48 protein-coding genes (2 of these 48 cut by a window edge) are annotated in these 57,671 nt (G+C 29.2%); 6 read left to right on the top strand and 42 right to left on the bottom strand.

Annotation, left to right across the window (positions count from 1 at the left end; all coding sequences use genetic code 11):
- From rho to ypeB, 6 genes are all read right to left on the bottom strand, one after another.
- Window positions 1-447, bottom strand: partial view of a transcription termination factor Rho gene (gene rho, locus BV55_RS0110100; RefSeq protein WP_029452707.1) — the beginning only. It extends 1,023 nt beyond the left edge of the window; the window shows 447 of its 1,470 coding nt (coding positions 1-447); it begins with the start codon at window positions 445-447; its stop codon lies beyond the left edge, outside the window.
- Between the two features lie 420 nt (window positions 448-867).
- Window positions 868-1,212: a hypothetical protein gene (locus BV55_RS0110095; RefSeq protein WP_029452706.1), complete on the bottom strand. Its 345-nt coding sequence runs from the start codon at window positions 1,210-1,212 to the stop codon at window positions 868-870.
- Window positions 1,213-1,352: 140 nt separating this feature from the next.
- A complete protein-coding gene (locus BV55_RS0110090) occupies window positions 1,353-1,658 on the bottom strand; it encodes a hypothetical protein (protein ID WP_029452705.1) in 306 nt (101 codons plus the stop codon).
- A 258-nt stretch (window positions 1,659-1,916) separates the two neighbouring features.
- Window positions 1,917-2,330, bottom strand: a complete 414-nt coding sequence (locus BV55_RS0110085) for a YwiB family protein (RefSeq protein WP_029452704.1) — start codon at window positions 2,328-2,330, stop codon at window positions 1,917-1,919.
- Window positions 2,331-2,349: 19 nt separating this feature from the next.
- Window positions 2,350-3,333, bottom strand: a complete 984-nt coding sequence (locus BV55_RS0110080) for a DUF814 domain-containing protein (RefSeq protein ID WP_029452703.1) — start codon at window positions 3,331-3,333, stop codon at window positions 2,350-2,352.
- A gap of 345 nt (window positions 3,334-3,678) precedes the next feature.
- Window positions 3,679-5,058, bottom strand: coding sequence for a germination protein YpeB (gene ypeB / locus BV55_RS0110075; protein ID WP_029452702.1), 1,380 nt, complete (start codon window positions 5,056-5,058; stop codon window positions 3,679-3,681).
- A 190-nt stretch (window positions 5,059-5,248) separates the two neighbouring features.
- Between ypeB and BV55_RS0110070 the strand changes: the two genes are divergently transcribed.
- Entirely contained in the window at window positions 5,249-6,361 is a 1,113-nt protein-coding gene (locus BV55_RS0110070) for an MGDG synthase family glycosyltransferase (protein ID WP_029452701.1), read from the top strand.
- 42 nt (window positions 6,362-6,403) lie between these two features.
- Here BV55_RS0110070 and spoIIR read toward each other — a convergent pair whose 3' ends face one another.
- The 12 genes from spoIIR to BV55_RS0110010 all read right to left on the bottom strand — a co-directional run bounded on the left by spoIIR (window position 6,404) and on the right by BV55_RS0110010 (window position 20,783).
- A complete protein-coding gene (spoIIR, locus tag BV55_RS0110065; RefSeq protein WP_029452700.1) occupies window positions 6,404-7,054 on the bottom strand; it encodes a stage II sporulation protein R in 651 nt (216 codons plus the stop codon).
- Window positions 7,055-7,191: 137 nt separating this feature from the next.
- Entirely contained in the window at window positions 7,192-8,358 is a 1,167-nt protein-coding gene (locus tag BV55_RS0110060) for a Ger(x)C family spore germination protein (RefSeq protein ID WP_029452699.1), read from the bottom strand.
- Window positions 8,355-9,455 (bottom strand): GerAB/ArcD/ProY family transporter, encoded by a 1,101-nt coding sequence (locus tag BV55_RS0110055; RefSeq protein ID WP_029452698.1) that lies wholly within the window; start codon window positions 9,453-9,455, stop codon window positions 8,355-8,357. The genes BV55_RS0110060 and BV55_RS0110055 overlap by 4 nt, the downstream gene beginning before the upstream one ends.
- Before the next feature lie 2 nt (window positions 9,456-9,457).
- On the bottom strand, window positions 9,458-10,939 hold the full coding sequence (locus tag BV55_RS0110050) for a spore germination protein (protein ID WP_029452697.1): 1,482 nt from the start codon (window positions 10,937-10,939) through the stop codon (window positions 9,458-9,460).
- A gap of 14 nt (window positions 10,940-10,953) precedes the next feature.
- Window positions 10,954-11,148: a CLC_0170 family protein gene (locus tag BV55_RS0110045; RefSeq protein ID WP_029452696.1), complete on the bottom strand. Its 195-nt coding sequence runs from the start codon at window positions 11,146-11,148 to the stop codon at window positions 10,954-10,956.
- A 286-nt stretch (window positions 11,149-11,434) separates the two neighbouring features.
- Window positions 11,435-12,277, bottom strand: coding sequence for a 4-(cytidine 5'-diphospho)-2-C-methyl-D-erythritol kinase (gene ispE, locus BV55_RS0110040; RefSeq protein WP_029452695.1), 843 nt, complete (start codon window positions 12,275-12,277; stop codon window positions 11,435-11,437).
- A gap of 196 nt (window positions 12,278-12,473) precedes the next feature.
- Window positions 12,474-15,101: a cyanophycin synthetase gene (gene cphA / locus BV55_RS0110035; protein ID WP_029452694.1), complete on the bottom strand. Its 2,628-nt coding sequence runs from the start codon at window positions 15,099-15,101 to the stop codon at window positions 12,474-12,476.
- A complete protein-coding gene (locus BV55_RS0110030) occupies window positions 15,088-15,918 on the bottom strand; it encodes a cyanophycinase (RefSeq protein WP_029452693.1) in 831 nt (276 codons plus the stop codon). Before BV55_RS0110030 ends, cphA begins: the two co-directional genes overlap by 14 nt.
- 237 nt (window positions 15,919-16,155) lie before the next feature.
- Complete coding sequence (locus tag BV55_RS0110025; RefSeq protein ID WP_029452692.1) at window positions 16,156-17,724, bottom strand: DUF3794 and LysM peptidoglycan-binding domain-containing protein; 1,569 nt, start codon at window positions 17,722-17,724, stop codon at window positions 16,156-16,158.
- A gap of 364 nt (window positions 17,725-18,088) precedes the next feature.
- Complete coding sequence (locus BV55_RS0110020) at window positions 18,089-18,325, bottom strand: Veg family protein (protein ID WP_029452691.1); 237 nt, start codon at window positions 18,323-18,325, stop codon at window positions 18,089-18,091.
- 330 nt (window positions 18,326-18,655) lie between these two features.
- Entirely contained in the window at window positions 18,656-19,516 is an 861-nt protein-coding gene (gene yabG, locus BV55_RS0110015; protein ID WP_029452690.1) for a sporulation peptidase YabG, read from the bottom strand.
- Window positions 19,517-19,781: 265 nt separating this feature from the next.
- Window positions 19,782-20,783 carry a CotS family spore coat protein gene (locus BV55_RS0110010; RefSeq protein ID WP_029452689.1) on the bottom strand — a complete coding sequence of 334 codons (1,002 nt, stop codon included), beginning with the start codon at window positions 20,781-20,783 and terminating at the stop codon, window positions 19,782-19,784.
- A gap of 109 nt (window positions 20,784-20,892) precedes the next feature.
- Here BV55_RS0110010 and BV55_RS0110005 point away from each other — a divergent pair, with 109 nt between their 5' ends.
- Window positions 20,893-22,014 carry a glycosyltransferase family 4 protein gene (locus tag BV55_RS0110005; protein ID WP_029452688.1) on the top strand — a complete coding sequence of 374 codons (1,122 nt, stop codon included), beginning with the start codon at window positions 20,893-20,895 and terminating at the stop codon, window positions 22,012-22,014.
- A 26-nt stretch (window positions 22,015-22,040) separates the two neighbouring features.
- On the opposite strand, the gene BV55_RS0110000 is transcribed toward BV55_RS0110005, so the two are convergent.
- From BV55_RS0110000 to BV55_RS0109990, 3 genes are read right to left on the bottom strand one after another with little or no spacing between them, the layout of a single operon-like run.
- A complete protein-coding gene (locus tag BV55_RS0110000) occupies window positions 22,041-23,096 on the bottom strand; it encodes a CotS family spore coat protein (RefSeq protein ID WP_029452687.1) in 1,056 nt (351 codons plus the stop codon).
- Between the two features lie 48 nt (window positions 23,097-23,144).
- Window positions 23,145-23,900, bottom strand: coding sequence for a protein kinase family protein (locus BV55_RS0109995; protein ID WP_029452686.1), 756 nt, complete (start codon window positions 23,898-23,900; stop codon window positions 23,145-23,147).
- Between the two features lie 3 nt (window positions 23,901-23,903).
- The gene (locus tag BV55_RS0109990) at window positions 23,904-24,926 is read right to left on the bottom strand and encodes a CotS family spore coat protein (RefSeq protein ID WP_341349701.1); all 1,023 of its coding nucleotides are present in this window, start codon (window positions 24,924-24,926) and stop codon (window positions 23,904-23,906) included.
- Between the two features lie 211 nt (window positions 24,927-25,137).
- Between BV55_RS0109990 and BV55_RS0109985 the strand changes: the two genes are divergently transcribed.
- Window positions 25,138-26,262 carry a glycosyltransferase family 4 protein gene (locus BV55_RS0109985; RefSeq protein ID WP_029452684.1) on the top strand — a complete coding sequence of 375 codons (1,125 nt, stop codon included), beginning with the start codon at window positions 25,138-25,140 and terminating at the stop codon, window positions 26,260-26,262.
- A gap of 121 nt (window positions 26,263-26,383) precedes the next feature.
- On the opposite strand, the gene BV55_RS0109980 is transcribed toward BV55_RS0109985, so the two are convergent.
- The 16 genes from BV55_RS0109980 to BV55_RS0109905 all read right to left on the bottom strand — a co-directional run bounded on the left by BV55_RS0109980 (window position 26,384) and on the right by BV55_RS0109905 (window position 47,029).
- Window positions 26,384-27,622 (bottom strand): ABC transporter substrate-binding protein, encoded by a 1,239-nt coding sequence (locus BV55_RS0109980; protein WP_029452683.1) that lies wholly within the window; start codon window positions 27,620-27,622, stop codon window positions 26,384-26,386.
- Window positions 27,623-27,809: 187 nt separating this feature from the next.
- Window positions 27,810-29,189 carry a radical SAM/SPASM domain-containing protein gene (locus tag BV55_RS0109975; RefSeq protein WP_029452682.1) on the bottom strand — a complete coding sequence of 460 codons (1,380 nt, stop codon included), beginning with the start codon at window positions 29,187-29,189 and terminating at the stop codon, window positions 27,810-27,812.
- A 297-nt stretch (window positions 29,190-29,486) separates the two neighbouring features.
- Window positions 29,487-30,578 (bottom strand): ethanolamine utilization protein EutH, encoded by a 1,092-nt coding sequence (gene eutH / locus BV55_RS0109970; protein WP_029452681.1) that lies wholly within the window; start codon window positions 30,576-30,578, stop codon window positions 29,487-29,489.
- Between the two features lie 250 nt (window positions 30,579-30,828).
- A complete protein-coding gene (locus BV55_RS0109965; RefSeq protein WP_029452680.1) occupies window positions 30,829-32,391 on the bottom strand; it encodes an ABC transporter permease/substrate-binding protein in 1,563 nt (520 codons plus the stop codon).
- Window positions 32,392-32,405: 14 nt separating this feature from the next.
- Entirely contained in the window at window positions 32,406-33,515 is a 1,110-nt protein-coding gene (locus BV55_RS0109960) for an ABC transporter ATP-binding protein (protein WP_029452679.1), read from the bottom strand.
- A gap of 165 nt (window positions 33,516-33,680) precedes the next feature.
- On the bottom strand, window positions 33,681-34,298 hold the full coding sequence (locus BV55_RS0109955) for a GntR family transcriptional regulator (protein ID WP_029452678.1): 618 nt from the start codon (window positions 34,296-34,298) through the stop codon (window positions 33,681-33,683).
- Between the two features lie 11 nt (window positions 34,299-34,309).
- Window positions 34,310-35,236, bottom strand: a complete 927-nt coding sequence (locus tag BV55_RS0109950) for an ROK family protein (RefSeq protein WP_029452677.1) — start codon at window positions 35,234-35,236, stop codon at window positions 34,310-34,312.
- 265 nt (window positions 35,237-35,501) lie between these two features.
- Window positions 35,502-36,263: a YdcF family protein gene (locus BV55_RS0109945; protein ID WP_051652480.1), complete on the bottom strand. Its 762-nt coding sequence runs from the start codon at window positions 36,261-36,263 to the stop codon at window positions 35,502-35,504.
- A gap of 101 nt (window positions 36,264-36,364) precedes the next feature.
- A complete protein-coding gene (locus BV55_RS0109940; RefSeq protein ID WP_029452675.1) occupies window positions 36,365-37,690 on the bottom strand; it encodes a pyrimidine-nucleoside phosphorylase in 1,326 nt (441 codons plus the stop codon).
- A gap of 19 nt (window positions 37,691-37,709) precedes the next feature.
- A complete protein-coding gene (locus tag BV55_RS0109935) occupies window positions 37,710-38,528 on the bottom strand; it encodes a purine-nucleoside phosphorylase (RefSeq protein ID WP_029452674.1) in 819 nt (272 codons plus the stop codon).
- Window positions 38,529-38,627: 99 nt separating this feature from the next.
- A complete protein-coding gene (locus BV55_RS0109930; RefSeq protein WP_029452673.1) occupies window positions 38,628-39,800 on the bottom strand; it encodes a phosphopentomutase in 1,173 nt (390 codons plus the stop codon).
- 244 nt (window positions 39,801-40,044) lie between these two features.
- On the bottom strand, window positions 40,045-41,073 hold the full coding sequence (locus BV55_RS0109925) for a LacI family DNA-binding transcriptional regulator (RefSeq protein ID WP_029452672.1): 1,029 nt from the start codon (window positions 41,071-41,073) through the stop codon (window positions 40,045-40,047).
- 273 nt (window positions 41,074-41,346) lie between these two features.
- Complete coding sequence (locus tag BV55_RS0109920; protein ID WP_029452671.1) at window positions 41,347-41,961, bottom strand: copper homeostasis protein CutC; 615 nt, start codon at window positions 41,959-41,961, stop codon at window positions 41,347-41,349.
- 53 nt (window positions 41,962-42,014) lie between these two features.
- Window positions 42,015-42,818: an HAD family hydrolase gene (locus BV55_RS0109915; protein WP_029452670.1), complete on the bottom strand. Its 804-nt coding sequence runs from the start codon at window positions 42,816-42,818 to the stop codon at window positions 42,015-42,017.
- A 330-nt stretch (window positions 42,819-43,148) separates the two neighbouring features.
- On the bottom strand, window positions 43,149-44,435 hold the full coding sequence (locus tag BV55_RS0109910) for a glycoside hydrolase family 18 protein (protein ID WP_341349700.1): 1,287 nt from the start codon (window positions 44,433-44,435) through the stop codon (window positions 43,149-43,151).
- 404 nt (window positions 44,436-44,839) lie between these two features.
- Window positions 44,840-47,029 carry a DNA topoisomerase III gene (locus BV55_RS0109905; protein ID WP_029452668.1) on the bottom strand — a complete coding sequence of 730 codons (2,190 nt, stop codon included), beginning with the start codon at window positions 47,027-47,029 and terminating at the stop codon, window positions 44,840-44,842.
- 738 nt (window positions 47,030-47,767) lie between these two features.
- Here BV55_RS0109905 and BV55_RS0109900 point away from each other — a divergent pair.
- Window positions 47,768-48,607: a CvfB family protein gene (locus BV55_RS0109900; protein ID WP_029452667.1), complete on the top strand. Its 840-nt coding sequence runs from the start codon at window positions 47,768-47,770 to the stop codon at window positions 48,605-48,607.
- 335 nt (window positions 48,608-48,942) lie between these two features.
- Here the strand turns inward: BV55_RS0109900 and BV55_RS0109895 are convergent, their stop codons facing one another.
- The 5 genes from BV55_RS0109895 to BV55_RS0109875 all read right to left on the bottom strand — a co-directional run bounded on the left by BV55_RS0109895 (window position 48,943) and on the right by BV55_RS0109875 (window position 55,429).
- Window positions 48,943-49,398, bottom strand: a complete 456-nt coding sequence (locus BV55_RS0109895; RefSeq protein ID WP_029452666.1) for a hypothetical protein — start codon at window positions 49,396-49,398, stop codon at window positions 48,943-48,945.
- Window positions 49,399-49,586: 188 nt separating this feature from the next.
- On the bottom strand, window positions 49,587-50,975 hold the full coding sequence (locus BV55_RS0109890) for an aspartate ammonia-lyase (protein WP_029452665.1): 1,389 nt from the start codon (window positions 50,973-50,975) through the stop codon (window positions 49,587-49,589).
- A gap of 191 nt (window positions 50,976-51,166) precedes the next feature.
- The gene (locus BV55_RS0109885) at window positions 51,167-52,612 is read right to left on the bottom strand and encodes a DEAD/DEAH box helicase (protein WP_029452664.1); all 1,446 of its coding nucleotides are present in this window, start codon (window positions 52,610-52,612) and stop codon (window positions 51,167-51,169) included.
- A 187-nt stretch (window positions 52,613-52,799) separates the two neighbouring features.
- The gene (locus BV55_RS0109880) at window positions 52,800-54,356 is read right to left on the bottom strand and encodes an ABC-F family ATP-binding cassette domain-containing protein (RefSeq protein ID WP_029452663.1); all 1,557 of its coding nucleotides are present in this window, start codon (window positions 54,354-54,356) and stop codon (window positions 52,800-52,802) included.
- A gap of 188 nt (window positions 54,357-54,544) precedes the next feature.
- The gene (locus tag BV55_RS0109875; RefSeq protein WP_029452662.1) at window positions 54,545-55,429 is read right to left on the bottom strand and encodes a DegV family protein; all 885 of its coding nucleotides are present in this window, start codon (window positions 55,427-55,429) and stop codon (window positions 54,545-54,547) included.
- A gap of 275 nt (window positions 55,430-55,704) precedes the next feature.
- On the opposite strand from BV55_RS0109875, the gene BV55_RS0109870 reads away from it, so the two are divergent.
- Both BV55_RS0109870 and BV55_RS0109865 read left to right on the top strand, forming a co-directional pair.
- A complete protein-coding gene (locus tag BV55_RS0109870) occupies window positions 55,705-57,294 on the top strand; it encodes an ABC-F family ATP-binding cassette domain-containing protein (protein WP_029452661.1) in 1,590 nt (529 codons plus the stop codon).
- A 275-nt stretch (window positions 57,295-57,569) separates the two neighbouring features.
- Window positions 57,570-57,671, top strand: partial view of a putative RNA methyltransferase gene (locus tag BV55_RS0109865; protein WP_029452660.1) — the start only. The gene runs 783 nt beyond the window's last position; the window shows 102 of its 885 coding nt (coding positions 1-102); it begins with the start codon at window positions 57,570-57,572; its stop codon lies off the right edge, out of view.

The following is a 57,671-nucleotide window of genomic DNA, read 5'->3' as shown; positions in this document are numbered from 1 at the left end:
TGATACATATATGTCATCTGTACTTGTGAGATAATTCTTACCTCTTAAGAAACCAAAGTTATTATTTTCATTTACCTCTAATACCCCTCTTGCAGACTGAGAGTCATTTATCATAGTTTTTAATCTTTCTCTTTTATTCTCCTCTTCAGCCTTGTCCACAGTTATATTATCTGGCCTTTTTTCTTCATTATTAATCAAAACATTGTTTTTAACAGGTTCTTCTTTAATTTCATTCTTATCCGTTAAAACCTCTTCTTTAATCTTAGGAGCTATCTTTTCTTGAAGAACCATGCCATTTTTTTGCATAGACACAGGTAATGGTAAAACCTTTTTAATTTCTTCGATTAATTCGCTTTTTTTAAATTTACTTATATTTTTTATGTCTAATTCTTTAGCCTTTTTTCGTAACTCAACCAAAGTTACTTTTTCATAATTATCTATCGACAAAATTACACCTCCATTTTTTATTATTCTTAACTTCATAAGTTTTAAAATCTTATAGTTTTTTAAATCTTTTAATTTTTCACAGAACTAACATGAAGTATATCATTAAAATTATTAATCATGAGATAAGTTCTAGAATTCAAATAAACAGAAAACAATAAGAACGTTCAGATAAAATGGATATGAATATAAGAAGACCTTCTAAGATTATATAGGCTATTAGATTATACGTTTTAGCCTATAATAAAATAAATATAGATATTAATATTTATTTTATTTATATTTTTATGTAAATCATATTTCATATTAAATTATATACTTATATGCGCCAACGTCAAGTTATAAGTTTAAAACAGTTTAAACTTATAACAGCTACATAACTTTTTAAAAATTATTTTTTTTAATAAACCCTCATAATAATCTCTATATAGTAGAATAATTTTGATTATTGATATGTCTACGTTCTTTTATAATGCTATAAACCATTTCTTTTTTTCCTATAAGTAATATGAAATTCCCACTATTTTTGCAACCTCCTATAATTAAGTCCTTACACAAAACTTCTTTAAGTTTATAATTGTAACTATGGAACTTATTACAAAATGGACATTTCATACTTATGCATAAAAATTTCTTATTCTTATTTATTATAATTGTCCCATCAAGATATTTCTTATCTAGTTGCTTTAATTCAAAGATATTTGTATCTATCTTAGTAATTGTATTATCTGCATTTTTAAATGCTATTGATACTTCAGTATTATACATAATGGATTCACCTCCATATACCTCTTCACCACTATCTAACTAAATAAGTTCTCTACAAACCCCTTAATTCCTCTATAATAATCAAAACTTTTAATTTATTATTAATTTTAATATGTATAACGTTGATGCTTACACATATCTTATATTATTTCTTTTATTATTTTTTGAATTTCAAAATATTTTTCCCTAAAATCCTTATTAACATATAACTTTTCTTCTGCTTTTTTAAAGTTATACTTTATAGATGTTTTAGTCTTAGAAGGCATAATTTCTTCTAATATAATCTCATCTGTGCACTTGTTGCTTTTTAGTAATAGTAAAAGTAGATATTTACACTCTTTATCTTTTAATAATGGAATAATATCATTTTCATCAATATTGTTATACTGACATAAAATTTGTATTATCTTTTCATATTGGTATCTTTTTAGATCTTTATATTCCATATATTCAACTCCTAACTAGCTATTGTAAGGTATCTTAAATTATACCCAAAATTAATTAATTTAATCCCTTATATACAAAATATATTATTTTACAAATAAAAAAAGACGAATTCTTTTAAGATTAGAATGCATCTTTTTTTATTTATAACTTATATTTTGAATTTTTTCTTTTATAAAAAGATCTACAAAGTTTAGTTAGAAAATTTTTAATTCTATATATGACATGTCCATGTTTTAATCTTTAATTTAAGCCATGAGTTAAGATTTTATTTTGATTTTAAGTTCCGTGTTTTGTGCAGCTTGACCTGCTATAATCATATTGTAGCTTATAAAAACTTCTCCACCTTTATCACCAACATCTATTTTTAAATCATCAGTATCTATTTTTATCTCTAGAACACCATAAGGAGTATTGTATAATGTTGTGCACTGCTTATTTTTATCAAAGTGCATTTCTGCATTAGTTGTGCCTTCTCTTAACAGTGAAAGCTTTTCTTTAGAAATTTTAAGAGTTGTTGTAGTTCCTTCCATTCCGCTTATTTCTGTTTCATCGTATACTGCAAAATATTCGTCTTCCTTTTTGTAAAAGTCCCCTGGTGTTACCACTTCTATAGCCTCATCCTTACTTAATTTTTCATGACTTAAAATCGAAATTATGGCCTTTTTTTTCATATTTATCCCTCACTTTGATTTAAATATTAATACTATATTCATTAATATTTTCATCATTTATATTAATAGCGTTAATATATTTATTTGCAATTGTTTTATGCTTTCCATACTTTACAGTAATTTTTTCTTCACTATTTCCTTTACTATACCTCAAAGAAATATTTGCTGCAAATTCTATTGCTTCATTAGTTTTATCTCCTGTTAAAATTACCATAGACCCAGCATAATCCTTTGGGAAAAATAAAAAGTCTTCTTCTTTAAGTAACTTTTTCATACATATAGCTTCATCTCTAGTTCTAGATACAATTACCTTACTATTACCTATCCTAAAATGTCTTCCATATCTTAAAAGGCCTATATCTTTATTATCAGGATCATCATTATATTTTAATAAATCTTTTAATCTTTTTGAATAATTAGGTTCTGTAAGTTTACATCCTCCCGCTGGAGATGGATAATCCTTTATTCCAAAGATTTCTGCAAGTTCCATCTGCCTCGTTCTAGACCTTCCAGATATATCAAGCAATCTATCCCTATTAACTAAGCCTTCTTTTTCCATGTCTGTAGGTTCTAAATTTAATGCACATAATGGTCTTAATATCTTATTACTAAACCCGGATTCTTTCTTAACAATATCCAAAGATCTTTTATTTTGAGACATAGGTCTTTGATTTAAAACCTCACCTGTTATAATAAAATCTGCTTTATACTTATCTAATAACTCACCTGTATACTTCATCATCATTGCATGACAATCTATACAGGGATTCATATTTTTACCATAACCATGTTTAGGATTTTTTAACATATTAAAATGTTCCTTAGAAAAATCCACAATCACTAGGGGTATACCTATGATTTTACACATATCTTTAGCCTTTGACTCATCGAAAAAATATGATTTAAAACAAACTCCTATAACATCGATTCTTTGTTCTTTAATTATCTTAGCCGCTAATATACTGTCTAAGCCTCCAGATATCATAGCTAAAGCTATTGTCATAACCTCACTCCTTAAAAGTTTAAAAATCTAATTAAACTATTATATAACATTTAATATTGTTTATCCCTTATACTAAATGTAAAGGGATAAACATCAAGTGATTCTTAGACTCAGGTGGAATTTGCTTATAAGGAATACATCTCCATCTGAGTCTTAGAAAAACTTATCCAGTGGCGTAGCAGCCGTCATCTCCCCACCTTGAAGAGGATAGGGGTGTTACGGATGGTAGCCATCGGATAAATATATATCGTATATCGTATAGTTTAGCTAAATTTTATAATTATATCAAGATATTTTAAGTGATAAGCCCTTAAATTTAACTATTGTATATAAAATTTGCTTAGATTATATTGCAAGCTTTCCATTAGCTGTATTGATTATCTTAATTATTCTTTCAAAGTTTCCAGAAACTGCATCTACATATACTTTATACTCATCCTCTCTATAAGTTCCACTGTATTCATAACACAACTTTTCTTTATTCATTTCCCCTGGAACTATTACGAGCTTTATATCTTTTAATTCTAAACGTTTGCCTATGTTTTTCTTTCCTTCATCAGCATTAATATTAATTGTTGGAATTTCACGACTTTTAGTGTGAGATACTAAATATTTATCAGCTTCCATACCTATTATATCTCCATCATCTAAGGCAATCTTAAGTTTTATTTGATCTGTATAAACTAGTATATCATCAATAGTAAACACATAGTTAATCGTTACATTGTCTTCATATTTTAATGTATATGTAGGCTGCATATTCTCATATCCTAAAGATTCTAAATACTCTTTCCCTATTTCTATAGACTTTTCTAAATCTATATTTGGCTTATTTAATGCTTTATTATCCATAAGATAAATAACCTTTCCTCCTCTTTTAGATATATCGCAGACTATATTTTCTTTTTCATCTCTTCCATTCACTGTTACATTGAATCCATAAGATTCTATTTTAGTATTGCTTTCACTATTTTTTTCTTTTATATCTTTTATATCCCTATTTGCCAAAGCTTTCTTTAGAAGATCCTTTGCCTCTTCTATAGAAACTTCTGCTTCTTCATTTACTTTTGGTTCTACCTCCAGTATATTTTCTGAAAAAGGGCCATCATAAATCAATGCAGGATATTGCGCTACTTGCTTTTGTATATTTTGAAACTTTTCTCCTACAACATCTTCCTCACTTTTTGGCAGAACCCCTGTAGCCTTCTTTCTTATTTCCCCCCACTTTACTTTTCCTTCATTTATTTCTTGTAATAATCCATTTAGATTTTCTCTTAACTCATAAGATTGATCTGAAAGATCATCAATAGCAATTAATTGTTCTTCTGTAATTTCTTCGCCGCTTACAGAATTCCTTACAAGAGTATAGCAAAAATCTCCAACCTGAATTAAAAATTTACTTGTCTCATTGACTCTTTCTTGAGGTATAGGCAATGAGTGTAGTCTATCCGATGCCATAGTGGAATATCTAAAGATCTCCTCAAATATGAGCATTCTCTGATTTTTATCATCTACTACAGCAGATTTTGAAAGATTATCTTGTATATTATCCACTGCAGTTAAAAGTTCATAAATATTTTTACTATATTGACCTTGAAGATAATTTCTATAATCAGTCCTTTCTAAAGTCATAAGTATTGCAAATGTACTTGAAAATACTACTATTAAAGTAGCTAGCAAGGTGTATATGATTCTCTTTTTTGATATATCGTCTTTTTTATTCATAAATTTCTACCTCCTATATGGTGGTAGTATTTGTGTTATTTGCGACTATTATTCCTTTATATTATAATCATAGTAATATATATTTAAATCTATCATAAATTATTATTTTATATACCCTGAATTTTAAAAGTATTGTATACTTATAAATAGGATTTAAACAAAACGTAAGATACTGAAGGTGTGAACATTAATGAAACTATTGATTTTATCTGTCTCAGCTGGTGGCGGTCATATAAATGCTGCTGAAGCTATAAAAACACATACTGAATTAAATATACCTAATTCAGAAGTAAAAATAATAGATACAATAAAATATATCAATCCATTTTTGGATAAACTTATAATTGGAAGTTACCTGAAGAGTATAAGAATTTATCCACCTATATTTGGACTGCTTTATAATTATACAGAAAATGATGGAGGATTAACTACTATAAGTGAAAGGTTTAATACCCTTATGTCAATCAAAGTATTGACGCTTATAAATAAATTTGATCCAGATTTAATAATATCTACCCACCCCTTCTCCACAGGTATGTTATCTGTATTAAAAGCTAAAAACAAACTAAATAAACCAAATATAACTATAATGACTGACTATGCTCCTCATAATTCTTGGATTCATCCCGATGTAGATGCTTATGTAGTAGCTACAGAGGAAATGGGAAAAGAGATGGCTTTAAGAGGAGTTGATAGTACTAAAATTTTTCCCTTAGGCATCCCTGTGCACCCAGATTTTTTACACCATGAAAATCGAAATAAGATCCTTTTAGATTTAGACCTTGATCCAAATAAATTTACATTATTACTAATGGGCGGAAGCCTTGGAATGGGAAAAATATTAGAAGTATATGAACAAATATCAGAGATACCTATTGACTTTCAAATAATAGCTATAGCTGGTAATAATAAAAAATTGTTAAGCTCTCTAAAAAAAGCAGTTATGATTTCTAATAAGCCAACCAAAATAATTGGATTCAGTGATGATATTAATGACTTTATGAAATGTGCTGATCTTCTTATTACAAAACCAGGTGGCTTAACAATTTCAGAGGCACTTATATCTAATTTACCACTTGCTATCTTTTCTGCTATACCTGGTCAAGAAGAAAAGAATGCAGAATTTTTACTTAAACATGATTTAGCTATAGATTTAGGTACAGGAACAGATTGTAAATTTAAAATACAAGAACTTATAAAAAATCCTTATAAACTTAATACTATGAAAACTAATTGTAAAGCCTTTGCAAAGCCTAATGGTGGTAAAGATATAATTTCTCTTATGGAAGATATGATTAAATAAAAAAAGAAGCTAATTTAATATTTAACTTAGCTTCTTTTATTTCTATCTTTTGTTTTGTTTAATTTTTATATCTTTTACGACTTCTCCAATTTTAGATTTAAATATAATATTGCTTTTATCTTTTCTTTTTACCATATCATATTCTTTTTCGCTTAAAGTCTTTTTCATTATTTCTTCTGTATCCTTACTAGAAACTTCACCCTTTGTGATATCTACAAAGCATAATGGTGGAAACATTACACACCACCAATTTTGCCCCTTTCCATCTCCTAAAATTATTCTATAGGCTTCATATTCTCCCTGAGGCAAAGTTATATCACCATAACTTTTCACTGGAAATACTTCGTTAGATAATGTACTCTCTACTTTATAATTATAGTTATTTTCTTCTAATACCTTTAATGCTATATCTTTTATTTCTTTATCATTTTCTTTTAATATTTCTCTAGACTTATCTATTTCAGAAGCTCCCTCTAACTTAGGATAAATATATTCTAAAACTTTATCTCTTACCTTTAACTTTATATCTTGATCTTCAATAGAATCACTATTAGCTATTACATGAAATCTAATCATCTTATCTTTTATCAATTCACTATCTGAATTATTAAACATATTTAACTCTTGTCCAGAAAATGCAAAAGCTGTAACCATTGAAATTAATATAATTATTGACACCAAATACTTTTTCACACCCTCACTCCTTTACAATTAATTATTGCCATAAAGGCTATTAATATTCACATAATATAATTAATTGCAACAAAATGTAAATGTTTCCAAGTTTTATTTAATCTTTTACCAATTTAAAGAGGACTTTCAAACATAAGTTATTTTGTAATACCTCCACGTCTTATTGATGTATCTATTTTTATATTTATTTTAGCTTTAGAAAATGCCTCTTCAGGATTATCTTTAATATCCTTCCATATCTTAGGATGAAACTTTTCTATATATTCATTTACTCCAATAGCATCTACATTAAGTTCCTTTTGTAAATAATCTAATACCTTTTTGCAATCGTATTCTATGCATCCACTAATTTTATCCTCAAGTTCTTTTAATGAATCTTTATTAAAATCCTCTTTGCCTAAATAAGCTGACTTCACTACCCCTTCCAAGTTTATATTTATATCTACATTTAATTCTTCATTTTCCTTGTATACTTTAGTTCTTCTCTTAGAACCATAAATTTCAAAGTCTATAGGATGCCCGTTTTCCGATACTGACTTAATACCACTTTTTAACTTACCATTTAGTATACCTAAACTTAACGTTTGATCTACGTCTAAATTACCCTTAAATGCATAATCTTTAATTATAGCAGATCCGTCTAAACGAAATTCTTTCTTTTCTTTATCTATTTTCATAAATGGTATTACATCATTATTGTTTTTATCTAAACTAATCAATAACTCATTTAGTGTAACTGGTGCCATAAATCCATTTCTCGAATTATTTTCCATAATACCTGTTATATTAATTTGAGTATTCTTATCTATCGGAGGAGTTACCTTTATAAATTCTTCAGGATCCTCCTCTGTAGCAATTACATAAGCTCTTCTATTAATCTTAGGTTGTCTTTCAAAATAATCTAAAATTTCTACCATTGTATCAGGATAAGATAGGATATTTTTACTTATTAATATCACCCTAACATGTTCTAGATAAATACTCCTACTACTAAAGCCACAAACCTCTTTTAAAGCACCTTCCATGGAATATGTATTTGCCGTAAAATAGATATCCCCTTGAATAGTAGGCTTACTTGGTGAAAAGTCAGCAATATTAGGAAATGAATAATATACTTTTAACTTTTTAAGATCTGCCATAGAAGAATCCTTATTTACTTCATCTTCCTTCTCTTTTGAAATATCCTTTCCTGCATCTATACCTATTAAGGATACTAAAATTCTTCTATCTATTTCTACTTGATCCCAACATCCTGTAGTACATAAACACATTAAAATTATAGCTACAATACCTATCTTTCTCACTTATTGCGCTCCTTTCTTCTTATTTTTATACTTGTAACAATGTAAAACAATAAAGGAAATAATAACATGCTTATAAATATTAGTATTCTAAGTATGCTCATAATAAAAGTATTTAAGGTATACACACTTTCCGGAGATATAGCTATTATATATATAAAGGGTATAGTTATTAAGATGCTTAATTTTATATCCTTTAATTTAAATACATCGCTTATAATGTAACAGCTAAAATAATAAAGATTTATAAATGTTGTAAAATAAAACAGTATCCAAAGAAGCATAATAATACCTTCCCATCTTTCTACAAAAAGTCCTGGAAAGTCTATGGATGTAACCATAGTAATGGTCGGCCACAACACCCTCTTTGTTTGTTCTTTGGATAATATGGCCAAGCAAAAAATATTTATTAATGTATAAAATGTTGTAGTAAATCCCACTGCTTTAAAAACCGATTTTCTTGCTGAAATCTTATTTTGTGCTAACGGTAGCAATAAAAATATCATCTCTATCCCAGCAAAAGAAACCAAAGATTGTAGCAAAGATTTTATATAATCAAAAGGCTTTTGATTAAATATAGGAAGCATGTTAGTAAAATCACTATTCTTTAATAAAATTAAAAATATAAAAATAAAGGGGAAAAACATTATTAAAAATGATATTTCATTAAATCTTACTAGATTATTTATTCCACCCCTTACTATATATGCCCCTGTTATTATGGTAAATAGTAACAAAATTTCTGTAGGGGTCTTTTCAAACATATGTTTTTTCATAACTTCAACAAAATTTCTCATTTGTGTGGATGATAGAATCAGCATATATGCAGAATAAAACATTAAAATTAAAGTGCCCAATACTACGCCCATATTCCCTTTAACAAGTTCCTGAAATTCCTTAAAGTCATTAAGCTTGCATATCTTGTAAATCATATATGCCACAAGTATATAAATTCCTCCAGATAAAATGCTAATGATCCATCCTTCATTATTAACATTTTCGGCCAGTTCTCTAGGATATGAGAAAATGCCTACACCGATGATGGTACAAACTAGCGTGGAGAATAATCCATATGATCTTATTTTTTTATTAGAATCCATGACTACCTCCCAATTTTACCTTTATTATTTTGTCTTACTTTATCCCCTGTTTTCATATATTGTGGTCTTTTTGTAAAAAATCTTATAGGGTACTTTACAATAGTGTCTTTTATATCACCTTTATCTAAATTTACAATTGGAGATAAATATGATATTCCAAAGCTCTCTAGCTTAGTTAAATGCGCTAAAGTCACCATGCATCCAAGGGCTATACCATAAAGCCCTAATGTAGATGCCATTATAATAAAAGCAAATCTTATAATTCTAAAAGCAAAGGATATTTCGTAATTAGTTGTGGTAAAACTAGTGATTGCCGTTAGTGCTACTATTATTATCATAATAGGACTAACTATACCCGCACTTACAGCAGACTGCCCTATAACAAGACCTCCTACTATTCCTATAGTAGCTCCTATGGGCCTAGGTAGCCTTATAATAGCTTCCATTAATAGCGCTAGACTTATCTCCATTATTATAGCTTCTATAAATGCTGGAAATGGAACCCCTTCTCTTGACGCTGCTATAGAGTATGCAAGTCTAGTAGGAATTATAGATGTATGATAAGATGTAATAGCTACATACAATGGTGTGGCTAGCATCGATATAACTATTGCTAGTAACCTTATAATTCTTACACTGGAAGAGTATATCCATCTTTGATAATAGTCATCCGGCGATTGAAAAAAGTTAGCAAATATTGTTGGCACCAACAACACAAAAGGAGAATTATCTACTAAGATAGCAATTCTCCCTTCAAGTAATGAAGAAGAAACTACATCAGGCCTTTCTGTTAATTGAATTTGAGGGAATAAACTCCACTGATCATCTTCAATTAGTTGTTCTAATTGACCACTATCTGAAATGCTATCTATGTTTACAGATGACAATCTTTCCATAAGTTCATTTAATGCATCATAATTAACTATATCTTCTATATACATTATCACTACATCTGTCTTAGATCTGACCCCTATACTTTTGGGTACACTTTTAAGACCTTTATCTCGAATACGTCTTCTTACTAAAGCTGTATTAAATCTTATAGTTTCAGTAAATCCTTCCCTTGATCCACGTACTGACGTTTCATTGGCAGGTTCACCTACCCCTCTATTTGGCCACGCCCTAGTTGCTAATATATAGCAATTGCTTAATCCCTCAATAAATAAAACTGTATCTCCTGAAAGTATAGAATCTATACATTTATTCATATCAGTTTCTTCTTTTAGGTCTGAAACCGTTAAAATTCTTTCCTTTATCTCCTCACTTTTAGTTATATGACTGGATTCTAGCATCAAGCTTTCAATAACATAATCGTTTAGTAAGGTTTTATCTGCCAATCCATCTATATATATAAGCCAGCATTGAAAATTTCCACACAAAAACTCTCTAAAAACCACATCAGAATTATTTTGTAATATATCTTTTATATATGTAATATTTTTATTTAAATCTTTGTTTACGTCCCCTTTTAAAACCCTTCTCAATAAAATTACCGCCTTTAATCAAATTTTATTATTTTAAAAGTTGTAAATAAGCTAATTGAAATAACTATCATAAATAAAGGTATAGCTTTATACTTTTTATATAACTTATCATCACCTTTTTTAAGAAAATATTCCTTATCCCAATATAAAACATATAAGGAGGATATCACTGTTAAAACCACAAAATATAAATCAAAAATATCTTTCATCTATAAGCACCTCATTTTATCTTTTATATTAAAGTATAAATTAAAAAACCCTTATTACCCTATTAGTATTATCCTTAAATACTAAAGTATACATTTTCTTTATGTTGAAAATAGCTTAAATATATTACTTTTAAATAGTTCAACATATTAATTTATTTTTAGGTAATATAAAATAGCCTCTTAAGTATTTTATATAAGGTACTGCCTTAATATATCTACTTAAGAGGCCACAAGCTGTATTTAATTAAATTAATACTTTCTATTAATTTAATTAAAATTTTTATTTTTATATAGTTCTAGTTATATAGGTCTCAGGATACTTTTTTTTCATGTAATCATAGCATCTTTGTGCTTTTAGCATATCTTCAAACAATCCAAATACCGTTGGTCCACTACCACTCATTAATGAACCTATTGCATCCATTTCAATCATAGATGTTTTTATTTCTCCAATAATTCTGTGCTTTTTCAATGTTACATTTTCTAAAACATTTTTCATATTCCAACATACAGATTTTAGATCATCTTTCTTCATGGAATCAATTATGGCATCTATATTTGGATGTTTATAAATTTTATCTACTTTAAGGCTTGTATACACATCTCTCGTAGATACTCCAAATGGAGGCTTAACTAAAACTAAAATATGATTCTTAAAAGACGGGAGATTTGTTATCTTTTCTCCTATGCCTTCACATAGTGCAGTGCCTCCAGTTAGGCAATATGGAACATCTGCACCAAGTTTTAAAGCAATTTCCCTTAAATCCTTTAAAGGTGCGTTAATCTCAAATAACCTATTCATCAAATTTAATACTGCCGCAGCATTAGTACTTCCCCCTGCGAGTCCTGCTGATACAGGTATATTTTTCTTTATATCTATAAATACACCTTTTCTTATGTTATATATTTTTATAAATTCTTCTGCAGCCTTATAAGCTATATTTCTATTATCTATGGGTACGTAACTTTTATTGCACCTTATCTCTATACCTTTTTCTATAATATCTATATTTATTACATCATAAATATCAATAGTTTGCATTATCATTTTTAATGTATGATATCCATCTTCTCTTTTACCTATTACATCTAGAGCAATATTTATTTTTCCATGAGCTTTAATCTCCATGTGGTCCCTCCAAAACAATTTTAATAATTAGATTACTAATTTATTATAATATCAATATATATATACCTATATTATAATTTATTAGTCTCTATTGTAAAGATGTAAAAGGTGAAGACATTAAAAATCAATATTATAAGCCTCTTTATCAATTAATAAAGAGGCTCCCATTAAAATAATCTATACTCAAAACATTTTTCTATATTACTTTTTCAGTTTTATTTAGTTTTTCTTCTATTAAAATTTGATTCTTTTTAATTAAATCTCTAAGACATATATAATCTTCAAAGAAAGCCATAATTAAATCTCCATTATTAGCATTATCTATAGCTTTTTGAAGTGCCTTTTCTTCCTCTAATATTATTTCTACGTCTTTATTGCTTTTGCAAGAAGAAATAGCTCCTTTATAAAGTATTTTTGCAACTTCTCCTTTTTTTCTTCCCCGTTTATCTTTATCCTCCTTTATATATATATGGTGAAAGTTTTCTGCTGAAAACTTTCCAAGTTCAAGTATACATTCATCAGTCCTATCCCCTGGAAGTCCAATAACGCCTATTAAGTTACTATATTCCATCTTTTTTAACCCAGCTACCACTGCCTTATACCCGTCTAAATTATGCCCATAATCTAGTACTACAGTTACTCCATTTACTTCATACATATTAAATCTACCAGGATTATTATTTTCATCACTTTTAAAAGATTTAATACCCTTACTTATCATGCAGTAATCTATTTTAAGTCCTACTAAAGTTGCTACAGCTGCTAAAGCATTTTCAATATTATAGTCTAAGTTGCCTTGTAATGTTATTGGAATATCTTTTACTTCAGCGATGTGAAATATCTTTTTGCCCTTTTCTACATAAATAGCATTATCATATATATATACACCATAGCCACCTTTTTTAATATTTTCCTTAAGATATATATTTTCTTTGTCTTTAGAAAATAATATTAGATTACCTCTAGCCTTATTGATAACATTTAAGCTTTGGTCATCGTCAGCATTTAAAACTGAATATCCATTATCTTTTACCGCTTCAACCACCAAAGATTTTACTTGGACCAAATCACCAATATTATTTACCCCGTCTAGGCCTAAATGATCTTCTCTTATATTTGTTATAACCCCTACGTCTGCTAGATCATAGGCAAGGCCTTTTCGTATTATACCTCCTCTTGCAGTTTCCAATACAGCTATATCAATTTCTTTATTCATTATAACTGTCCTTGCACTTTCAAACCCTGTAGTATCACCAGCTTCTATGCAATTATTATCGATATATATCCCGCCTGTAGTAGTCATACCAACTTTATATCCTATTAAAGATAGTGTATGACTTACTAGTCTTGTAGTTGTAGTCTTTCCATTCGTTCCCGTTATAGATATTACTGGTATACTAGTAGGAGAATTTTCAAACAGCATATCTACAATATTAGATGCCACATCCCTCTTCTTACCTTCATCAGGATAAAGATGCATTCTTATACCAGGGGCTGCATTGACCTCCATAACTATGCCCTCTTTTTGTAATGGAATAGATATATCATTGCAACATATGTCTATTCCACAAACATCAAGCCCTATAGTCTTAGATATTCTAGTGCATAAACTTATGTTTTCTTCGCATATTATATCCGTACAATCTATAGCATATCCTCCTGTGGATAGATTAGCATTTTTAAGGAGCTCTAATCTTTCATTTAATCCTAGGATAGATTTTAACTTATATCCATTTGCCCCAATAGTTCTGATTAAGTTTTCATCTATCTTTACCTTAGTTAAAGGCTTCTCGTGATCCTTACCTCGTCTTTTATCTCTATTAAGATTATCGACTAATTCTTTAATAGACCTTTTTCCATCCCCAATTATATAAGGTGGTTTTCTTAAAGATACTGCAACTACTTTATTATCAACCATACACACTCTATAATCTTTTCCTTTAGCATACTTTTCTATTATGATATCTTGGAAATTTGTTTTCAAACTATTATATGCTTCTAATAATTCTTTTTGATCCTTTATATCTAAAACTACTCCTTTACCTTGATTGCCGAATCTAGGTTTTAATACCACTGGATAACCTATAACTTTTCCTTGAAATAAAAGACCTAGTGAATTACTAACTATTGCACCCTTTGCTACTGGTATATATTGATTTTGAAGTAGACTTTTTGTAATCCATTTGTCACAAGCTATATCAACACCAATAGATTTTGTAGAATCCACAATTGTTGCATTTATTAGCTTTCCATACCTTCCATATCCCATTTGATATAGTCCTGAGTCTTCTAATTCTAATATTGGTATTCCTTTTTCCTTTGCAGCGTCATATAAAGCTTTAGTGCTGGGCCCTATTGCTTCTAAATCTAAAATGCCTTTTATATTTTTCAATCTATATTTCATGTTGATATTTTTGTTTTTGATCAGTGAATTAATAATATCTAATGCTAATTTAACTATACTAATTGCTGTCTTTGGGTATATATATTGAAATATAATATAGTATTTATCACCGCTTATTTCTCTAGCTTTTCCATAACATATATCCATATCCAATGTGTTATGAATTGCAATTATAATGTGCTCACATATATGAGCCAAATAGGTACCCTCTTCTAATCTTTTAACAAATCCTCCCTCTTCATCTATTCCACATCTATGCTTTCTTAATTCTGGTACTAAATATAATAGTCTTTCATTAAATTGTAAAATATTCTTACTTGGAATATCCTTATATCCCTCTAGATTAAGGTCTACTCTTATACACTTTTTATGAGAATATATATTTCTTCCTTCGAATATTCTATAACTAATTATCTTCATTTTTTAATCTATCCTCCTCAAAAGGAACTTTACTATTTAAATTAAACCCATTTCCTTTTTTTAAAACATGCATATTTACATCAAAAATACTTAGTAGTTCTTCTGGAAATTGCTCTGATACGTTGCTTTTAGTTATACTTCTTCCATCTATAACATATACAGCACCAGATCCAATAACCTTAAATGTTCCATTTCTGTTTACAACTATGGCAGTATCTTCATCTATACCTATACCTAAAACCTCTGGATTTTCAGCTATTCCAACTAGAAGTCTTCCTATTCTTCCCCTTTGTGCAAAGTGCTGATCTATAATAATATCTTTTATGAATCCTAACCCTGGAGCCATTTTCAATGTGCACTTTCTTGGAGATTCATCATCATTGCCTTCTATTATCATTGTGTGGCTCATTACAGATGCTCCAGCAGATGTTCCTACAAATACACAGCCTTCCTCGTATGCAGCCTTCATGGCTTCATATAGAGGCGTTCCTCCTAGCACACTAGTAATCCTTAATTGATCGCCGCCAGTGAAAAATACTAAAGAAGCCTCTTTCATTTTTTGTATATTATTTTTATATGTAGCTTCTTTTCTGCTATTTACATATAATATATCAACATTTTTAACACCCAAATCTACAAATAATTCATTGTAGCTTTCTCCTACTTCTTTAGGATTTTCTGTAGCTACAGTTGCTATCAACAATTTATCTTTACTTTTATTAATAATAGAACTTACATATCTTAGTATTTCTTTGTTTCCCTTTTTGTCTTCAGCGCCTCCTATAATGATAAGATTTTCTTTATCGATACCTTCCATAAAAATCACCTCTATTTCAGTATTTTTTATTATTTCCAATATATTAATTATTATGCACATTTTTTACTTACATTTTATTATTACAGTTGTTTTACCATCCTCTCTATCACACACATCTTTTAAATATTATTTAATATTTGAACAACAAAATAGGACTTTTAAAGATTATAAACACTTTAAAAGTCCTTAATATAGATTATAATTTTATATAATATATCACATGTGTATTACCCTTAGTTACAAAATAGCTCTTCCTGGTATTATTATTTTATCTCCAACATTTATAGAATCAGGATCTTCTATGCTATTTACCTTAACAATTTCATCTGTAGTAGTAAAGTATCTTTTAGCTATCTTCCAAAGCGTATCCTCTTGTTGAACTACATATATTGTTATACTTGCCTTTTTTTCAGGAACATCATCATCTAGTTTACTTATGGATATTAAAAACTCTTTTTCTTTTAAATAGCTAGCGCTTCCAAATACCAACACTACACATTTTATTGCTATTGTATCTGCTTCAATTGAAGACTCTAATACTTCCAAATTTGCTTTAGAAATACAGGTCATATCTATTTTAGCACCTGGAATATCTATACCTGTAGAAAATGACAATTCCTCCTTAACTACACATATATTCTTTCTATCTTCTTTAGACCTATACAAAATTTCTACTTTTATAACGCCTTCTATAGAAATCTTATCCTCTAACACCTTCTTTTCTGTTATAGCCACATTACCAGTAGTCATTAATATTTCAATAGGTTTTGGTCTTCCCTTGCCTATTTGTATATTCTCTTTTACTATAACTTCACTATTATTCATCCCTTGAAGTATATTTATACTATATTTTTCTTTTTCAATTTCTAATAATGCACTTGGACTATATGCATCTTCTATCATGTGAATATTTTCTTTTGACATAATTCTAAAATTAGATCTTAAAGAGTACTCTACGTTTATTATCCTTTTTTCACCTATATCATCATGATTTATGTCTATATAGATATCAGACAACGTTATATCTCCAATGCATCTCATATCATCTCTTATATGCTCTATTTCAAAACTTTCCTTTATAAAAATTTCATCCTCTAAATATACAACTTCTTTACTGTCTAATCCTCTGTAAATGCATTTCATTACAACAAATCCATTTACATGTACTTCATTATCTACTATTTTAATATCCTTTTTATAAATACTTACATCTTTTTTTAATATATTTCCGATTTGTGGCTTATCCATACCTATATTTATAACAGATTTAGCGGTAAAATCTTTTTCTACATTATCTATTATCTGATCTAATATATAAGGTTCTTTTAACATTTCAAGACTTTCTGTAGATTCAATATCTTTAATTATATCGTAGTTGTATTCTTTTAAAACTTCAGCTTTTATTTTTACTATTCCTTCAAGTCCTATTTTTCTTTCATTTACTATAGATGCTCCCATATGTTCTATGTCACATTCCACAAGGCAATTCATACTCTGATCTGCCCCATTTATATCTACGTAATTTGAAAACTTATCGCTATAATTTATGCTTTGTACGCCTCTTCTATCTTCATCTTCATTTGCCAAATAAAGTATAGTATATTCTAATGTACCTTCTACATAAATTTTATCCGGCATTATATCCTTAGATACAATTACAGGTTTTACATCCACAGTCAATATTTCTAAAACGTCTGGATGAGTATCTGGAATTAAATATTCTCCTCTAAATACTGTGTCACTAGTATTTTCTCCTAGTAGCTGTTCATATTGTATACTTTCCCTAACCACATCTATATCTTGCATATTATCCCTCCCATAAGATTCCTATTATAATTTATATTACTTAATTCTAATAAATATACTTAAATCTTAATAATGTATTTATACAAATTCTCTAAGACCTTTTTATTTGATTTAAATACATTTTTTCATTTTTATATTTTAGTCAAATCTTTTACAAAAACATATTAAACTTTGAAAAAGGATTATTGACATTTTGCAAATATTGACGTATTATTATTATGGTTATTGACCATATAACCTCTCATAAATTCTCAATACCCTTTTATACAATACTTGAAAGATGGAACCCACCATCTTTCTTTTTTAAATTTTATATATAAAAGATCCTAGCATATTAATATGCTAGGATCTTTTATTTAAACATCTAGATCGCAAAATCTAATTGTACTGTTTGTGTCAAGACATCTGAATAACTATAAGTCACCGTCCTTTGGGTGTCACTTTCGAGCCTTATAACGAAAATACTTGGGTAAGCTTCTTCTATTACCCCTTTGTTTATAAGAACCTTCCTTCTCCCACCATTAGCCTTTAGAGTAACTGTGTGCCCGATGTGTTTCTCTATATCTTTTCTTATATGAGCTAAGGTTTGTAACTTCTCCATATAAACACCCTCTTTCCCATGTATATTATATAATACAATAGGCCTTTTGTCAAATAAACTTATTATTTTATCACTTATAAAAGCTCTTTGTCAATATTTTTTTATAATTTTTATGATATTTTTTTAAAAATTATATAAATTAGCCCTTGTATCTATATTGTTGCCTAAAACACTGCTTCATATTCTTAAATAGTGATATTGATTGTTATATTTAAGAATACATAGAAACAAAAGCCTTTTAAAGGTAAATCCCATTAACCTTTAAAAGACCAAATATCTTAATATTATATATTAGCACAAAAAATTAAATCCCTATTTGCATTTATTTTGTTATATATATTGAGACTTTGGATACCCTTCCCTATACTTGCCCCTAGTTTGTAGTCCTCCTATACCCTTAATGCCTGTAATTGTATTATCTAAAACCTCATGAATAGACACAACCTTATCTACATTAGTATAGGCAATTTTTTCGCAGATAAATACGGGATCTAAGCAGTGTATCAAAACCCTATTAGGGGAACTTGCAAAATTGGCTCCTGCATCTAATATCTTTTCATAACAGGATTGACAAGCTCCTGCAAAAATCACTAACTCATCATAACTTGAGTTATAATTTCTAAGTTCGGATACAGCTTCCACAAAATACTTTGAGTTTCTATAGTTTTCTAGATCAAGAAAATCCTTTGCATCTTTTATTATACCATCATGACCTGTAAGTACTATAATATCTGGTTTTACAGCTTTAACTATTTCTAATATCTTCTTTGGTTGATCACTTTCTTTTACTATTTCACCTACAGCTTCTAAGGAAAGTTGCTTATAAACCTTAAGACAATTTTCAAGATACTCAGCATCTCCGTCTATATGAAGTATTTTACCTGGTCTTCCGAATACTAATTCTTTAGAAGGAACTGTCTTTGATACTCTATAACCTCTTCTTAAATTAAATCTGCTAGCCATTATATTCTTTATTCTACTATTAACCTCTCTGTTAAATACTCTATCTGTTTCGCCACTATAATCTGCTCTAACCACTTCTAAATCTTCTACTGGAGAGTCTGCAATTATCCTTAAATTTATTCCCTTTAATATATATGTTAAACCCTCTAACCCCTCTTTAATATCTATAATTTTAAATGTAATATCTTTTCCGTAGGATTTTCTTACAACACTATCGCCAATCTCCATATATTCTCTCCCTCATTTTTAACTTTACTTTTATAATATGAAGGATATTATTTAATGACACTATCATATGCTATAAAAAATACTTATTTAAATAAATATTTTTTTAAAATTCATTATCAAATTTCAAAAAATAAACTCTGTATTTATTTTCATCTATAACATTAAATTAAATGTTATAGCATGATTATAAATACAGAGTTCTTTAAATATTATACAACACATAATCTTCCCTAAAAGATTCCATTGTTACCTCTTAATATAATTACTATTCAACTTGATTATAAAGCTCTTTGAACTCTTCTATAAATTTCATATATATTTCTTGCTCACTTATTAAATTTTCAAGTTTATTTCCAAAGGTATTTTGAGCCCAATTAACCTCATTATAATAATATCTATTAGATAGCCTCCAAAATCTTTGCGGAAATAACAAAAATGCAAAGATAACTTTATATTCTTCTTCTCTTAATGAATCTACCTTATTATAATTATCAATAATAATCTTTGCATATTCTATATCCCAATCCACTCTTTTTAAAACCTTTGTGATAAAATTAGCTATATCATATGCTCTAACTTCTCTTTTACAGTAATCAAAATCTATAACATTTACAGATTCATCAGCTATAATTATGTTGTGATAAGTATAATCATGATGACAAAAACTCTTTTCTTCTTCAGTACTTCTGCAAATATCTATATAATTCGAATCTGTTAATACCTTAGTTGCTCTTTTCCCTAAATCTTTGTAGAATTGAAGTGATTTTACATAATTCAAATCAAAAGAACCTTTAGTCCCTCTTTTCCGCCCCATGGTTCTCATCTTATCTAAAGATTTAATTCTTTTATCCATTAAATGTGGCCATCTTTCAAGATCACTTTTTAATTTACTGTTTTCTGGTGGTTCATATCCCTTTGTTGCTCTATGCATATAAGCTAGCTTTTCAGCTGCTAGAGCAACATCATTTTTATCTTTAAAGTTACACTCCCTACCATTTATCCATTCAGACAAAGTATAAAGATCCTCGTTAACTACTGCAAAGGGTTGTTCCTCTATGTTTAAAAAATACCTGTCCACATTATTAAATCCATTTAAAATTAGATGTTCTTTAGCTCCATAAACAAATAATAACTTTTGCACACCATAATTTATTTTTTTTAAACATCGCTCTCCCTTGTCAGTCTTTAAATAATACACTCCTTTGTTTGGTTTAATACTCTCGATTTTTATATCGAATTGCCTTTCAATTTCAAATTCTCTCATCAAAGTTATCACCCCCATATAATTTATATGAAAGTGTCCTCTCAATTATTAACACTTTTTATTGTTACTAATATAATGAACTATGAAATCATGTTGAAAGGAAACTTTTCCTATGAAAATTTGCATTGATGGTAGAGCTGCTAAATGGTATCGTGGAACAGGTATAGGCACCTATACTTATCAGTTAATAAATTCTCTAAAGAACATAGATGATATTAATGAGTATACTATTTTTATGCCTGAAACCAATAAGTTTTCTATAAATTTAGATCCTAATTTAAAAATAAATAAAATTAAAGATAGAACAGAAAAAGGGTTTTGGAATCAAGTTAACATTCCAAATATATTAGATAATGTTAATGCTGATATATATCACATTCCACAAAATGGAGTGGGTATGCCAAAGAAAAAAAACTGTAAATTTGTTATAACCCTTCATGATGTTATACCTTTAAGAATGCCTGAAACTGTAGGTGAAAGGTATCTAAAAATATTTAACGAAGGAATGAAGTCTATTGTGTCACTTTGTGATGGGATTATAACTGTATCTGAATTCTCTAAAGAAGATATTTCAAAAGCATTTAACTTTCCAAAAGATAAAATTTATGTTACCCCCTTAGCTAGTGAAGATATTTATAAACCTTTAAATAAAGATCTTTGTAAAAATAATATTGAACATTTTTACAATATTCAAGGTGATTTTATTCTTTATATTGGTGGATTTAGCCCTAGAAAAAATATAATAGGTCTTTTAGAAGCTTTTCATAAAGTAATTAAAACTAATAATCCTAATCTAAAATTAATAATAGGAGGAAATAAGGGATTATCCTATGAAATATATAAAAATAAAGCTTTAGAATTAGGTATTGAAGATAAGGTTGTTTTTCCAGGATTTATACCACTAGAACATTTACCTTGGTTTTATAATTCTTGTGAGTTTTTTGTATACCCTTCTCTTTACGAAGGTTTTGGTCTTCCTCCACTAGAGGCCATGGCTTGTGGTTCCCCAGTAATCGCCTCTAATCTTACTTCCATACCTGAAATTTTAGGGGATAGCGCTCTTTTAATAGATCCAAGGAATGGAGATGACTTGTACAATGCTATGAACACCCTACTTACTAATGAAGATTTAAAGGAAGCTTTAATAGTAAAGGGTCTTAAACGAAACTCAATGTTTAATTGGGAAAGCACAGCTAAAGAAACTCTCTTGGCTTATGAAAATATATGCAAATAAAAATCAGCTTTAAAGCTGATTTTTATTTATCCACAAAATATTTTATTTTTAAAAGAATTTAAAAATTCTTCTCTGTAGTGAAAATACTCACATTTCTTTTTTATTTTATCTATAAATACGCCTTCCTCCCAACTTTTAACCTTGTTATAATAATTACTTGTAATAGAATAAAAATCTTCCGGGAAGTAAAGCAACCCATAAAGTACTTCGATTTCATTTGTTTCTAAAAAGTTTTCACTTTTATAATCATAAAGTACATCTTCTGCCCTAGTGAAGTCAAATACAAAGCTTTTAATTGCTTTATTTATTAAATTGCATAAATCAACTACTCTAAGGTCTATCATAGAATAATCGAAATCAATAAAATAAGCCTGATCCTCTTTAATAATTATATTATGATACGCTAAATCTTTATGGCATATTACAATTTTATCCTCTTCTTTTACTAAGAGATTAAAATCACTATGTTCTAAGATTTCTATACTCTTTTCAATTTGATATAAGTGATTATCTACATTAATCATAAATATATTATCAAAGTCATTTTTATATTTTAAATTTGAAACTCTTTTTTTAAATTCTTTAGTATTATTTAATGCCTTTTTAAAATCTTCTATAGTTTTTCCTACATTAGAGTTTAATTTAACTAATTCACTATCACCTTTCTCTTTGCAGTAATTTGTAAATCCTAGGCTACTTTTATGAAGTTGTCCTAATGACCTAGAGGTTATACTAAGTTCTAATGGATTAGAAAACTGGCATTCTCTCCCTTCTAGCACATCCATTATACAGTAATATTCGCCTTCCCAAAATGTATAAATATCACCTTTTTTATTTTTATAAAACTTCATCACCCTATTAAATGTTTTAGAAATATAATTTAATGATTCTTCAATAAATGTTATTCGATTCTCATCATATTTTATCTTTTTTAATATTTTTTCACCTTTATCTGTATAAAGAACAAATACACTTCTTAATGGAACCAAATCATAAATCTTTAAATCATATTTATTAAATAACTTTGTACTTAAAGAGTAGGTAACTAAATCCTGCTTTTCTCTATACCTTAATCTTTCCAAAAAGGTACCTCCTTTTAGTATTAATTCACAAATAAGTTTTTCTTGTATTTATATATAACTTTTACTATCTTTCTCCACAGACTTTAATAACTTTTCTTCATATTTTTCTAAAGTCCAAGGTTTTTTACTTCTCTTATATCTATTTACACATTTCATAAATTCAAAAGGATAAGATATCATAGCCCTTATAAAATTGTTGCTATTTTCATCTAAGCCTTCTATAGTGCAAAAATAATTAATTAACTCTTCAATATCAATATCACTATTTTTTCTTTTAAGTTTATTAAAATAATTTATAGCATCTATTTCTAATATTTCGTAGCAAAACTTTTTACCTTTTGCTATTTCAATTTTTTCACCCTTTCTTAAATTATCTTCGCTACTATTTACTACACATATTTCTCCACTTTTCATACTTCTGTAGATAATATCCATATAGTTAGATTTATATATGCATTCTATTGATTTCTCAGCTCTACTTATATATTCATCACCAATCTTAAGTAAGAGACTTTCAAATCCATTATTAGCTCCTTGATTTTCTAAATAACGAATAAACCTATTATTCTTTTTAATTTCCACCTTACAGTTTTCTACTAATTTACCTATGTTATTTGGAAGTGTAAATCCTGCACTCCCTTCGTACCCCTTTATCTTTTCATGTAGTTCACATAATATATCTAGCTGCCTTTTTGCATCCTTCATAGTAATTTTCTTTTTAACATTAAATGAATTGCAGTTAATTATAATTATGTCCTTTTTATAAATATAATCATAAAATTCACTATAACAAAACAAACTCATACACTACCCTCCTTTATACCTTTGTGTTCTAAATTCTTTTATAAAATCTTCTTTTAATTCTCTATCCTCTACTATCTTATTTAACTTTCTTGAAAATATTTCTTCTTTCCAAGGTTGTTTTTCTAAATAATACTGTATTCCAAGCTGCCAGTAATCCTGTGGGAATTCAATAAAAGCTGCCATTATAGGTAGATCTGTTTGTTCTAGAGCATAAACTTCATTGTATTTATCTAATATAAATAGGGCTTTAGATAAGTCCCATCTTCCATTTTTCATAGTTCTTATTAAAATACTACTTAAATCATGAAGATGAGTGTCTAATATACAATAATCAAAATCTATAATAGATAATTCATCTTTAGAATTAATTATTATATTATGATTTGCTATGTCATGATGACAAAATCCATGTTTATCTATTTCCTTTGTCATCTTTTCTAGGTAATTACTTTTCCCTAAATAATATATAGATTGCTTTGCTATTTCTACTTCTTCTTCTAGGATAGATAAATATTTACTGTCAAAATAACTTTGATTTTCTTTTCCTTCTATAATCTTTTTGAAACCTAATATTTCATTTATCCTACTTTCAAAAATTTCAAACCATTTAAACCAATAAATACGTGGCTTCATTTTATTATCTACCGTAAATCCTTGACTCTTTTCATGAAGCTCCGCTAATTTTTTAGTTACCAAAGATAGTTCTATGGGATTGTCATAATTGCTTTCACGCCCTATTATCCAAGGATTTAGATAGGCATAGTTATCTTTAAGACTTATATATTGACTTCCTTCTTTTGTATTTATAAAAGGCACTACTGACAAAAATTCATTTTTATATAAATGATTTATTGCAGACATAATAAAAAGAAAATGAGCAAATTCATATTTTATTATCTTTAAAGCATAAAACATGCCCCTTTCATCTTTCAATTTGTACACGTTTTTTATCTTTTTTATATAAACAACGTTAATCCCATATTCTTCTTTTATTTTCAGCTTTATATATTCCTCTTCCAAAACCACTCCTCCAAAATCAATGTTTCTCTTTTTTAGTATATGAATTTCTATATTGCAATGTGATAAACTGCACTAAGTTGAATTAAGTTTATATCTTATATATGACTTTAAAGTAAATGATTTTTATACCTATTTTTTAATAGTGTAGATATTAACATTCACCAAAGTGGCTTCTATTTAATATTATTAATATAAAGAGATATGTAGGAGTGGTTATATGAGATTTGCTATAGATGCCAGAGGTGTTAACTGGTACCGTGGAACTGGCATTGGTACCTATACAGAAAATGTTTTGAGTAATTTATTAAATTTAGATAAAGAAAACTTCTATAATATATATTGGTATGGAAAAGATTATGAACTATACGAAAAGAGTAATACGGATTTAATACTATGTTCGAAAAAACATAATAGCTTTTTTAATTTATCTTATTTTCCGAAAGATTTAGAAAAGAAAAATATAGATTTATATCATCTACCCCAAAATGGTATAGGTCTTAATAAAAATTATCCTTGTAAGACCTTAGTTACTATACATGATCTAATACCTTATATAATGCCTGAAACTGTAGGTAAGGGATATTTAACTAAATTTCTTAGGGAAATGCCTGAAGTAATAGATAGTTGTGAGAGTATAATAACAGTGTCCGAATGGTCAAAACAAGATATACTAAAATTTTTTCCTATGGACCCTGACAGGATTTTTGTAACCCCTTTAGCTGCTGATAAAAAATATAGGCCTTTAGATAAAATTAAATGTAAAGAAATAATTTTAAAATCCTTTGGCATAGATAAAAAATTTGTTTTATACTTAGGTGGATTTAGTCCTAGAAAAAATCTTCGTGGCCTAATAAGAGCTTTTAAAGATGTGTATAAAGATTTAAATGATGAGTATGAATTAGTTATTTTAGGATCATTAAAAGATGAAGGCTCTCTTCTTTTAAACTTTGCTGAAGAAATAAATATAATATCAAAAATTCACTTTTTAGGCTTTGTGGATGAAGAGATGCTACCTGTTTTCTACAATAGCTGTGAATGCTTTGTTTACCCTTCTCTTTATGAAGGCTTTGGTCTACCACCCTTAGAGGCTATGAGCTGTGGGTGTCCTTTAATATCTTCTAATACAACTTCTATTCCTGAGGTAGTAAAAGATGCTGGTTACTTAATAGATCCTAAAAAATCAATTAACATATCAGAAGCTTTATTCAAAGTTCTTTCTAATGAAGATTTAAAAATTAATCTTTCAAAAAAGGCTCTTTCAAGATCTTTAGATTTTTCATGGGAGATGACTAGTAAAAATACCTTAGATGCTTATACTAAAGTTGCAAATTCATGTATATAGCAGTAATTTAAAAATGGACAATAAGGATGAATTATTATACATCATCCAAAGTTGTCCACTGCATTTTTTATTATCTTAAATAAATTTAAACTTTCGAAATATCTACTATGAGTTTTAACGATTATTTATTATATTTTCCCATTAAATCCTCCATATCTTTTTCTACACTATTTTCACTATTAATAATCTTAGTTATATCTTCATTAATTTTATCCTTATTTTCTAAATCATTTATATTTATTTTTAAATATGTGCCATTTCTATTAATATTATCCAATATCCTCAAAGGCTTCTTTTCATTTATAAAACTATAACTAGTGTTATAAATCGATTCATCTTGATACTTGTTATAGCTTAAAAATATATTATAAGAATTGGTTGCCTCTAAAATGCTGTACTTTTCTAATAAAATGAATTCAATAAATGTTTCAGCAAGTTTTTTGTTTTTGCTTTCTTTCATTATGGCAAAGTTATATCCTGATGATAACACATCTCTATTTCCACCAGATTCAAAGCTAGGTATCTTAGATACTCCAAGCTCTACTTTTTTATTAGATGGTACATTTATATATATATCATTTAATGTTTTATTATTTCCTATGATAAAAGGTATATCTCCATTTATTAATAACTTAGTTGCCTCATCTTCATTTAATATACTAGCCCTGTTATCTTTAAATATTTCTTTTAAGACTTCCATTGCCTTTATTTCATTTACATTATTATCTTTTTTAGACTTATCTACTTTAAGCTGATTTATAAGTATATTGTAAAATTCAAAATAATCTTCTCCTGTGTATGCTAATATATTATTATTCATACTGTTTTTTAAAGATAATATATGATTCCATGTACTTATATCCTCTATTTTTAAGTTGTTACTATCTAAAAGTGATTTATTATAATATAAAACTACTGGCTCGTCATAAAATGGGAAGGCCATTATTTTATCTCCAATAGTCACTTGATCTATCCTCTCTTTTCTTATTGAATCCCTATAACTTGAAATAAATTCATTAACCTCTGAAAAAGAAAGGGGATACTTACTTCCGAAATAATTCACATATCTCGAAGGCATTATTACTATATCCGCATTATTGTTTGGTTTTTTTAAAGAATCTTCAAATCCTTTTTTAAAATAATCTTCTTCCATTTCTTTAATAGTTATATTTACCTTAGGATTGTTCTTTTTAAACTTTTCACTTAAGTTTAATAGATAATTATAATTTTCACCTTCAGCTATAATTGTTAAATTCCCCTTTAGAACACCTGTATCGCTGTTCCTTTTAGAAATTTTATAAAAAACTATAAAGATTATGCTTAATATTATACATATAAACATAAAAATTTTCTTTTTCACTTTTAATCATCCTTTTTTAGATTTAGTATATCATATCTATGTTTAGGTTTATAATTAATACTGCAAATTTTTCATATGTAGAATCTTAAAAAAAGATAATATTTAGGCATCAAATTTTATTATAATAACATATAGTCTATGTGTAAATACATAGACTATATGTTATTGCTATTATTAAAATCTTAATTTAGCCTTTTGACATTTTATAATTTCCTTTAGAATTGAAATCTTCTTTCCATGCCTTTTCTGCATAAGGTTTAAAGTCTTTAGCGTAATCATCTAATTCTTTCATAAACTTTTCATTATCTATCATTCTATTAGCACCAGGATGTGTTGCATAAGCTCCAGTCTTTTCAACTACTTCTCTTATAACTTTAGTATTATCAACCATCATACAAGGTAATAATAAATTTTCATTATATGGTTGTCTTGATCTAAGCTCTTTAAAAAATGGTCCTCTAAATACATCTATAAGGCTCTTATCTTTGACGTTATCACAGGCAAAGTGAGCAAATATACAAGGTTCTACATCTCCTTTAGAGTTTACATGGCAATAGAATTTTCCTGCGATGCATCCACCAACATAGGGAGCATCGTTAAAAAAGTCTATTGTAAAGTAAGGTTTAGTACTTCTAATATTTCTTGTCCTTTTTCCAAGTTCTATCCTTTGCTCTGGAGTAAGCATTGCACCTACATCTGGATTATCTCCAATAGGCATATACATAAAGTACCAAGTCATTTTAGATCCTTTTTCTATAAGCATGTCTGTAAACTTATCTGAGGTAACTGTATCCATATTAACCCTAGATGTAGCGGAAGACACACCAAATAGCACTCCTCTTTCCCTTAATAGATCCATACCCTTCATAACTTTATCAAATGTTCCCTTACCTCTCCTTTTATCTGTTTCTTCTTCAAAACCTTCTAATGAAAACATAGGAAATACATTTCCTAAATCTCTAATCTTATCTGATAATTCTTCATCAAATAAGGTTCCATTAGTAAATGGAGTAAATAACATATCATCATATTTTTTATATATGTCTAACATATACTTTTGAAAGAAAGGTTCTCCTCCAAGCACTACTATATAGTATATGCCAAGATCTCTAGCCTCACCTATAATTCTATCTACTTCTTCATAGGTAAGATCATCTTTTTTATCATAATCTGCAGCATAACACCCTGTGCATCTTAAGTTACACCTCATGGATGGGCTTATTAATATAGTAAACGGTACTTTAGTACCTTGTTCTTCAAGAATCTTTGCTCTTTTAGGCATTCCATACCAGTTTGCATTTCCTAAAAAGTTTACAAAAAACTTTTTCATACATCTTTTATCAGTAGTAGTTAATATATTTTGAATATATTGATGAGTAGCTGGATTGTTATTATAATGATTGTATACACCCTGTATTTGTTCCTTTTCTTCTTTTCCTTTAGCTAATTTATTAGCTAAAGAATATAATTTATCTACATTTTTTTCTGGATCTTTATCTAATAAATCCACTATTGCAGATAATGTAACATCTTTTGCTCCTTTTTTAACAGTTTCTTTAATGCTCATAATATTTCCCCCTATCTTCTAGTTATCAAAATATTTATACCTTAGAGTATATTCCAATTGTATTGTTTATACCATCATTTTTCAAGAATTGTTCTTATATTAATAGTTTATTCAAAAAAAAATAGCTATAAATATATAGCTAAATCAATATAACAAATCCCCTTAACACATTACAGGCTGATATTAATAATATATAACTTGTTAATATTTTGTTAACAAATAAAGATTCTAAGAACTTATATATTAAATATACTATATTTCTACTATTCACATCCACAAAATGAGGACTTTACAATTTTATACTTCCATCTTTTCCTCTATAAAGTCACTTTCAAATAATATACTAGCTAAAATCATAGCACTGAATCCAGCTACTAATTTTGATATTATAAAAACTCCTAAAACTTCAGGCTCTTTAGCAGATATAAATCCCATCTGTCCACCAAAAACGAAGGCCCCACTCACGCTAAAGGCTGTACACAGTACCTTTCCTTTAATATTCATTTCATTAAAGCTTGCAAACACTAAAAGATTGCTGGCAAAACACCCTAGGAATGCGGCAACAGATACTGAATCCAATCCAAATCGTCTTCCAAGTCGTCTAAATGTTTCTTTAAATATTCTACTAATTACAGAAATCATTGGATAAGCACCACCTAATACAAATGCAATTTTTCCAGCTACTGCAATTGAATCTTCTGGTGGTATAAGCCCCTTTACTAATTTAACACCTAATATAATATCTATACCTTGTATAATAAGTCCAGTTACCCCTATACCTATTATTACCTTTCCTAAAAGCGAAAATAACTTCATAACTTTCTTAGGGTAACGTATAAGACCTACAGATAAAAGTAGTGCAAAAATAATTATAGGCATTAAATTCCAAGCTAAAGTTGCTACATCTATTCCTTGAATTACCCCACCAACAAGACACCCAAGTGGTATTGTTATTATTCCAGCCATTATGCCCTTTGATAAATACTCATGGTCTTTTTTATCTACCATACCTATCGCCATAGGTATGGTAAAGCTTATTGTTGTACCTAGCATAGATGAAAGTATTACGCCAGAAAATATCCCCATTTCCTTACTAAAAGCTATTTCTTTAGCTAATGCATAAGATCCCATATCACTAGCTAATATCATAGCAGGAAATAATGATGGGTCTAATGAAAACAGTTTTGCAATAGGATTTATAATTGTAGTAATTACCGTAGCAAAAAGAGGAGAAAGTGAATAAATACCTACCATACCAATGGCAAGTGGTCCCATAGTCTTTAAACCCTCTTCAAACTTTTCACCTACCTTTAATCTATTTCCTATAGCAAAATCTATACCTCCAAATATAAAGAAAAAACATATAATTCCTAAAATTATCTTGTCCATTTTATCTCCTCCTTAAGGCGGTTAATGCTTTGATAAATCATACACCTATGATACACTAAAGTTCTGTACAAATGAAGAAAAATAATTATGATATTAATTATTTAACCTATAATCCAAAAACAGTGCAAAATACATAATTTCCATGTATTTTGCACTGTTTTTATTAGATATAATTTTTCATCAAATATATACTCTGATTTTTATATTTATTAAAATTAGAGTATATATTTACTATAATCCTATTTTACACTTAAATAAGACCTCTTTCTCTTAAAAAGTCGTCTGCTACCTTTCTTGGATCTTCTCCGTCTTTATCCACTTTATAGTTTAATTTTCCCATATCTTCTTCACTAATTTCTCCTGCTAGCTTATTTATAACCGCCTCAAGTTCAGGATGCTTTTTCAATACTTCTTCTCTTATTATGGGTACAGAATAATAAGGTGGAAAAAATCCTTTATCATCCTCTAACACCTTTAATTTGAAGACTTCAAGTAATCCATCTGTTGAAAATGCATCTATTACTTGAGTATTATCATTCATAAGAGAAGTATATCTAAGGCCTCCGTCTATAGCCTTTACATCTTTAAAGTTCATCCCATAAGCATCCTTTAATCCTAAATAACCATCCTGTCTATTTGCAAATTCAATAGTAGATCCTAATATAAGATCTCCACTAACCTTTGATAAATCAGAATAGGTTTTAAGATTATACTTTTCTGCTGTATCTTGTCTTACTGTTAATGCATAAGTATTATTAAATCCTAATGGTTTAAGCCACTTAATGCCATAATCATTTTTAAAGGATTCTGAAACTACTTTATAAGCTTCATCTTTATCGCTTATATTCTCATGTTTCATTATATTAATTAAAGCTACACCAGTATATTCCACATATAAATCTACTTCTTTTGCTTTTATAGCATTAAAAGTTACAATACTTCCTCCTAAGTTAAGCTTTCTTTCTACCTCTAAGTCTGTATTTTCTTCTATTAATGTAGCTATCATATTTCCTAAAATTAGTTGCTCATTATAATTTTTTGACGCTACAACTATTTTGTTTTTAGATCCAAAAAAGGATTTAGAAAATCCAAATACAATAACAACTAAAATTACTCCTGCAATTACACCTAAAACTTTTTTATCTCTCTTATTGTTATTTCCATTAGTATAACTTACTCCATTTGGAGTAACTACCCTTTCTATTTTCCCTATAATGAAGTCTATAAGAAGTGCTAGTATACAAGCTGGAATAGCCCCTGCAAGTATCATATTATTATTAACAGTTTGGACTCCAGCAAATACCATATAACCAAGTCCGCCTCCACCTATAAATGCTGCAATAGTCATAAGACCTACTGCTGTTACCGCTGAAATTCTAATACCAGTCATAATAACTGGTAAAGCTAGAGGTAACTCTACCATAAACAACATATCTTTTCTTCTCATACCCATGGCCTTAGCTGCTTCTAACATATCTGGGTTAATATTTTTTATAGAAGTATATGTATTTTTAAGTATAGGCAATAGCGAATATAAAAACACCATAAAAACTGCTGGCTTACTTCCTATTCCCATAACAGGAATTAAAAATCCTAGTAAAGCAAGACTAGGTATGGATTGTATTATATTGGCTATACCAATTAAAGGTCCTGCGAGCTTTCTTTTTCTTGTAATTAGTATTCCAAGTGGAACTCCCACAATTATTGCTAAAAGTACTGCCATAATTGTAAGTTGTATATGTTCTAATATTAATGTCGTTATTTCACCTTTTCTAGATAAAACAAAACTAAAAAATTCTTTTACTGAAGCCATACTATTATCATCTCCTAATCTATATATTGGCTACTTAAAACTGTTATCAGCCTGCTTCTTGTGATCAATCCACATAGTTTACCATTATCTAAAACTGGTATATATCCAATAGAGGCTTCATTCATCTTTGTAAGTACTTCAACAATAGATTCATCCTTATTTGCATAAATAATATCTCTTTCCATTATATCTTTAAGCTTTAAAGCCTCATTTTCTTCTCTTCTTATAACCTTTAGAGTTACTATTCCTAAAAGATTACTTTGTCTATCTACTATAAGTAAACTATCTACCTTTTTCTGTCTCATTATGCCAACTGCTTGAAACACAGTTCTCCCTTCGATTGTTGTTACAGGATCTTCAATCATTATATCTTTAGCTTTTATAAGCTCTGGTTTATTCCAGATTCTATCCTTACCAATAAACTCCTCTACAAACCCTTCTTTTGGATCCTTTAATAAAATTTCCGGCTTATCATATTGTAATATATTACCGTCCTTCATAATACAAATTTTATCTCCAAGTTTAATAGCTTCATCCATATCATGAGTTACAAAAACTATAGTCTTTTTTAATTCTTCTTGTAATGAAAACAGCTCATCTTGAAGCTGGTTTTTACTTATAGGATCTAGCGCACTAAAAGGCTCATCCATTAATATTATCTCTGGATTAGTAGCAAAGGCTCTAGCTACACCTATCCTTTGTTGCTGTCCTCCACTAAGTTCACCTGGATACCTGTCTATATATTCATCATATTTCATGCCTACCATCTCTAATAATTCTATAGTTCTACTTTTGGTTTTATCCTTTGTCCAGCCTTTTAATCTAGGTACTATTCCTATGTTTTCACCTACAGTCATGTGAGGAAAAAGCCCTGTTTGCTGTATTACATATCCTATATTACGTCTAAGATCTATGGTATCTTTTTTCGATATATCTTCTCCATTTATGCTTATAATTCCCTCTGTAGGTTTAATGAGTTTGTTTATCATTTTAAGTGATGTAGTCTTACCGCAGCCACTTGGTCCTATAAGTACTACAAGTTCACCTTTTTCTATATTAAAATTTATATTTTTTAATATGTCCTCTCCGCCAAAATCTTTTCTTACATTTTTGAATTCTATCATATCACCACTCCTAAAATAAAAAAGTAACAACTTCATATTAACATAAAGTTGTCACTTTCTAAAATCTGTAAAGGTTTTATTATGTAAAGTTTTAGTGAACCTTTTATGAACCAATGTTAGTTTTTATAGATTTACTTTTATAAAGATTACTGTAATTTTTTATGTTTAATCATAAATTAATTCACATACCTTATCATATACTTCTCCATTTCCTATAACTACTATTGTATCTCCCGCGGTAAAAACATAATCAGGTCCTGGAGATACAATGGTATTTAATTCTCTTCTATAAGCTATAATAGTAGCTCCTGTATATTGCCATAGCTGTATTTCATTAACCTTTTTTCCTATGACCTTGCAATTACCTTTTATACTAACTTCAATAAGTAAAAATGGAGATATGTTGTTAAATCTTTCTATGAAATCCGATATTTTATTTAGATTCATTTCTAATTGTTCATCTAACTTTTTCTTTTGTTTAATTATATCAAGGACAGTTTCTTTAGCTGCATTTATATTTTCATTATTATTATTTCTAGATATAAACTTTTCTGCAGAAGATATTGATACAATTTTAACTCCACTGCCTTTTAAACTAGCCACCACATCCATGCCTTCTAAAAGAGCTATAGCTCTTCTTATAGTTTCTGGGGACACATTATATACACCTGCAAGAGTCGATCTTCCACTTATTTTTTCTCCTACTTTAAACTCACCGTTTATTATTTTATTAGCAATGTCTAACGCTATATTTTTGTATACAGGATTTGAATCCTTTCTCATATTCATATCCACTACAACATTTCATTTAAAGCTATGTAACAAGCTCCATATACACCCGCATCATTTTGTAAAGCGGCAGGTATAATCTTTGTATAGCTTCCATATGAACTCATAACTTTATTTTTAAACTTATAATTTAAGGCTTTGAAGAATTCTTCCCCCTCAGCTGATATGCCTCCACCTATAATTATAATACCAGGATCTAACACATAAGTTATGCTAACAAGACCATTTACAACATGGTTTAAAAAGTTATCATACACATTTAAAGCAATAATATCCCCATTATGCACTAGCTTCATTATTTTCTCACCATTTACATCTTTATCCACATCAATCTTTTCTAAAAGAGCTCTTTCTTTATACTGCCTTATCAATGAGGATGTAGAAGCATATCTTTCATAACACCCATTACCACCACAATTACACTTTTCGCCTTCTTCATTTAAAATAGTATGACCCACTTCTCCTGCTCCTCCAGCTGATCCTTTATATAATTTCCCATTTATAATTATTGCCCCACCAATACCAGTGCCTAAGGTTACACATGCAAAGTTTTTTTGGCCCTTTCCAGCACCCTTCCACATCTCTCCAATTGCTGCTGCATTCACATCATTTTCTACAAAAGTATCTAAACCTAAAGCATTTTTAATATACTCTGATAATTTAGTTCCAGTATAATTTGGTAAGTTTCCTGAAGCAAAGACTATTTCTCCCTTTTTAGAGTCTACTTGACCTGCTGTACTTATACCTACCTTATCTACATTATGCCCTTCTTGAAATCTTTTTATTATCTTTACCATTTCTCTTGGTATAGTTTCATTACAATTTTCTTTAGGTGATGCTACCTTATCTTTAAATATAATACTACCTTCTTCATTTATTAAAGCATACTTTATAAATGTTCCTCCTACATCAAAACAAGCTATATTCTTCATACTTTCCTCCTATGTTAATTCTAATATCATAAATTACCTATTTAAATTACTTATATTACTCATTATTATAGTATATATTGCTATTTAAATTAAGCTTATTAATTAAATTTAAACTTTTTATGTGAATCTACAAATATTAAGCTTATTTTTATCTATATCTATAAAATTAGGACCATTACCACTTTAAAGGTAATAGTCCTAGTATTATTACAAAGCTTTGTAAAAGCCTTTTATTTTTACTTATAACTTATTGTAAAACTTATATTTATCTATCAACAAAATAAGACTTAATAACCCCAAAATATTCTCTAATAAAGTAAGCAGGCTTTATTGCCTTTTTCACATCTACAGAATAGGTTACAGAATTAATCCCAGCCCTCTTTGAGAGAAACTTTGCTCTAAAGCAATGAAAGTTATTGGTTATTATTGTAACCTTGTATTTTTCTTTGCTTGTCCATTTACTATCCATAATTTCTTTTGAAAATGTTATGTTTTCACTAGTATTAGTTGCACTTTCTTCTTTAACTATTCTATTTTTATCTAACCCCTTAGAAACAAGGTACCTTTCCATAGCTTCAGCTTCTGTAACTGTTTCTCCAAAACCTTGACCACCTGAAACTACAATTACGCTATTATCATTAACTTTAGAAAGTTCAATTGCTCCATCTAGCCTTCTAGTTAATGTATCTGATGGTACATCCCCCCATAACCCTGCTCCTAAAACCAGTATATAATCTGTTATACTAGTGTTCTTTACAGTACCTTCTTTGATTATAGCACCTTCGACAATAATTACTGATGTTAATATCAATATAACTACCACATTTACTATGCAATCTATATAATGAAAATACTCTATTTTTTCATATCTTTTTAAAACAAATTTCAAAATACTTGTTATTATGGCAATGGCACCTATGATTATTATGATTTTAGAAATACTATTTATTGAAAAGCTTAATATTATTCCATAAATTAAAAGTATTGTACCACTTATCATTAAAACTAAATTTATAATCTTACTCATATAATTTATCCTTTCCATATATTATAAAATAAAGGATTAATCTTAATTTAAAATTTAAGACTAATCCTTTATATATACGAAGTTACTTTTGAAAAGTTATGTTAAAATTTCTTTATTCCATTCTTTGTAACTATTCCTTTTATAAGTTTTTTCTTTTCAATACTTTCTGAAACTATGGTATAAGCTTTAAGCACTTTTTCTTCAGATTGTAGTCTCTTACCTTCATCATTTGCATATATAGTTGCTATAGCTTCACCCTTTTTAACGAAGTCCCCTATCTTTTTATGAAGCATTATTCCGACGGATAAATCTAATACACTTTCCTTTGTTTCTCTTCCAGCCCCTAAAACTAAAGCCGCTATGCCTATATCATCTGCCTTTATAGATTTTATATATCCCTCTTCTTTTGCAAATACAGGCTTTATTATGGAAGGAGTTTCAAATAATCCTGGATTATCCACAAATCTTCCATCTCCACCTTGAGCTTCAACTAACTCTTTAAGTTTTTCTAAGGCTTTACCTGATTTTATTACTTCTTTAAGGATTTCTCTTGCGCTTTCGTAATCAGCAGCCTTTTCCCCTAAAACTAACATGTGAGCACCTAATGTTAAACATAACTCTGTTAAATCCTCTGGTCCATGTCCTTTCAATGTTTCTATAGCTTCCATAACCTCTAGAGCATTACCTACCGCAAAACCTAAAGGTTGATCCATGTCAGTTATTACACCTATAGTATTTCTTCCTACATGTGTACCTATCTTTACCATTTCATCTGCTAATTCAAAAGCACTATCTTCATCTTTCATAAATGCACCACTACCTGTTTTAATATCTAAAACTATAGCATCTGCACCTGAGGCTATTTTCTTGCTCATAATACTCCCTGCAATAAGTGACATATTATCTACAGTACCTGTAACATCACGCAAAGCATAAAGCTTTTTATCTGCTGGAGCAAGGTTTGCTGTTTGACCAGCTATTGCTATCTTTTTATCATTAACATTAGACATAAACTCCTCTATGGACATTTCTACTGAAAATCCTGGGAAGGATTCTAATTTGTCTATGGTTCCTCCTGTGTGTCCAAGACCTCTCCCTGACATCTTAGCCACAGGAACTCCAGCTGCTGCTACCATAGGGCCTACTATTAGTGTAGTAGTATCTCCTACGCCTCCTGTGCTATGTTTATCCACTTTAATTCCCTTTATTTTAGACAGATCTATAGTTTCACCACTATCTACCATAGCCATAGTAAGCTCTGAGGTTTCACTCATATTCATCTTTTGGAAGTATATAGCCATCATTAAGGATGAAACTTGATAATCAGGAATTTCTCCCTTAGTATATCCTTCTACAAAAAATCTAATCTCTTCTTTAGTTAATTCTCCACCATTTCTTTTTTTTGTTATAATATCGTACATTCTCATAATTTATCACCCTACCCTCTTATAGATTCTTTATTATATTTTCCATTAAATTAATAAACTTTTCTCTAGCCATAGCTGAAGTTTCCATTACCTCTTGATGATTTAATGGTTGATTTAATATACCTGATGCCATATTAGTTAGACAGGATACTCCTATTACTTTCATCCCGCTATGATTTGCAACAATAACCTCTGGTACAGTTGACATTCCAACAGCATCTGCCCCAAGTATTCTAGCCATTTTAACCTCTGCTGGTGTTTCATAAGTAGGACCACTAAATAATGTATATACCCCTTCTTTAAGGTCAATATTAATAGATTTAGCTATTTCCTTAACTTTATTTCTTAAGTCTTCGTCATAAGGATTAGACATATCAGGGAATCTTGCTCCAAACTCATCTAAATTTTTTCCTATAAGTGGATTTGATCCTGAAAAGTTTATATGATCTTTTATAAGCATCAAGTTGCCTTGCTCAAATTCTGTATTTACAGATCCAGCTGCATTAGTCACTATAAGTTTATCTATACCTAATAGTTTCATAACTCTTACTGGGAAAGTAACATCCTTCATATCATAACCTTCATAATAGTGAAATCTTCCTTGCATAGCAAGAACTACCTTTCCTTGAAGTTTACCTATAACAAGTCTTCCTTCATGACCTTGTACAGTAGATACTGGAAAGTGTGGTATGTCAGTATATGAATAGCTTTCAGCCTCTTCTATTTTATCTGCTATAGCACCAAGTCCAGATCCTAATATTATAGCTATCTCTGGTTTATACTTACTTTTTCCTTTTATATAGTCTGCTGCCTCATTTAATTTTGCCATTAATTCCATTAACAAAACCTCCTAATTTTTATTATTTATTATTAAAATATCTTGAAAAGCTTGTGAACCTATGTCTATTCTTCACTTAAACCTTTTTAACATATCTTACTATTTAATTATTTCTTTTAAAAAGCTTTCTCCATTTTTAACTTTTTCTACGCTGAAGATATCTGCAATAGTTTGCCCCATATTATAAAATCCTTTTTTTATTCCCATATTAACATTTTCTTTTAACTCTTTTCCATAAGCTAAAAACGGTATATATTCTCTTGTATGATCTGTTCCAGGTACAGTAGGATCACATCCATGATCTGCAGTTATAAATAGGGCATCACTGTCTTTCATTTCATTTAGTATGTCTAAAAGTCTATTATCAAATTCCTCTAGCCCTTTTCCATAGGATATAAAATCATTCCTATGACCCCATTTCATATCAAAATCCACAAGATTTGTATATATTAATCCCTTTTTATCCGTTTTCATATATTCTAAAGTTTTATCTATACCATCCATATTATCTTTTGTATGTACTGCTTCAGTAACACCCTTTTTACAAAATATATCTTCAATTTTACCTACCGCCATAACATTTAATCCATTATTTTTTAGTATATCAAGTATTGTATCATGAGGTGGTAACAATGAAAAATCTCTTCTGTTAGATGTCCTTACAAAGTTTGGAGCATCTCCAATAAAAGGCCTTGCTATAACTCTTGCTACTGCATACTGATCTTTTAAAATGCCTCTTGCTATTTCACACATCTTATATAATTCATCTAATGGAACTATATCTTCATGTGCAGCTATTTGAAATACACTATCTGCTGATGTGTACACTATAACTTTCCCTGTATTCATATGTTCTTGTCCTAGTTCTTCAAGGATAGTTGTGCCGGAGGCTGGTTTGTTTCCTATAATATTTCTTCCAGTTAATCTTTCAAATTCTTCAATTATTTCCTGTGGAAAACCATCTGGATAAGTTGGAAATGCTTCTTTTAAATAAACTCCTGCCATTTCCCAGTGCCCAGTAGTTGTATCCTTGCCATTAGACATTTCTTCAAACTTACCATAACAGCCTATAGGATTTTTATTATATTTTGTTCCCTTAATTCCATCTATATTGCCAAGTCCTAGCCTTTCCATATTAGGTATTTTAAGTCCCCCTACTGAATTTGATACATTTCCTAGTGTATTAGCTCCTTCATCACCATATTTATTTGCATCTGGTAACGCTCCTATTCCTACACTATCTAAAACTATCCATATAATTCTTTCTATCATTTTATGTCCCCTCCCTAAATCTTCAATAAATATATTATATTTTTGTAAGCGCTTTCGTCTATCCTATATTTATCCGATGGCTACCATCCGTAACACTCCTGTCCTCTTCAAGGTGGGGGATGACGGCTGCTACGCCCCTGGATAAGTTCTTCTAAGACTCACTTGATAAAATCAATTTAAGGTTTTCAAAATACTATTTTAAAAACCTTAAATATACCTTCGTTTATTATGAAGTTACTTATTATTACTTTTGCCTAATTTTATATTTTTCTGATCCCTTTAGCACTAGATTAGGCAATAAGGTAATCCTTCTTATTTCATTCTTATTTTTATTATTTAATATATCTACAAGCATTTGCATACCAAGTTTACCCATCTCCACAGATGGTCCATTTACGTAGCTTATATTAAATCCAAGTATATTTAATATCTCAACTTTATCAAATGCCACTAATGAAATGTCCTCTGGAATATTTATCTTTTCCTCATATATGGCCTTAAGAGAACCTAGAGTTGTCATATTGCTACAGACAAATAGAGCCGTAGGTCTGTCCTTCATTTTTATTATATCTTTAGTTATTTTATACGCAGTTTCCTCTTTGTAATCTCCATAAAATGTGTATTTTTCCTCTAAAGATATGTTATTCATAAGTAATGCCTTTTGATACCCTAGGTACCTATCTTTTGCTGGTTTAGAATTCATACGTCCTGTTATTACACCTATTTTTCTATGACCTTCTTTTATAAGAGCTTCTGTAGCTTCGTAAGCTCCTTTTATATTATCAACAAAGACACCATTAAAGGTAGTATATTTTACATTACCATCTACTAATACTATTGGTATCCCCATATTTTCCAAGGTTTTAAGATATTCACTATTAAATTCATCTTCTGCTGAGGTTGGAGCTATTATTATTCCTTGTATCCTCTGTTCTGTTAAAACCTTAAGAGCTCTTAACTCTTTTTCTTTGCTTTCATCAGTATTGCATAATATTATATTAAGACCACTTTTCTCTGCAACCTCTGTTATCCCTTTAATAACCTCTCCAAAGAATGGGTTAACAATATCCGGAACTATAACCCCTATGGTATTAGTCTTATTTTTAGATAAACTTCTTGCTATAGCACTTGGAGTATAGTTTAGATCTTTTATAACCTTTTGTACTCTGATCCTAGTTTCCTCTTTTACATACCCAGAATCATTTAGTACCCTGGATACAGTAGCTAATGATACTCCTGCCTTTTCTGCAATATCACTTATTGTAATGGCCATATTAATCCCCCTTATGCTTTAGTGCAGATTTTGAATACGATATCAAAATATGAATAGTCACTACATATTCTGATCAAATCCTGCTCCAACGCCTTTAAATATATAACTTAAACAGGAACATTCTCCCTAAACCATACTTAGCGATGTTACCGCTTTCACGTAATAATAATAACCTATTTTCTCATTTAATTCAAGTACCTACTATAATTTTTACATGAATTTTAAATTATCCTACATATATTTTATAAAAATTTAGGTAAACTACATAAATAACTATACAATTTTGCTCCCATGAACCTCTACAGCTCCAGTATATTTTACTAATTCATTATAATTATCCTTAGTTACTCCTCCACCAGGCATTATAATTATCTTATCTTTCGAATAATTTATAAGTTCCCTTATACAATCTCTTCCTTCAATAGCGCTTTTTGCTCCACCCTTTGTAAGAATCCTATTTACCCCAAGTTTTATCAAATTATCTATAGCAACCTTTTTATCTTTTATTTCATCAAAAGCCATATGAAATGTTATTTCCATAGGCTTTGCCATATCCACTAGCTCCTTTGTCCTATTAATATCAATATTATTTTCATCATCTAAAATTCCTAATACTACTCCACTTACGCCAGATTCTTTGCAATAAGTTATATCTTTTTTCATTATTTCAAATTCCTCCTTACTATAATTAAAATTTCCCCCTCTTGGTCTTATAATAACCATAATATCAGAATTTAATTTTTCCTTTGCCATTAAAATTGTACCTAAACTAGGGGTTGTACCCCCTTCTAAAAGATTGTCACATAGTTCTATTCTATGTGCACCTAATATATCTGCTCTTTTTGCATCATTAAAATTTCCAACACAACATTCCAATTTTAAATCCATAAATATCCCACCTTAAAATATAATCTATTTTAAAATTACTCTTAATATTATATCTATTTAATATCTAATAATTCTTTAATAGTTCTAATAACGCCATTTTCCCCATTTTCATAATTAGTTACAAACCTTGCATGGCTTTTCACATCATCAGGAGCATTTTTCATAGCATAGCTATAATAAGCCTTATCGAACATAGTTAGATCATTGTAGTAATCTCCAAAAACCAAAGTTTCCTCAGGGGTTATGCCCAATTTTCGTTGAACTAATGCAACCGCATTTCCTTTACTGCTTTTTATATTCGTAATATCCATCCAGCAACTTCCTGATACTGCAACATGATAACCTTCTTTATATTTACCATGGATTTTTTCTGAAAAGTTTTTTTGAATACCTATATGTTGAATATAACTTAATTTTTGTATATGTATATCTTCATCTAAATCTTTAAAGTCTTTAAGTATAACTGAAGGTGCTTCATCGTAATTAATTGCACCTATTAATTCTTTTGAAGGCTCTTTAACATAGACTTTATAACTATCTGAAACTATAACTTCTATTCCTTCTTCATCCAAAGTTTCAGCCATCTCTATAACTTCATCTTTATTTAATGTGCCCTCATATAAAACTTCTCCATTGTGGTTAAACTGTATTCCTGCGCCATTGTTACCTATAAGAATCATATCATCTTTAACTCTCTTAAACCCTTCATTTAAAGTAGAATATATTCTTCCACTAGCTACAGCAAAATATATATTTCTTTTATTTAATTGCTCAATTAATTCATAAAATTCCTCGTTTATCTTACCCTTAGTATCTAAAAATGTTCCATCCATATCCGTTACTATAAGTTTAATCATATTTTCCTCCTCTAAAAATCCATTATATTAATTTTCTATGTTATTATATTAATAGTTTAAATTTTGTATATGCAATAAGAGTTTATTACCTTCACAAAACCTTTAATATGATTATTAAATTTCACCTTTGATAATCACATTAAAAGTATACCATATTTTCGCCTAAAATAAGATTTAATAATAACTATTATCTAATTATCTTCCTTAGTTTGAATTGTAAGGGAATCTTATGTAAAAAGCCTACTCCTTAAGAGCAGGCTTTCGTTTATAATATATTATTTATCCATTCATACCACTGATAAAAAGAGTTTACTTATGAAACTTTACCTCTTATATAATCTTTTCTATATTAAACATATTATCAAGCAACTTAAAGTTTTGGGTAAAAGGCTTTGATAATACCCAGTAGCTTATTCCTCTTAGACCATACTTATTAACTAATTTTAATTTACTTTCTATACTTCTTGCATCTTCAAACCATACTACGTGAGCTCTTCCATTTTTGTCATAATAATTAAAGAAGGGGCTTTGGCTCTTTTCATCGAACTTAATATTAGCTCTATTATTTCTAGCTATATCAATAGCTTCTTCATTCCCAATAGCTCTAGCAAACTCAGCACCTGGAGTATAGGGTAATGTCCAATCGTATCCATAGTTAGGTATACCCATCATTATCTTGTTTTTTGGTATAACAGAAATTGCATATTTTATTACCTCTTCCACTTCATTTATAGGTGCTACCGCCATAGGTTCGCCTCCAGACCACCCCCACTCATAGGTCATTATAATAACAAAATCTACTATTTCTCCATGAGATTTGTAATCGTGAGCTCCATGCCAAGACCCTGTAGTTATATCAAAGGTCTTAGGTGCTAGAGCTGTAGCTACTAAATATTTAGGATGCAAAGCACTTACAATTTTTCTTAAAAAGTTATTATACTTTTCCCTATTAACAGGTGATATTCTCTCAAAATCAATAATAACCCCATAATAAGACTTCTCCCTTAGGATATTAAGAATATTGTTTATAAGGTTTTGCTGAAGACTTTCATCATTAAGTATTGTATCCACTAAAGATGTATCGAAATTATCACCTGATATATTAGTTACTGACATCATAGGTGCTACGCGGTTTTTTAAGGCTATTTCAATTATAGTTTCATCATTTATAGGCTTTAATGTACCATCATCATTTACATGATAACTAAAAGGTGAAACATAAGTTAAATAATCAATAGATTCATCTAAAATCCTTGTTTCTTTTTCAACATTAGTTGGTTGTATATATCCATTAACTTGGATACTTCCATAAAGTTTTGCCATTTCCGGTATCTTAAGAATTTCACCTGGCACTAAATTATCATTACTTAAATTATTTAATTCTATTATGCTCTCTACAGAAACACCAAATTCTCTTCCAATAGACCAAAGGCTATCTCCAGCCACCACCTTATATTGAATTTCCTTTGAAGGGATTAACAAACTTTGACCTATAACTAAGTTTTCTTGTATGTTTAGACCATTATACTTTGCTATACTATCTACATCTGATTGGAACCTTTTTGCTATAGACCATAATGAATCTCCAGGCATTACTACATAAATTTTCAATAACACGCACTTCCTATAAATACTTCAATAATCAATATATTCCACCTTAAGCTTGTTTGACTCTTTTTATAATAAAAATACCGCACTAGATTTTTCTAATGCGGTATTTTATATATTAAGGTATGTTAGAAGCTTTTTAATAATTTACTAGGGATTTTTCTTTTCTTTTCTTTTCTTTTCTTTATAATATTAATCCTTTAATTCCAATATTACCAATACAAAATACTTATACTTAACCTATTGTATATAATATTTATCAATAGTTGTGTAGAATCCTTGTTCACCTTAAGTAAATACGAATTCTTTTTCACAGTCTTTGAAAACTAAGTTCTTATCTGCTATTTTCTACTATTCATTTTTTTGTAAATATATAAGTTCTAAAATAATGAGCATGTTTTATATTATTTTGTTTATTTCTTAAACAAATCTCCAAGGGCTGCAAATGGATTATTTATAGGCTCATTTGCTTCCTTTTTCATTTGTTTCATTATATTTGATACTTCTTTTTTGTTTGCCTTATCATTTTTATTGTCAAATCTCTTATTGAATTGAGATGCTTTTTCTCTAAAGTTACAGTTTTTATTCGCGCATATATAAATTTGGCCATCCCCTTGACCTCTTAGTTCTAATTTTTTCTTACAATCAGGACATCTTGCATTAGTAATCTTACTTACATTTTCTCTATGTCCACAGGCTCTATCTTGACACACATTCATTGTTCCATACTTACCCTTTACTTCAAGCATATACTTGCCGCATTCAGGACACTTTTTCCCTGTAAGGTTATCATGCTTAAATTTTTCGCTACTTCCCTTAACATCTAAAACTAGCTCTGTAGCATATTTTCTCATATTATCTGTAAATACCTTTGGATCCTTTTTACCCTTACTTATAAGGTCTAATTCAAGTTCCCACTGTGCTGTTAATAATGGGGACTTTAAATCTTCCGGTACAAGTTCTATAAGTTGTTTTCCTTTAGATGTAGGTATTATTTCTTTGCCACTCTTCTCCATGTAAAATGAATTATATAACTTTTCTATAATGTCTGCTCTTGTGGCAACTGTTCCAATTCCACCAGTTTCACCTAAGGTTTTTGCCGAAACCTTATCTACGCTTACATACTTTTGTGGTTTTTCCATGGCTGACAGCAGTGTACCTTCATTAAATCTTGCCGGTGCCTTTGTCTTAAGCTTTCTACTTTCTACTAAGGTTATGTTTAATTTATCCCCTTTTTTAACTACTGGAAGCACTTGGCTGTCCTTTTCATCTTCATCTTCTGTTAATTCATCAACTTTATCATATACCTTTTTCCATCCCTTAGACTTAATTACGTTACCCCTTGCTACAAAGGTCTCCCCATTAATATCAGCTGTTACAGTAGTTTGTAGATATTCATAAGGTGGAAGCATAACGGATAGGAATCTTTTAACTACTAAGTCATAAACACGACGTTCTTCACTACTTAAAAGAGCTATGTTTCCTCTTTCTTCTGTAGGAATTATAGCATGATGATCACTTACCTTGCTATTGTCTACAAAACTTTTATTGGCATTTATCTTTCCATTTAATATTTCCGTTGCAAGTGCTCTATAGCTACCTACTGAAATTGCTTTTAAACGATCCGGAAGGGTCGCGACTATATCTGTAGATACATATCTTGAATCTGTTCTAGGATAAGTTAACACCTTATAGTTTTCATATAATCTTTGCATTATAGATAAAGTTTGCTTTGCTGAGTACCCAAAAATTCTATTAGCATCTCTTTGAAGCTCTGTTAAATCATAAAGAAGAGGTGCATATTGTTTTTTAGCAGTTTCAGTAACAGATACTATATTTCCTTCTTTACCCTTAGTTGCTGAAAGCACTTTATTAACTATACTTTCTTCAAATACACTAGTATTGTTGTTTTTATCTCTCCACTGAAGATTAAATCCTTTTGCCTTGGCATTAATTACATAGTAATCCTTTGGTTTAAAGTTTCTTATCTCTTCTTCACGATTAACTATCATTGCAAGAGTTGCAGATTGAACTCTTCCTGCCGTTAGTTGGGCATTGTGTTTACAAGTAAGCGCTCTAGTAACATTTAATCCTACAACCCAGTCAGCTTCAGCCCTACACTGCGCTGCCTTATATAAATTATCATAATTAGATGAAGGTTTTAAATTTCTAAATCCTTCTATTATAGCTTTATCAGTTTGTGAAGATATCCAAAGTCTTTTCATAGGCTTTTTAACATTTGCCTTTTCTATTATCCACCTTGCTACAAGCTCTCCTTCACGTCCAGCATCAGTAGCTATTATAATTTCATTTACATCTTTTCTTGTTATTTGTGACTTTACGGCTGCAAATTGCTTTCCTGATTGCTTAATAACTACTAGCTTTAATTCTTTTGGAAGCATAGGCAAAGTGTCTAGCTTCCACTGTTTATATTTATCATCATAAACTTCTGGGTCCGCTAGGGTAACTAAATGACCCAAGGCCCAAGTTACTATATACTTTTCCCCTTCTAAATACCCATTACCTTTTTTATTACATTTTAAAACTCTAGCAAGTTCCCTTCCAACTGAAGGCTTCTCGGCTAATACCAATGTTTTACTCATATTAACAGTCCTCTCAAAATAGTTCTATAACTTAAAAATGTTTTTCGACATCTTTATAAAAATAATTTTCTAGTATAGAAATCTAGTTTTATCTATGCATTGCAATCTTTTAAGATGCCTACTTATAAATTAATAATAACATAAATTACACTTCCATGTTATTTTATATTTCCATTTATAAAGTAGATGAGCTTCCAATTCCCATAACTTATTCTTATTTCATAATTTAATTAGTTTATTTTTTAAATATAACTTGCTTTTATCTTAAAAGTGATATATACTAATAAAGTTAAGATAAATCATATCTTATAAATTGGTTCCAAGACCCAATTACAAAATAAAAGTTATTTCAAATATTAGAGTTAGAAAAAGTAAAAAATCAAGTCTTAAGACCCTCATTTTAACTTTCTCATAAAATCCCTAATTCAAAAATATTGTTGAAATTTTGTATTAATTACTTTCTTAACAGTATGTCTATCTTGTAATCTTTTTATAAGCAATTATAGGAGGTATTTAAATGAATAAAGAATTTATAATCACAAAAGACGTTATCGACGAATGTCTAGCAGAATCTCTAGAAGAGTAATATCATGGAATGCTATCAGTGCTAAGTTAAGAGTATTGGTAGTTTTTTTTATTTGTAAAACTTTATAAGTTTCATAATACAAATGTAATTAATTATGTTAAAATTAAAATAACATTAAAATATAATACATATAATGAAGTGAGGTAATAATTTTGATTAAAATAGGCGAATTTAACCAATTAAAAGTATCAAGAAACACTAACTTCGGATACTATTTAGATGCTGGTACTAACGATACTTCTGATGACATATTGCTACCAAATAAAAGTGCCCTTGGATTAAAACTAGTTTCTGGGGACGAGGTAGACGCATTTATATATCGTGATTCAGATGATAGAATTATAGCTACTCTAAAAAAGCCACTAGCAAAAGTAGGTGATTTAGCTTACCTTAAGGTAGTTTCTACAACTGCTATAGGAAGTTTTGTAGACTTTGGTTTAGAAAAGGATATATTTGTTCCTCTAAAAGAAAAGTTATATCCATTACAAAACGGCTCCTACTATCTATTTTATATATATTTAGATAAAACAGGTAGAATAGCTGCAACTACAAATGTTGAAAGATATCTATCTACAGAATCCACTTATAAAGTAGGGGATAATGTAAAGGCAACAGTTTATGGATTCCAAACTAATAATTCTGCAATGGTAGCTGTGGATAATCTATATAATGGCGTTATACTAAGAAATGAATATTTTACTAAGCTAAATTATGGTGAAATACTTGATTTAACTGTAATAAAGATATATGAAGACCAAAAACTTGGTTTAACTCCAAGAAAAATTGCTAAACTAGAAGTAGATGAGCTACAACAAACTATTTTAGAATATTTAAAGGATCATGATGGATTTATGATTTTTAATGACAAAACCCCATCAGAAAAGATCTATAAAGAATTCAATGTAAGCAAAAATCATTTTAAAAATGCTTTAGGCGGACTTATGAAAAAAGCTTTAATAACCCAAGACATAAATGGAACAACCCTAAAATAAGAAGTAAGCATTGAAAAGGCCACTTAAAACAAAATATGTTTCAGTGGCCTTAACCAAGTGCTTTCTTTTTTTGCTTTTTTAATGTATATCAATCTTTGTACATTAAAGCATTCATTAGTTTATTATATGCACATCATCTTCACTAGATATATATTTATTTTCATTCCTTAATGTATCTTACTTTATTATCTCTATTTCTTTACACAAATATTTCTTTTGTTTCCTAACTATGCTCTTTCTTAATTCTATTTATATAATTTAACTTATTTATTATCTCTAAACTTATAGTCATCTAAGATAATGGGAAGTCACTTACATAAATTTTAAGTTTTATATTATAGTATTCTAAATAACATAGATATTCCAACAACTGAGTTAGGTGGTATTATAAAGTTGTCTTTCCCATCCTTTGTTACTGTAAAATTATGAGTTCCAGCAGCAAGTATGTCACCTACAGCTAAATTTCTTCCTAATTCTTTACTATATAACTCATACCCTGTCTCCCTAGAAAGATCTTCTACTCTTAAACTTAATCCTGATGGAATAACCAATCTATCTCTTACAGTAGGACTATTCCCTGGATTATATGGAGTTTCTCCGAAATTACCAAAAACTATAGAAAAACCTATGTCATCTCCAGCCCTTGGAAATATATCTTCTCCGCAGTTACCAGCACCTTCGCCTTCAAAGAAGGAGAATTTTCTTATAAATAGTCTACAACATCTATCCGTATCAACATTTGCACTGTCACATTGGTCCGCTAACATTGCCATATTACAAATTTTACTCATACAAAACACCTCTTTATAGTATATTATTTTCTATCCTTAAGCTTTGGGTTTAACCCCTACTATAATGTATTCACCAATGTCGAATCTTGTTACAGTATAAAATCTTTTTATGCAAAAAAAATAAAGATCGCACATTAAAGTACAATCTTTATCTAATATTATATTAGGTTACTTAAAACATATTTTTATTAAATTCCAGGCTCTGTCATAGTTCTTGGATGAAGTATCTTTCCGAGTTCTGATTCTTTTAAGATACCTTCTCTAAGTATTATATCTATTACAGATTCCCCTGTTTTAAGTGCAGTTTTAGCAACATTTGAAGCTACCTTGTATCCTACACTTGGGCAAATTGCTGTAATTATACCTACACTGTTTTCTACTAAGTTTTTACATTTTTCTTCATTTGCAGTAATTCCCTTTATACAATTTTCTGTAAAGGTATCTACTCCGTTGGTTAATGTTTCTACGGATTGAAATAAGTTATAAAATATAACAGGTTCAAAAGCATTAAGTTCTAATTGGCCTGCTTCTGCTGCCATAGTTATAGTTACATCATTTCCTATTATATTAAAAGCTACTTGATTCATAACTTCTGGTATTACAGGATTAACTTTTCCTGGCATTATAGATGAACCATTTTGCTTTGGTGGAAGATTTATTTCTCCAAATCCTGTTCTCGGACCTGAGGACATAAGTCTTAAGTCATTAGACATTTTAGAAAGCCCTACAGCACAAGTTTTGATTACTGAGGATACTTCAACAAATATATCTAAATTTTGTGTTGAATCTACTAAATCTTCTGCTTGAGCAAGATCTATTTTTGTTACTTCACTTAATTTAGGAACTATTTTTGAAAAGTACCTTTTATCTGCATTTATTCCAGTACCAATAGCAGTTCCTCCCATATTAATAACTTTTAAGTGCTCTTTAACAATATTAATTCTTGATATATTTCTTTTCACCAAAGAACTATATGCATTAAATTCTTGCCCAAGTCTAATAGGTACCGCATCTTGCATTTGAGTTCTTCCCATTTTTATAACATCATCAAATTCTTTAGACTTTTCTACCAAAGCTTCATATAATTTATTTAATTGATTTGCTGCCTTATCTATAAGTCTTAACATAGCTAGTTTACCTGCTGTTGGGATTATATCATTAGTGGATTGGCCCATGTTTGCATGGTCATTTGGATGCACTATCTTGTAATCACCCTTTTCGCCACCTAAAATTTCTATAGCTCTATTTGAAATTACTTCATTAATGTTCATATTAGCAGAGGTTCCAGCTCCTCCTTGAATTGGATCTACTATAAACTGATCATGTAACTTTCCATCTATTATTTCATCACAGGCTTTCACCAATGCCTTTTCAATCTTTTCATCTAAAAGACCAATTGATCCATTAACCAAAGCTGCTGCTTTTTTAGTTTCAGCAAGACCCTTTATAAACTCTTCATTTAACATAAGTCCTGTTATTTTAAAGTTTTCTTTAGCTCTTAAGCTTTGTACCCCATAATATGCTTCCTTAGGCACATTCCTTGATCCTATAGAATCACTTTCTATTCTAAAATCCATTAAACTTACCCCCAGATGAATTAAATTTTTTTACACCATTTATATTAATACAAACGAATGAAAACTTTCATCTTTTTCATTATATCCTTTTTGTTATATATTTTCAAGTTTAATTGCAATTATTCTTTCATTTTAAAGTGATTCTTCTCTCATTTACGATACTTGTCTTGCAAATATCTATGAATTCATCATTATTTACTAGCCCTTTGAACTCTTACCTTCTTACCCTTGATAGTTTTATCCTTTAATGCTTCTAAAACCAAATATCCTTTTCCATGAAGTATATCCACATAAGAGAACCCCTCTTGAATATCAATAATTCCAATATCTTCTGGAGTTATATCCTCAATACTAATAATAGTACCTACAATATCTAAAGCCCTTATCTTTTTTTTCTTTCCTGCATTTATATGAATTTTAGTGATTTCTTTATTTAGCTGTGCATTTTTGTTAACCTTTAATTTAGGTTTAAACTTTATCTTGTCTTCATATAGTTTTTTTCCTTCTTCTACTTTTTCTTTTGAAGGAATTTCACCTCTTGGGATTCTAAAGTCTATATAATCTTGAACCATATCTAAATACTTATACTCGGTAGGAGTAATAAATGTAATTGACTTACCCTTATTTCCAGCCCTACCTGTTCTACCAATTCTATGCACATAACTTTCTTTTTCTCTTGGAACATCATAATTAATTACATGACTTATTCCATCAACACTTATGCCTCTTGCAGCTACATCTGTAGCAACTAAAAATCTAAATTCTCCTCTTTTAAATCTTTCCATAGCACTTAATCTATCCTTTTGTTCCATACCACCATGAAGAGCATCACAAGAATGACCTTGGTCCTTCATATCTTGAATTAGTCCATTTACAGTTTCTTTTGTATTACAAAATATAATAGAACTTTCTGGCAGTTCCGTATATATAATCTTCTTTAAAAGATCTGACTTTTTATTATATTCTACTTCATAATAAATTTGCTCTACATCATCTGTTGTTATACTTTTAGGTGTAACTTCGATTTTAACTGGATCTATCATATGCTTATTACATAACTTTTCTATTTTTTCTTCTATTGTTGCAGAAAATAGCATAGTTACCCTACTTTTTGGTAAAAGCCTTATTATAGATTCTACTTGGTCTATAAAGCCCATATTAAGCATTTCATCCGCTTCATCTATAACTAAATACTTTATACCACTTAAATCTATATTACCTCTTTCAATATGATCAAAGGTCCTACCTGGCGTACCTACAATTACGTGAACTCTTTGTTTTAATTCTATCTTTTGACCGTTCATAGGCTGCTTTCCAAATATAGCAACAGCTCTTATCCTCTTAAACCTGCCTATATCTGTAATATCTTGTTTCACCTGAAGTGCTAGTTCTCTTGTTGGTGCAAGAACTAAAACCTGTGGTTTTCTTTCTTCTAATTCTATCTTTTCACAAAAAGGAATAGCAAAAGCTGCTGTTTTTCCACTTCCAGTTTGTGCCTTAACTATTATATCTTTATCCTGCAAAGCAACAGGAATAACCATACTTTGAACATCAGAAGGGTTCTCAAATCCTAATTTACTTAAGGATTTTAATACCTCTTCACTTATACCTAACTCTTCGAATTTTAATTTTTCCATAATCCTTCAACTCCATACATACTTTTATAGATTTACATTATAATCTATAATCAGCTAATAATCTATTTTTACCTATATATTATATAATAATGCATTATACTGTTTTAAGGATATTAACATTTAATAAATATAAAAAGAGTTAGAATTAATCTAACTCTTTTACTTATTGTTAACTTAAACTAAAACATTATACTATTTTAGTCGTCCACTCTTCACAGTTCCATACTTCATTAACTACATCTGTATAAAATTCTGGCTCATGGCATACAAGTAGTATGCTGCCTTTATACTCTTTAAGTGCTCTTTTAAGTTCTTCCTTTGCTACTGGGTCTAAGTGGTTTGTTGGTTCGTCTAATATAAGTATATTGCTTTCTCTGTTTAATATCTTACAGAGTCTTACCTTAGCTTGCTCTCCCCCACTTAATACCATAACCTTACTCTCTATATGCTTTGTTGTAAGTCCACATTTAGCTAAGGATGCTCTAACTTGATATTGAGTGTATCCAGGAAACTCCTTCCATATCTCTTCTATGCAAGTATTATCTAGTTTTCCTTTCATCTCTTGCTCAAAGTAGCCTACATACTGATAGTCTCCAACTTCTACTTCTCCAGCATAAGATTTTTGAAGTCCCATAAGAGTTTTTAATAAAGTGGTTTTCCCAAGTCCATTAGCTCCTATAAGTGCTATTTTTTGACCTCTTTCCATCTTTATGTTAACCTCTTTAGAAAGTGGAGTATCATAACCTAAAACTAAATCTTTTGTTTCAAAAATAAGCTTTCCTGAAGCTCTAGCTTGCTTAAAATTAAATTGTGGATCTACCTTTTCTGGTGGAAGTTCAATTTTATCTATCTTTTCTAACCTTTTTTGCTTAGAACGAGCAAGGCCTGCTGTGGATGCTCTTGCTTTATTACGAGAAACAAAGTCTTCTAATTTTTCAATTTCTTTCTTTTGCTTTTCAAAGGCTGCCTTTAATTGATGTTTGTTTACTTCATATATCCTTTGAAATTCATTATAATCCCCTACATATCTAGTTAACTTTCTATGTTCCATATGATAAATAATATTTACAACACTATTTAAGAAAGGAATATCATGGGATATAAGTATAAATGCATTTTCATAATTTAATAGATACCTTTTTAACCATTCTATATGTTGTTCATCTAAATAGTTAGTAGGTTCATCTAAAAGTAATATATCAGGCTTTTCTAAAAGTAACTTTGCAAGTAATACTTTAGTTCTTTGACCCCCACTAAGCTCAGTTACATCTTTATCAAGTCCTACATCTTTAAGACCAAGTCCAGCTGCTATTTCTTCTACCTTTGAATCTATAAGATAAAATCCACTATTATCTAATACATCTTGAATATTCCCCATATCTTCTAGTAACTTTTCAAGTTCCTCTGGAGATGCTTCTGCCATTTTATCTGTTATCTTAAGCATTTCCTCTTCTAAGTCAAATAAATACTTAAAAGCATCCCTTAAAACATCTCTTATTGTCCTATCTTTTTCTAAATATACATGTTGATCCATGTATCCAACTCTTACTCTATTTGACCACTCCACACTACCTTCATCTGGGGCAAGTTTTCCTGTTATTATGTTCATAAATGTAGATTTACCTTCTCCATTTGCACCTACAAGTCCTATATGCTCCCCTTTTAATAACCTAAAGGAAATATCCTCAAATATCACTCTATCTCCAAAACCATGACTAACGTCTTTAACTGTTAATATACTCATCTAATTTCTCCTACCTAACAAATTTATTCAAAAATCTTAGCAAAATAATTTATTTTATTAAATTCTAAAAAACTTTTCAAGTTTACTAGTCATTCTACACCTAGACCATTATTCTTTCAAATTTCTTATGCTAAGCCAAAATAATTTTATCACAGTGAAAGAAATTTTAGAAGTGTAATTTATAATTTTTATATAATATGATTTTGTCTTTCCTTGCCCATAAAGAACAATGCAAGATTTCCAGGGCCCCCGTGAGTTCCAACTGCGGGACCTGTAAAGTTAATTATTACATCTTTTACTTTTAAACTTTTAAGTATACCTTCTTTAAGAGCTAATGCCTCATCAATGCAATCCCCGTGAGATATAGCTATTATTTGATTTTCTGGTTCTTCAATTCTCTCTACTATAATTTCAACTAACTTTTTAATAGAACTTTTTCTACCCTTTACTTTTATAATAGGCATAACCCTACCTTCACCATTTATCGTAAGAATAGGCTTAATATGAAGCATTATTCCAAGCACTGCAGCTGCAGAAGACAATCTCCCACCTCTTCTTAAATGACGTAAATCATCTACAGTCATATAAGAATTCATATTTTGTTTCTTTGTTTCGATATAATTTATTATTTCTTCAAATGAACTTCCGTTTTCCTTCATTTCAATAGCCTTCATAACCATAAGTCCTTGTCCAAGTGAGGCTGTTAGAACATTTACAATTGCTATATTTGAATTTGGATATTCATCAAGAATCATATTTTTAGCTACAGTTGCACTATTTTCTGTTCCACTTAATCCTGTAGAAACACAAATATATAGAATATCTTTACCTTCATCTACAATATTTTTAAATTTGTTATAAAACTCATCTGCACTAGGTTGTGATGTAAGAGGAACAGATCCATTCCTAAGATCTTTAAAAAACTGCTTTGGAGATAAATCTTGTCCTAAATCATCAAAATATTGTTTATCATCATAACTACAAGTAAGTCTTGCAAATTTAATTTTCTTTTCTTCAATATACTCTATAGGTAAATCACAACATGAGTCAGTAAATATTTCAAAATCTTTCATTAAATATTTCCCCTCTTTTACTCAATATAATAGCGTAATGCTATCATAACCTTCGTCAAAATTCAACATAAATCTACAGTCCCAATTTAAAGTTATTGCCATTAAAATTTATGTACCAAAGTTAGTATGCGTATCTTTCTTATATACATCTACAGTTCATTTAATATTTTAAATTAAAATAACTACAATAATAAGGGTGCAAGAAATATATATTTATGTTATAATTTCGCAGTGAGACTGAATACGAATATTTAATTAAAAGGATGGTAAATTAAGTGATAAATGTAACTAATTTAAGTTTAAGATATGGTGATAAAAAACTATTTGAAGATGTAAACATTAAATTTGTTCCTGGAAACTGTTATGGTGTTATAGGTGCAAACGGAGCTGGGAAAAGTACCTTTTTAAAAGTACTTTCAGGAGAAATTGAAGCAAACACTGGAGATGTAACTATTGCCCCTGGTGTTAGAATGTCTGTTTTAAAACAGGACCACTATCATTATGATAATTATAATGTGCTTGAAACTGTAATTATGGGTAATGCTAGACTTTACTCTATAATGAAAGAAAAAGATGAAATTTATGCAAAGACCGACTTTACTGATGCCGATGGTATAAAAGCTTCAGAGCTTGAAGGCGAATTTGCCGAATTAGATGGATGGGAAGCTGAATCAGATGCATCCTCTATATTACAAGGACTGGGTGTTTCAACAGATTTACATGACAAAAACGTGTCTGAACTTTCAGGTGGAGAAAAGGTTAAAGTTCTTCTTGCTCAAGCACTTTTTGGAAAGCCTGGCGTTCTAATCTTAGATGAGCCTACTAATAACTTAGATGCAACATCTATTAAATGGTTAGAAGAGTTTTTGATAAACTTTGATGGTACTGTAATTGTAGTATCCCATGATAGATACTTTTTAAATAAGGTATGTACTCATATGGCTGACGTTGACTTTGGAAAGATAAAACTTTTTGCTGGAAACTACGACTTTTGGTATGAATCTAGTCAATTGTTGCTTCAAATGTCCAAAGATCAAAATAAGAAAAAAGAACAAAAGGTTAAAGAACTTCAAGAATTTATTACACGTTTTAGCGCTAATGCTTCAAAGTCTAAGCAAGCAACTTCCCGTAAAAAATCATTAGAAAAGATTACTTTTGATGAAATAGAACCATCTTCAAGGAGGTATCCTTTTGTTGGTTTTAAAGCAGAGAGAGAACCTGGTAATGATATACTTATGGTTAAAGACTTAAGCAAAACTATAAATGGAGTAAAAGTTTTAGATAAGGTTAATTTTATAGTTTCAAAAGATGATAAAATAGCTTTTACAGGACCAAATGATATAGCTAAAACTACTTTATTTAAGATTTTAACTGGAGAAATGGAACCTGATAGTGGCGAGTTTAAGTGGGGTGTAACTATAACTAAAGCTTACTTTCCAAGTGATAATTCAGAGTACTTTAATGATGTAGAACTTAATCTTGTAGATTGGTTAAGACAATTTTCTGATGATAAGGCTGAAAGCTACTTAAGAGGATTTTTAGGTAGAATGCTTTTTTCTGGTGAAGAGCCATTAAAACAAGTAAATGTATTATCTGGTGGAGAAAAAGTAAGATGTATGCTTTCAAAAATGATGCTTAGTAGTGGTAATCTTCTTATTTTAGATGAGCCTACAAACCACCTTGACTTAGAATCAATCACTGCTTTAAATAATGGTTTAATTGATTTTAAGGGAAATATACTTTTCGCTTCTCATGATCATCAGTTTACACAAACTATAGCTAATAGAATTATTGAAATTACAGATAACGGCATCATAGATAAAAAGATGAGTTATGATGAATTCTTAGAGTATAAAAATAGTTAGTATCTTGAAATAAATTTTAATTATACTTATCTATTTTAAAATGACCTATAAGCACAGAAAAGCCTTTCAATAAGCTTATTGAAAGGCTTTTCCTATTAAAATAGTTATAGGTACTACTAATTATATTCCGTTTTAAATTAGTAAATGTTATAATAATTATACAAATGTACTTATTGTAAGTAGCATCAAACTATTTACAATAATATGATATTCATCTCAACACCTAAGAGGTATTAGGATTTCCCATAGTAGTAGTTAAAATTAAGGAGAATAAAGTGAAGAAATTTGATTTAGCAAAAAGTTTAATAAAAAAAAGTGAATATGTATTTTCTTGTCCCCTATGTCAAAGTCCTATGAAGGTTTCTTTTGAGTCTAAT

It is taken from the genome of Clostridium algidicarnis, from assembly GCF_000703125.1.
In the GTDB taxonomy this organism is placed as follows: domain Bacteria; phylum Bacillota; class Clostridia; order Clostridiales; family Clostridiaceae; genus Clostridium_L; species Clostridium_L algidicarnis.
Note: the sequence above shows the minus strand (reverse complement) of the source record. Positions and strands in the feature narration are given on the sequence as shown.

What these genes read in the sequence shown, in the direction of transcription:
- BV55_RS0110095 (WP_029452706.1), bottom strand. Translation starts at nt 1,212, where the DNA reads ATGTATAATACTGAAGTATCAATAGCATTTAAAAATGCAGATAATACA.
- BV55_RS0110090 (WP_029452705.1), bottom strand. Translation starts at nt 1,658, where the DNA reads ATGGAATATAAAGATCTAAAAAGATACCAATATGAAAAGATAATACAA.
- BV55_RS0110085 (WP_029452704.1), bottom strand. Translation starts at nt 2,330, where the DNA reads ATGAAAAAAAAGGCCATAATTTCGATTTTAAGTCATGAAAAATTAAGT.
- BV55_RS0110080 (WP_029452703.1), bottom strand. Translation starts at nt 3,333, where the DNA reads ATGACAATAGCTTTAGCTATGATATCTGGAGGCTTAGACAGTATATTA.
- ypeB (WP_029452702.1), bottom strand. Translation starts at nt 5,058, where the DNA reads ATGAATAAAAAAGACGATATATCAAAAAAGAGAATCATATACACCTTG.
- BV55_RS0110070 (WP_029452701.1), top strand. Translation starts at nt 5,249, where the DNA reads ATGAAACTATTGATTTTATCTGTCTCAGCTGGTGGCGGTCATATAAAT.
- BV55_RS0110055 (WP_029452698.1), bottom strand. Translation starts at nt 9,455, where the DNA reads ATGGATTCTAATAAAAAAATAAGATCATATGGATTATTCTCCACGCTA.
- BV55_RS0110045 (WP_029452696.1), bottom strand. Translation starts at nt 11,148, where the DNA reads ATGAAAGATATTTTTGATTTATATTTTGTGGTTTTAACAGTGATATCC.
- ispE (WP_029452695.1), bottom strand. Translation starts at nt 12,277, where the DNA reads ATGGAGATTAAAGCTCATGGAAAAATAAATATTGCTCTAGATGTAATA.
- cphA (WP_029452694.1), bottom strand. Translation starts at nt 15,101, where the DNA reads ATGAAGATAATTAGTTATAGAATATTCGAAGGAAGAAATATATATTCT.
- BV55_RS0110030 (WP_029452693.1), bottom strand. Translation starts at nt 15,918, where the DNA reads ATGGAAGGTATCGATAAAGAAAATCTTATCATTATAGGAGGCGCTGAA.
- BV55_RS0110025 (WP_029452692.1), bottom strand. Translation starts at nt 17,724, where the DNA reads ATGCAAGATATAGATGTGGTTAGGGAAAGTATACAATATGAACAGCTA.
- BV55_RS0110020 (WP_029452691.1), bottom strand. Translation starts at nt 18,325, where the DNA reads ATGGAGAAGTTACAAACCTTAGCTCATATAAGAAAAGATATAGAGAAA.
- yabG (WP_029452690.1), bottom strand. Translation starts at nt 19,516, where the DNA reads ATGGAGATTGGCGATAGTGTTGTAAGAAAATCCTACGGAAAAGATATT.
- BV55_RS0110005 (WP_029452688.1), top strand. Translation starts at nt 20,893, where the DNA reads ATGAAAATTTGCATTGATGGTAGAGCTGCTAAATGGTATCGTGGAACA.
- BV55_RS0109995 (WP_029452686.1), bottom strand. Translation starts at nt 23,900, where the DNA reads ATGAGTTTGTTTTGTTATAGTGAATTTTATGATTATATTTATAAAAAG.
- BV55_RS0109985 (WP_029452684.1), top strand. Translation starts at nt 25,138, where the DNA reads ATGAGATTTGCTATAGATGCCAGAGGTGTTAACTGGTACCGTGGAACT.
- BV55_RS0109975 (WP_029452682.1), bottom strand. Translation starts at nt 29,189, where the DNA reads ATGAGCATTAAAGAAACTGTTAAAAAAGGAGCAAAAGATGTTACATTA.
- eutH (WP_029452681.1), bottom strand. Translation starts at nt 30,578, where the DNA reads ATGGACAAGATAATTTTAGGAATTATATGTTTTTTCTTTATATTTGGA.
- BV55_RS0109965 (WP_029452680.1), bottom strand. Translation starts at nt 32,391, where the DNA reads ATGGCTTCAGTAAAAGAATTTTTTAGTTTTGTTTTATCTAGAAAAGGT.
- BV55_RS0109960 (WP_029452679.1), bottom strand. Translation starts at nt 33,515, where the DNA reads ATGATAGAATTCAAAAATGTAAGAAAAGATTTTGGCGGAGAGGACATA.
- BV55_RS0109955 (WP_029452678.1), bottom strand. Translation starts at nt 34,298, where the DNA reads ATGAGAAAGGATTCAAATCCTGTATACAAAAATATAGCGTTAGACATT.
- BV55_RS0109950 (WP_029452677.1), bottom strand. Translation starts at nt 35,236, where the DNA reads ATGAAGAATATAGCTTGTTTTGATGTAGGAGGAACATTTATAAAGTAT.
- BV55_RS0109945 (WP_051652480.1), bottom strand. Translation starts at nt 36,263, where the DNA reads ATGAGTAAGATTATAAATTTAGTTTTAATGATAAGTGGTACAATACTT.
- BV55_RS0109940 (WP_029452675.1), bottom strand. Translation starts at nt 37,690, where the DNA reads ATGAGAATGTACGATATTATAACAAAAAAAAGAAATGGTGGAGAATTA.
- BV55_RS0109935 (WP_029452674.1), bottom strand. Translation starts at nt 38,528, where the DNA reads ATGGAATTAATGGCAAAATTAAATGAGGCAGCAGACTATATAAAAGGA.
- BV55_RS0109930 (WP_029452673.1), bottom strand. Translation starts at nt 39,800, where the DNA reads ATGATAGAAAGAATTATATGGATAGTTTTAGATAGTGTAGGAATAGGA.
- BV55_RS0109925 (WP_029452672.1), bottom strand. Translation starts at nt 41,073, where the DNA reads ATGGCCATTACAATAAGTGATATTGCAGAAAAGGCAGGAGTATCATTA.
- BV55_RS0109920 (WP_029452671.1), bottom strand. Translation starts at nt 41,961, where the DNA reads ATGGATTTAAAATTGGAATGTTGTGTTGGAAATTTTAATGATGCAAAA.
- BV55_RS0109915 (WP_029452670.1), bottom strand. Translation starts at nt 42,818, where the DNA reads ATGATTAAACTTATAGTAACGGATATGGATGGAACATTTTTAGATACT.
- BV55_RS0109905 (WP_029452668.1), bottom strand. Translation starts at nt 47,029, where the DNA reads ATGAGTAAAACATTGGTATTAGCCGAGAAGCCTTCAGTTGGAAGGGAA.
- BV55_RS0109895 (WP_029452666.1), bottom strand. Translation starts at nt 49,398, where the DNA reads ATGAGTAAAATTTGTAATATGGCAATGTTAGCGGACCAATGTGACAGT.
- BV55_RS0109890 (WP_029452665.1), bottom strand. Translation starts at nt 50,975, where the DNA reads ATGGATTTTAGAATAGAAAGTGATTCTATAGGATCAAGGAATGTGCCT.
- BV55_RS0109885 (WP_029452664.1), bottom strand. Translation starts at nt 52,612, where the DNA reads ATGGAAAAATTAAAATTCGAAGAGTTAGGTATAAGTGAAGAGGTATTA.
- BV55_RS0109880 (WP_029452663.1), bottom strand. Translation starts at nt 54,356, where the DNA reads ATGAGTATATTAACAGTTAAAGACGTTAGTCATGGTTTTGGAGATAGA.
- BV55_RS0109875 (WP_029452662.1), bottom strand. Translation starts at nt 55,429, where the DNA reads ATGAAAGATTTTGAAATATTTACTGACTCATGTTGTGATTTACCTATA.